This is a genomic window from Psychroserpens jangbogonensis, assembly GCF_000797465.1.
Lineage (GTDB): Bacteria > Bacteroidota > Bacteroidia > Flavobacteriales > Flavobacteriaceae > Psychroserpens > Psychroserpens jangbogonensis.
Window position 1 is genome coordinate 1 of record NZ_JSWG01000001.1, and the last position, 57,671, is coordinate 57,671.

Here is a 57,671-nt window from a genome sequence, read left to right on the forward strand (position 1 = left end):
ATTATCTTCAAACCAAATCAACTCCTAATTCATTATATCTTACTTATTATTGTATCTCAGTTTTTAAGATACTATCTTTGCCTTCCTAATTACAATCATGATATGATACATATTACTTTACCTGATGGAACTATAAAAACTTTTGAAGAAGGAACTACTCCTATGGAGGTTGCTAAAAACATAAGTGAAGGGTTTGCAAGAAATGTTATTTCAGCAAGTTTCAATAACGAAACTATTGAAACCACTACTCCTTTATTAACCGATGGCTCTTTAGTATTGTATACATGGACAAATGATGAAGGAAAAAAAGCCTTTTGGCATTCTTCTTCTCATATATTAGCTCAAGCTCTCGAAGAACTCTATCCTGGAATCAAATTATCTATTGGTCCTGCTATTGAAAATGGGTTTTATTATGATGTTGACCTTGGAGACAATATTATTTCGGAAAACGATTTCAAAACCATCGAAAATAAGATGATAGAAATCGCCAGAGGGAAACATGACTTTAAAATGCGTTCTATTACTAAAGATGATGCTTTGTCATTATATAAGTCACAGAACAATGAATATAAAGTTGAATTGATTGAAAATCTTGAAGATGGAACAATCACTTTCTGTGATCATTCTACATTCACAGATTTATGTCGTGGCGGTCATATTCCTAACACAGGTATTATTAAAGCTGTCAAGTTATTATCAGTAGCTGGTGCTTACTGGAGAGGTGATGAAAACAACAAACAATTAACTCGTGTTTATGGAATCTCATTTCCTAAACAAAAGGAATTAACTGAGTACTTACATTTATTAGAGGAAGCAAAGAAACGCGATCACAGAAAACTTGGTAAAGAACTTGAATTATTTACTTTTTCAAAAAAAGTAGGTCAAGGGTTACCGCTTTGGTTACCAAAAGGCGCAGCTCTTAGAGAACGTTTAGAAAATTTCTTAAAAAGCGCTCAGAAAAAAGCTGGATACGAAATGGTTATCACGCCACATATTGGACAAAAAGAACTTTATGTAACGTCTGGCCATTTTGCTAAATATGGAGAAGACAGTTTTCAACCAATAAATACTCCTAATGAAGGTGAAGAGTTCTTGTTAAAACCTATGAATTGTCCTCATCACTGTGAAATCTATAACGCAAAGCCGTTTTCATATAAAGAACTACCAAAACGCTATGCGGAATTTGGTACAGTATATAGATATGAACAAAGTGGTGAATTACATGGATTAACTAGAGTTAGAGGATTCACTCAAGATGATGCTCATATTTTTTGTACTCCAGACCAATTAGATAAAGAATTTAAAGAAGTTATTGACTTAGTCTTATATGTATTTGGTTCCTTAGGTTTTGAAAACTTTAAAGCTCAAGTTTCTTTAAGAGATCCTGACAATCCGGAAAAATATATAGGAAGTGACGAAAACTGGAAAAAAGCAGAAGACGCAATATTGAATGCTGCTATTGATAAAGGATTAGACTTTGTTGTTGAAACTGGTGAAGCTGCTTTCTACGGCCCAAAATTAGATTTTATGGTCAAAGATGCTCTAGGCCGAAATTGGCAATTAGGAACAATTCAAGTCGATTACAACCTTCCTGAACGCTTTGATTTGACATATAAAGGAAGTGATAATGAACTACATAGACCTGTAATGATCCACCGTGCTCCTTTTGGAAGTATGGAACGTTTTATTGCAATTTTACTCGAACATACAGGTGGGAATTTTCCATTATGGCTAATGCCTACTCAAGTTATTATACTCTCAATTAGTGAGAAATTTGAAAAATACACTGAAAAAGTTTTAAAATTGCTAGAAAATAACGAAATTCGCGCCCTCGCAGATAATAGAAATGAAACTATCGGGAAGAAAATTCGGGAAGCCGAAATGAGTAAAACCCCATATATGATTATTATAGGAGAGAATGAAGAAAGCGAAAACAAAATTTCTGTTCGTCAACATGGTGGTGAAGATTTAGGCATGATTAGTGTAGATACGTTTTCAGAAATCGTTGATAGTGAAATAAAAAAGACATTAAAGACATTTAAATAAAACAATTAAGTTTAACTAAAATTTATAAGCCATAGCAATACGTAGAAGAAATTACTCTAAGCGAGTAATAAAAGAAGATCAGCACAATATTAACTCTAAAATTAGAGCTGAGAAGGTGCGCCTTGTCGGTGAAAATATAGAGGTTGGAATATATGTAACACGAGATGCACTTGCCATTGCAGATGAGCAAGGGCTTGATTTAGTTGAGATATCTCCTAAAGCTGATCCTCCTGTATGTAAAATCATGGACTATAAGAAGTTTCTTTACGAACAGAAGAAGCGTGAAAAGGCACTTAAAGCGAAAGCTTCAAAGGTGACTATAAAAGAAATTCGTTTTGGTCCTCAAACTGATGATCATGATTACGAATTTAAAAAGAAACACGCGGAGAAGTTTTTAAAGGATGGTGCCAAATTAAAAGCATTCGTGTTTTTTAAAGGTCGTTCAATAGTTTTTAAAGAACAAGGTCAAATCTTATTATTAAGATTAGCTCAAGATCTTGAAGATTTAGGAAAAGTTGAGCAGATGCCTCGATTAGAAGGTAAGCGTATGACAATGTTCATCGCGCCAAAAAAAGTAAAATAAGCTGAAGAATTCAGCAATTAAGATAATAAGCGAAACGTAAATAAAAATAGGAAAATGCCTAAAATGAAAACCAAGTCAAGTGCTAAGAAACGTTTTAAACTAACTGGCACTGGTAAAATTAAAAGAAAGCACGCTTTCAAGAGTCATATTTTGACAAAGAAATCGAAAAAGCGTAAGCTTAAGTTAACTCATGATGGTTTAGTACATAAATCAGATGAGAACAATATTAAAACAATGTTACGTTTAAAGTAATATCGTTTTAATCGGTTAAAACAAATTATAAACCCTGGAGTTAGGCAAAACAATTTAGCAAGTATCGAAATAACGATCGCCTACTACAAAAAACCAATTTAAAAAAATGCCAAGATCAGTAAATTCAGTAGCGAAGAGAGCCAGAAGAAAAAAGGTTCTTAAGCAAGCAAAAGGTTACTTCGGAAGACGTAAAAACGTTTGGACAGTAGCAAAAAACGCGGTTGACAAAGCGATGCAATATTCGTATAGAGACCGTAGAGTAAAAAAGAGAACATTCCGTTCATTATGGATTATGCGTATTAACGCAGGAGCTAGACAACATGGAATGAGCTATTCAAGATTTATGGGGAAACTTAAAGCTAACAATATCGAATTGAACCGTAAAGTTCTTGCCGATTTAGCAATGAATAATCCAGAAGCTTTTGAAGCAATAGTAAACAAAGTAAAGTAAGGCAAACGCCTAAATAATAACAACAATTCGCTTATAAAAACCGATTCAGAAATGAATCGGTTTTTTTTATGAAATAAGCCAATATAAAAGTATTGAACTTTAATGCATAAATAGCACTTCAGTTTTTAAAGACTTAATTTTATTATAAATTAGTTCAATTTCACTTTGGAATGATACTCGAACCTTCTTTTGGAATGATACGTGCTCCTTCTTTAGGGATGATCCTTGCTCCTTCTTTAGGAATGATCCTTGCTCCTTCTTTAGGAATGATCCTTGCTCCTTCTTTAGGAATGATCCTTGCTCCTTCTTTTGGAATGATACGTGCACCTTCTTTTGGAATGATCCTTGCTCCTTCTTTTGGAATGATCCTCGCGCCTTCCTTAGGAAGGATAGAGTCACCTTTCTTGTCGTTAGATTCTTTAGTCATTATATTGTTGTTAGGATTAATTAATTACTATATTAAGAAAAATATGTAATTTTAGCAAGCTATTAACTCTTTAAATATCAATCCTCCAGACGAAATTAATTATTAATGACCTTAGAACATCATAAAAAAGAAGTATTTAAAATGCTTTCGATTTATATGATTTCAAGCTAGGTACTTCTTCCAGTTTTAGATCTTATTACCTACTTCAATTAATACTACTTTCATTCCTATCCTTTGCTATTATTCTTTTCGGAAATTTCTCGACAAGCCTTGTTCTATATGCAAGACATAGCTAGCGAATACAATTGTAGTCAAATTCTAAAAATAAAATCTCTTTCTTTGAATATAGGCGTTGACATTCATTAAAAAGTAATAAAGATTCTCAAAACAATAGATATAATTATTGTATTTTAGCTTGAATGTCTAAGACCCGCCGACTAGCTGCCATTATGTTTACCGATATCGTCGGTTTTACATCTTTAATGGGTAGTGATGAACAAAAAACCTTAGAAATATTAGAAAAGAACAGAAAGATCCATAAACCAATTATTAATGAGTTTAATGGTACCTGGATAAAAGAGCTTGGCGATGGAGTTATTGCCAGCTTTAACACAGTGTCTGATGCCGTAAATGCAGCAATTAAAATACAGGAGACTTGCAATGCTGCTGCCGATTATAGCTTACGCATTGGTATCCATCAAGCAGAAGTAGTTTTTGAAGATGATGACGTATTTGGAGATGGTGTTAATATCGCGGCTCGAATTCAAACTGCTGCAAAACCGGGCTGTATTTTTATTTCTGAATCTGTAAATAATAATATTTCCAACAAAAATCACATTAAGACTCATTTTGTAAAAGAGGAGAAACTGAAAAATGTAACTCAGCCAATGAGATTATATCAAGTGTTGTTCCAAGGGAGTGAGAAGATAATACCCGAAATAGATATTGTAAAAAAAACACCAAAGAAACGCTTAATTTATTTTGTTGCATTGAGTTTGATTTTAGCAGCAATATTTATGATTCTAAAGCTAACGAATGCTTTTTCTTTAGAAAAGATAGAAACCAATAACAAAATTGCTGTTTTAGAATTTGAAAATACTACATCAAATGAAAAACTAAATAACGTTGGCAAAATAGCATCCAATTGGATTATTCATGGTATTACTGAAAATCAACTAGGTCAGGTCATTTCGCCAAAATTAGTAAATGATTATACAACAATTTTAAAATCAGAAACTGGGTCAACAGACCTCAATAATTTATTAAAAAATTATTTTAAACCAGATAAAGTAATTGTAGGTGTATATTATGAAGAAAATGGTAACCTTTTACTTCAGTGCTCAATTAAAGATGGTTTAATTGATGAAACACTGATATCATTTGAAACCATATCATGTGATCCAAATTCGCCATTAGATTGTGCAGAAAAATTAAAGCAAGAAATTTTAGGTTATTTATCTACAGTAGATAAACAAGATAATCAAGGTTATATTGAAGACAAAGATAAGCAAACTGTTACTTCCTATTTTGAGGAAACACCTCCTAGCTATGAAGCTTATCAGTACCTTTTAAATGCACTCGAAAACAATAGTAATCCAAAACTTTATTTAGAATTATTAAATAAATCCATTGCAACTGATGCTAGTTTTTTTGAACCAAAAATGCATAAGATAGCTTTTTATTATAATCAAGGAGAGTTTAAAATTTCAGACTCATTAAGGCTTTTGATTGATGTTAAATCAAAATTAAATGATAGGCAAGAAAGCATTATGTTGTTTTATGAGTCCATATTAAAAGGAAAAAATGATAAAGCATATAGGGCTCACAAAGAAGAGTACAAAAAAGCTTATAAAGACATGTCTACTAATATGACTACCATGACAATTGCATTGCAATATGTCAATAGACCTGAAGACATTGGAGTCATATTTAATGAAATTCCAATGGAAGATTTAATTTTAGAAGATTGTTCTAATTGTGGTTTTAGGTACTATTTAAAAAGCCTAGCTGATGTTGAACTAGGAAACTATGATGAAGTCATTAAAACACTTCTACCAATTACTAACGTTATTGAAGCTAATTATTTAAAACGTCCGTTAATAAGTGCATTTGTGAAATCGGGAAAATATTCTGAATTAGAAAAATATCTGTCTGATTATAAACTTACGGCACCTACTTCTGATATAGATTATCTAATGTCCTTTACTGGAATTCAATTCATAAATTCTAATCAAACTGAAGAAGCCAACACGTATTTCAATAAAATAATTTCAAGAAAAAATACAACCTTAAATTCCGCTGATTTGGCTCAAGCCTATTATTTTAAAAATGATTATGCAAATGCTCTAGAACAGTATAAATCATTGCATGACACCAACGAAAACAACATTGACTATATTGTTCGTATAGCTATAAGTTTCTTTAGAAATGGTAATTCTGAAGAAGCTAAAACCTATATTGATAAATTAATTAATTTAAAAACAGATTTTCAATTTGGTGCCATTGATTATGGTCTATCTCAGTATTATGCTTCAATCGGAGATAATGACAAAGCTCTTCAATTACTTGAAAAAGCGGTTGCTCAAGGTTTTAATTTCACCCCAACAACATTTCAAAACGATCCTCATTTTAGAAATATAAAAGACAGCCCTGAATTTATTAATCGCATAATGAACTATTGGAAAAACAAAACATCATGATGATATTTTTACAAGCTGCAGAAGCACCTGATACTATAGATCAATTGATAAAGCTAATTGAAGTAATAATTTGGCCATTAACTGTAGTTGGCGCTTTATTCCTTTATAGAAAAAATTTTAAACATATTTTATCTCGAGTGGGTAATTTTAAAATTGGACCAAACGGTTTAGAAATGACACTTTTAGAAAAAACTCTTGAAGAAGCTAAATCTATAATTCCATTTAGAAATCCAATGTTATCAGCAAATGAAGGAGAAGTCATAATGTCTAAAGATGGAAGTAGAATTATACCTAAGGCCGAAGGAGATACTATTCCTAAAGCCAGTCAAGATGAAACATTATATCAAACCAATCATGCTGATACTCCCCTTTTGGAGTTATTAGAGCTACAAGAAGCTATTAACAAAAAATTAAAAAGTGTCCTAGCTCAAAATGAGATCATCAATACTGGCTCATCAAACTATTCCTTAACTAGTGATTTAGAAAACCATAAAATCATAAATAATCAAACTACAAATCAACTAAAAAAGTTGATTGAATTAATGAATATTGGTTTAAATACACCCCAAATCACCTATGATCAAGTAATACAAATGAAAAAATTGTTTATTAATATTTCCATTTAAAACAAATCAAATGAATCAACTCGATAATGCATACGCTTTGATTATTGGTGTGGATAATGAACAAAAACAACCACAAGTTTTAAAAGATGCCATAGCAATTCGTGACATCCTTTCTGATGAAGTTCATTGTGGATATAAGAAGGAGAATATTACACTTCTGCTGGATACAGAAGCTACTACTGAAAATATTATTGGAGCGATTGACAGTTTCATTGCTAAAATAGATGAAAATTCGTCATTCTTACTTTTTTATTCTGGACATGGAGGTTACTATGAAGGCCGCTCCTATTTATTGCCACATGGAGCTTCAAGTGAAAATTTAATTTTCGGTAAAGATTTAAGAATCAAACTAAATCAAATGAAATCAAAAAGAATGATTATTCTCTTTGATTGTTGTCATGCTGGCGGATTTTTTGATGGTGAAGATAAAAAGCTAACGAGAAACAGTGGTAATCAAAATCCCAATAGTGTATCTCGTTCTTCAAATTTAAATGGTATAGCTCAAGACATAGACAATGAACAAGGGATGGCAATAATTGCTTCTTCTCAAACAGATGAATTATCATGGGGAACACAAGGTGAATACAGCCTTTTTACGACTTGCCTTTTAGAAGCCCTTCAAGCAAAACATAAACATTTTTTTGCCGACGAATACATTAGAATGGTAGAAACCGTTAATTACGTTTTCACAAGAGTTCCAGAAATGATTAAATCACTTAAGGAAATAAGTGATATCGTAAAAGATCAAACACCTTACGCTAATCTTCAAATGAATAATGACTTTATCATAAGTTATATTCCTAATCAATTTAAAGAGAAAATAGTAACTAATAAATTTAAAACTCCTCCAATAAACACAAACTCAGCAGAGCCTAAAGAGGCTAATTCTGTTGAATCGTGGGAAAGAGAAGAAGGCAACAATCTACTTCTTTTTATACATGGTTTTTCCGGTGAATCAAAAGGAACATTTGGGAATATCCCAGAATTATTGCAATCAGATTCTAACTTTGATGGTTGGGCAATGAAGCCTTTAGGTTATACTCATTTTGTGCAACCTGAATTAGGTAAAGATATTTGGGCAGCAATCTTAGATATTGATAAAATAGCTGGATATCTAAAAACATCTATAGCATATAAATTTAAAGACTATGATCGTATAGCAATTGTTGCACATAGTCTTGGAGGACTAGTAGCCCAAAAAGCGGTTCTTGGTTTAGATAAAGAAAGTAGAAATAGAATTTCTCATATTATATTATTTGGTACACCAAGTAATGGTATAGCTTCTGAATTACTTAGCAAACAATGGAATACGAAGTACAGCGCAATGAGCAGTAATGGTGATTTTATAAAATCACTTCGTAATGAGTGGAAAAGCACATTTAATGATAAATATCCTTTTAAACTTAAAGTTGCGGCTTCTACTGATGATCAATATGTGTCGGTTGATTCTTGTCATGAACCATTTGAAAAAGAACATCGTGAATTTGTAAAAGGCAAGCATTTAATGATGGTGAAACCTGAAGGCAAGAAAGATGATGCCTACTCTTTGATTTTAAACACATTAACAGGAAATAAGTTTTTTAATCAATATACTAATAAAGAAGAAATAAATTTAATTCTTGGTAAATACGACGCGGTTGTAAATGAATTATTACCAAGAAAAGATGATTTGGATAAAAATGGTCTTACACGATTAATTTTTGCTCTTGAAGGTCTAGAACGTAATGACGAAATCTATAATATTCTCAATAATCATCCAATTGCTAAAGACAATACAGATTTAATGGGAATTATTGGTGGTAGACATAAACGTGACTACCTTAAAACCTTTTTAGCTAAGTCTAGTAACTTATCAATAGAATACTATAGCAAGGCACTTAAATTATCTGTTGAAAATCAAGACTATCCTCAAATTTACTACCATGCCATAAATTTGGCGTTTTTAAGTATTGTAACAGATCCTGAAGGCGGAGAAAGCAATATGATGAAATACGCCAAACAAGCACTTGAAGCCTCAGAACATTGTAGAGACAATGTATGGAAATATGCTACTGTAGCTGAAGCTAATATGTATATTGGCAATATGGAAAAAGCTCAAGAGTACTACATTAAAGCTTCAGAAAATGCACCAATTAGAGAAAAATTATCTATGCATACTAACGCTTATACAGGCTATGTCGCATTAACAAATATAGAAGATGACAAATTCACACAATTTCTAAAAGCAAGATTATTAAGTTAATAATACGGAATCTCGGAAATAGCATTTATAAAAAAGTTACGGCTTACTAAAATAATCAGTATATTAACATTCCCTTAATTGATCCAAACCAACTAAAAACTAAATAATATGAGTACAGAAACTATTTTTGTAAGCTACTCTAGTGACGATAGACCATTTGCATTAGGGTTAGTAAAAGAGCTACAAAGTTTAGGGGCAAACGTATGGATAGATCAATTGGGTATTGGTTTAGGTGAAAACTGGGATAATGCTATTGAAGAAGCACTAGAGAAATCGGAAACTTTTATGCTTATTTTATCACCTACATCTGTTGAATCACAAAATGTTCAAGATGAAGTATCAATTGCTATAAACACAAAAAAGAAACTTGTCCCCATATTAATTAAAGAATGCGAATTACCAATGCGATTGCAGCGCAGACAATATGCTGATTTAACTAACGATCCTGATAAAGCCATTATTGACATTTTAACTTTTCTTGGTTTAAAAGAAAAGGCTTCAACTAGCTTAAACAAAATATTGGCACTAATTGGAGTTACTGAAGCTCCAAAAAAAGTTATTCAAAAAGTAACAGAAGAATTAACGGGTAAAAAAATTAAACAAGAAGTTAACGCACAAGATTTACTAGTTTCAGATGCTGAAATTGAACAGGCTATTAATATGCATAAAAAAGGGATTAAAAAAAACTGGCAAATGATAGGGATAGTTGCCTTTATTAGTGTAGCCTTAGTATCTGTGTTGTTTTTTAAAACTGATCTTTTAACAATAGATTTAAAACTAGCTATACCAGCATGTTTGTCACTAAATTTATTATCAATTAAACCATATAGTAGTATAAAAAAGGAAGTTAGAAATATTGATCTTATAGAGCTACTCAAACTTAAACGAGAACGGCTTACACGTGTTATTAATAATTTAAATGCTACTGAAATCGAGAAGTTTAATAATGAATTTTATAATTATATTAAAATTTAATACCAGTATATATGAAGCGCATTGATGATAAAATTAAAGAAATTGAAAAAAAAGACAAAACAAGTAGATGGCTTTATTATGTAATTATTGCAGGAGTAATTGGGTTTATATATTTTGCCAGTACTACAAGAAAGGAAATTGGTCTTAAAAATGTTGAAATTTCTGATCTTAAAATAACGCAATCAAAAATATACAAAGATTTAGACTCAGTTAATAATCAAACACAAAAATTATATAATGACTTAAAAAATAGTCTTCGTCCTGAAGAATATTGGAAGCACATTAAAAATGACAACACAGTAGAAGGCTATATTGGTTATATAACCAATGATTGGGGAATTAACAAAGAACCGTATATTCCAAATGCAATCGCAGCCGTTAAATCAAATAATGCTATTGGTCTTAATGGTTGGTTATTTGTCGGAAGTAAAAAGAATGACGGCATTTATAAAAGTAGAACAGATATTATTGAGGTTATCTATAGAAAAGGATCTAATGGAAATATTGCAACTTCAGAACCACAAGTTGGAGATATTGTAAGATTAAAGAATACAAGAAATCGTATTACGTACAAACGTAAAGATAAAGTAGGAAGGCGAAATCATTCTAACGATCAAGGCTTTAGAAATAAAACAAAAGCAGTGGTTGTAGATGTCTATAAAGAAACTGGAAATACTAATTTTAATGTCAAAATTTGGTATTACTAATTCATAAGAAAACCGATTCAGAAATGAATTGGTTTTTTATTTTGAAGTAACTCTATATACGTTCAGTTTTTCTTGTTTCCCTTTAAGAATAAAATCTTCCTTTATCTCTTCAGAATTAAATAGATCACTATTTACATGATCTAATATAGTTTCAGAAATTAAAAGTGAGGCATTGTAATCGTTACACAAGCTCTGAATTCTTGATGCCGAATTTATAACGTCGCCATGAAATGCTAATTCTTTTTTTACCGTACCTACTTCAGCAACCATAATTTTTCCAGAATGAACTCCAGCTTTAAATTCAGGCATAAAACCGTATTCCGCTAAATAATAATCAGTCCTTGTGAGTAATGTTTTCTTAAAAGCAAAAAACAAATTAATACAATTATTGTTTTTAAACCCCTTTTTATTGGTCCAACTAATTACAGCTTCGTCACCTACATATTGATATACTTCTGCATCATGTTGTCGAAGTACATTATTTAAATCTTTAAAACAATCCTGAATAAATCTACTATACGTTTCATGACCAAGTTGCTCAGCAATTTTAGTTGAATCTTTAAGGTCTACAAACATTAGAATACGTTCTTCTTCTTTTGGTCTTTTATACTTACCTAAGAGCATATTCATAAACACACCACGTCCGAATTTATCATTGGCGATTCTTATAAATGAGAACACAATAGATGCAGTAATGAAATACACAACAGTATTCCAAAAAAATGGATCTTTTCTCCACCAACCTCTTTCATTTGGTAAATCAATACCAACTTGTTTTTCAATTGAAAACGATAGAAAGCTTAAAACAATAATAATAAGTATGAAATAGATTAAGGACTTGAGTAAAATATTAACACCAAGTATCAACTTTTTACTCACATACAAATCAAATAAATATTCGATTATAGCGTAAAAGACCCCTATTATTAAGCCTAGTATGGTTGCATAAGCAAAGAATGCGCGAATTGGGATTTGTATATCATCTTGGGTATAATTCCCTAATTCAACTGAAAGTCCGTTATATCTTATAGTATTAAATAGTACAAAAGCAAATACCCAAAATACTATTGAACCGAACAGTAATTCAAAAAATGCTCTTACTTTATCAATCATTGTTTAAGCATTAAGTTTTTTGCTTCTTCTTTTTGGCAGCAGGAAACAATACATTATTTAATATCAAGCGGTATCCAGGAGAAGTAGGATGTAAATCTAGTTCAGTTTTAGGATCACCAACTTTATGAGTATAATCTTCTGGATCATGACCTCCATAGAACGTGAAAAAGCCTTTTCCTTTTATGCCGTGAATATATTTAGCTTCTCCATTGGTTTTATTCTCTCCCATTACCAATACATTCGACTTAATTTGATCACGATTAAATGATGTTGTTTGCCCCATAAACCCCTTCACTAAAGCTGTGTGATTTTGACATAACATCGATGGAATTGGATCCCATTTCGCTGAAAATTCCATTAAAGAGAAATAATCTGTTGTTGGTGGAATACGACGTTTTTGAGTCATATCAATTGAAGAAAATTCATAAATATTTGGATTACGTTCCAATAAATAATCTTTAAATGCGAATGTTCTATTATAATCTATCTTACTTTGGTAACTAGGATCACTTCCATCTCCATCAAACATAGGTTCACAAATATCAATACCTTCAGCAGATAAAGCAATATCAAAGCTATCTGTAGCACTGCACATAGCAAACATAAAACCTCCTCCAATTACATAATCGCGTATTTTTTTAGCTACTGCCAGTTTTTCTTGTGATACCTTATTGTACCCTAAACTTAAGGCAAGTGCTTCTGCTTCTTTCTTTTCATTAATGTACCAAGATGCAGATTTGTACGCTCTATAAAACTTTCCGTATTGTCCCGAAAAATCTTCATGATGTAAGTGTAACCAATCAAACAATAATAATCCATCATTCAAGACTTCTTCATCGTAAATAGTTTCATAAGGAATTTCGGCATATGTCAATACCATAGTTACGGCATCGTCCCAAGGTTGCTGTCCATTTGGCGAATACACTGCAATTTTAGGTGCTTTTTCTAAAACAACTGCTTCCATGTTTTGTGAAGGACTAGCGATGAAATCGAGAATTTCTTCAGCTTTAGAACTAGAAATAACCTCAAAGCTCACGCCTCTAATCGTACACTCACGACGGATTTCTTCAGAATCAGGTAATAAAAATGAACCTCCTTTATAGTTTAGTAACCATTTTACTTTTGCTTGTTTTTCAAGTGTCCAATAGGTAACACCATAAGCTTTTAAATGATTTTGCTGACCTTCTACATCCATAGGAATTAGAATATAGGATGCATAACTATTGAAGGCTATAAATAATAATACTAAAAGGGCAAATGTCTTCTTCATAATCGAAAGATAATCAAAAATTATTCCCAAACTAAATGCTTTAATATAGTTTTAGGTTTTTTAGTTAAACCGATGCTTTTTTAAGATAATGCTAACTGCGACAATTGATTATAATAAGGCTTACATTCATTTAATAATGGAATTAAATGCTCAGGAACAGGGTCTGTTTTTGGTTTGTAGGATGAAAATTTAGAAGATTTATGAACGTTATCATACCAGTATTTAGCCCAAACTCCATCTTCATCAAGCTTTTGCGGTTGCCACTCTAACATATTATTATCAAAAAGGATGTTAGCATAATGACATAGTTGTTTTAGAACACCTTCGGGATTTAAGAGCACTTTTTTGGCATCTAAAACAACAAAATCAATTCCGTTTTTCTCAAAATATTCTACTAAATCCATGTGCAATTTATAACCTACATCAGTCATTGTTGGATTTTTAATGACCTTCGCGAATGATGGCAACATCTCTTCAGGATCTCTAGTGAGAATAACATTAACTAATCCGTCCATAAAACTTAAGTCTAGATTTAAAAGATGGTGCGTCATATTTTTAAAGAACAGTACAGGTTTTTCAGAATAATTGAGCATCGTAGTTACTACTTTATCTCCATCATTTTCCATAGTTTCCAAAATAGTTTCTGAACCAGGATGATAGTTTTTTGCAATTGAATTCTTGAGATAATAGGCATATAAAGGTTCGTCAAACACTTTAGTGTCTCTACGTTGTGCGAAACTATACATTAAAGCAGTAGAAATATTTCTTGGTCCAGACCACAACGAAATTCTTTTAATTGTACTATTTCTCATTTGCAACAGCTTCTTCAATTAAGTCGTGATACAAACCTGAAAGTTTTCTAGTCAAGTCTCCATATGGCTTCTCTCCTATTTCTCTCCCGTCGATTTTAGTAACTGGTGTCAATCCTCCAAAAGTTCCAGTTACAAAAGCTTCATCAGCTCCATAAACATCAAATAGCGAAAAGTCTTTTTGATGGCAAACAATTCCGTTTTTATGGCAAGCTTCAATCACTTTAGCTCGTGTAATTCCATTCATGCAATATTGACCAGTAGAAGTCAAAACTTCTCCATTTTTAATGATAAAAAAATTAGTCGCATTACAGGTAGAAACAAAACCATTAACATCGAGCATTAATGCTTCATCAGCACCTGCTTCAATAGCCTGAATAAGCGCTTGAACTTCGTGAAGTTTACTATGGCAATTTAATCTTGGATCGAGATAATCTGGAGAACCTCTTCTAATAGTACTCGTAAATAAGGTGATTCCTTTTTGTTTGCTCTCTTCAGATGCCTTTTTGTATTCAGGAATAATCACAACATTAGGTCCAGAAATGGTAAGTCTAGGATCTTGCGACGGTGTTTTCTTAATACCTCTCGTGATCATAATTCTCACATGCACATGATCTGTCATGTTATTTTCGTTAAGGACTTTCCAAATGGTACTAGTTAATTCTTCTTTAGTAAATGGAAACTTCATTCCAACAGTAGCTGCTGATGTCCACAAACGTTCTAAATGAACATCAAGAAATACTAAAACACCTCGATGAAGTCTCAAGGCTTCCCATATGCCATCTCCTACGAGATAACCACTATCAAATACTGATATTTTTGCGTCATCTCTTTTGAAGAATTCGCCATTGATATAGATTTTTATGTTTTTATTTCTGTCGTCTGCAACAGCATTGTGTGTACCATGAACCATATAAAAGGGATTAATATGATTCTGAAAGATAACTAAAAAACAAGAGTTGTCAATCTATTTTTTAAGCGGAGTTATGGAACGCTCTGGTCCAGATAACAATGATGCAATAACTTTAGTGTCTTTGAATTGTTCTAAAATGATTTTAATAAACACAGTGATTGGAATTGCCATAATTAAACCTGGAATTCCCCAAATAAAACCCCAAAGCATTAGCATGATAAGAACAGTAATCACATTTATTGAGAACGATTTCCCCATAAATACAGGTTCTAAAATAGCTCCAAATACAATTTGAACTCCAGTAATCGATAAAATAAAGAAGAATAAAGTACTTGTTGGATCAAGTTCAACAAAAGCAAATATTGATAAGAGGATCACTGAAATGAACGAACCTACCATTTGAACAAAATTAATTAAGAATGCAAAAAGTCCCCAGAAAATAGGAAAACTCACATCAAAAAATACACATGCTAAACCTGTAAATACTCCAGTCAATAAACTAACTAAAAACTTAACTTTAATAAACGTAATTAAGTCTTTCTCTATTTTCATAAAGGCTTTAATAGATGTATGTTTTCGCTTTAAAATGGTATTATTCATCACCTTGTGCATATTGATAGATTCTGACAACCATAAGATGGTGAAAAAGGTAATCATCAATATATTAGTCAAAAACTTTCTTATAAAATCGAAAGTAGATCCTATATTTTCTTTCTGAAAAAATTGTCCTAAAATATTGCCCTCTGACCCATAATCAATTCCGAATTTATCCTGCAAATAAAGCATCAAATCATGAATTTTCACTTCAGCTTTACCAAAAAATCCTGTATTGTTAGATAAGATTTGTCTACTAGACAATTGGACTAATTCTACTCCAATAAAAACACCTAATGCAATCACACCAATCACAATAACTATGCTCAACAATCTTGGAACCTTTCTTCTACTCAACCCACGCATTAATGGCAAAAACAACAATGCAATAAACATAGATGAGAACAATGGTATAAAAATAAAAGATAGAATCTTTAGTAAATAAAATACCAAAGGAATTACTATAAATAATAAGAGTGTATTAGTAGTACGTCTTTCTTCTAGCATGAGGCAATTTTTCTATTCTTGACTTATAAGCAAATTTAAGTTATTATGTTGATTATTCTCTCCTAAATAAAATTAAAAAGGGACATCATTATCATCTTCTCCAGGAGCACCAAAAGCATCCGAAGCCGACGGGAAATTGTCAGGCTTAAATGTATCATCATTTGCTGCCGCATTCATTTTAGAATGGAATTCACCAAAAGGCGTATCGAAATCGTCAAGGTTATCAAACTTACCTAAGTGACCAATAAATTTCAGTCTGATATTTTCTAAACCACCATTTCTATGTTTTGCTACAATAAATTCACCTTGACCTTCTGTAGGAGAACGGTCATCATCATCCCATTCATCAATTTTGTAATATTCTGGTCTATAAATGAAACTTACGATATCGGCATCTTGCTCAATAGCTCCAGATTCACGTAAATCTGATAATAAAGGTCTTTTACTTCCTCCACGAGTTTCGACAGCACGAGATAATTGAGATAAAGCAATTACTGGAATTGCCAATTCTTTTGCTAATGCTTTAAGGTTTCGAGAAATCGTTGATATTTCTTGTTCACGGTTTCCTCCCTTTTGACTTCCACCTGCTGTCATTAACTGCAAGTAATCAATCATAATCATCTTGATACCATATTGAGACGCTAATCTACGAGCTTTTGCACGTAAATCGAAAATAGACAACGACGGAGTATCATCAATAAACAAAGGAGCTTTTTCTAAAGTCTTTACTTTAACATTTAATTGTTCCCATTCGTGTTTTTCTAGTTTTCCTGTTCTTAATTTTTCTGAAGACAGATTGGTTTCCGAAGAAATCAAACGTGTTATTAATTGTACAGAAGACATCTCTAAAGAGAAAAAAGCTACTGGAATATTACTATCAACTGCAATATTTCTAGCCATTGTTAATGTTAATGCCGTTTTACCCATACCAGGACGAGCTGCAATAATAATTAAATCACTAGGCTGCCATCCAGAGGTAAGTCGATCTAATTTGGTAAATCCCGTAGGAATACCACTCATTCCCTCTTTATTAGAAATTTCTTCAATTTTCTTTTTTGCTTGAATAACTAAACTTTGAGCTGTTTCAGTAGATTTCTTGACGTTTCCTTGCGTGACTTCGTAAAGTTTTGCTTCGGCATGGTCTAATAAATCGAAAACATCTTTGGTTTCGTCGTAAGCTTCTTCTATAATTTCGTTTGAAATTTTAATCAAACTACGTTGAATAAATTTTTGAAGAATGATACGAGCATGAAATTCTATATGCGCTGAAGATGATACTCGTTGCGTTAATGAAATAAGGTAAAAATCACCTCCAACCAAATCTAATTTTGCGTCTTTTTTTAACTGACTAGAAACAGTTAATAAGTCAATAGGCTCACTGTTTTCAAATAATTTGAAAATTGCCTCAAAGATCTGTTTATGAGCTTCTTTGTAAAAAGCATCAGCACTTAAGATATCGATGACCTCATCAACACCTTTTTTATCAATCATCATTGCTCCAAGTACAACTTCCTCTAAATCAATAGCTTGAGGAGGTATTTTTCCTTTCTCTAAGCTAATAATTGTGCTTCTGTCGACCTTATAGCCTTGTATTTGATTGGGTTGTTTCATAAATGCGAATGTAAAACAATTGTGACCTAAAACTTAAGATACGAATTTTTCAATCTTAACAGGTCATCAACAATTCAACTGTTAATAACTTGATTTTATTGTTAATAGCGATAAAAAAAACCGAAACCTAAAGTTTCAGTTTTTTCAATCCTTTATTTTATAAGGTTTAACCTTTAAAAACTCCCATTTCAGCATATTTTTCCATACGCTGTTTCACCAATTCTTTTGGTGATAAGTTTTTAAGATCGTCATACGTTTTAACGATTGCATCTCTAACTGATAAAAATGTCTTTTCACGATTTGTATGTGCACCTCCTAATGGTTCTTTTATAATCTCGTCAACGAGTTTCAATTTTTTCATATCAGGAGCAGTAAGTTTTAAAGCTTCTGCTGCTTGTTCTTTATATTCCCAACTGCGCCATAAAATTGAAGAACAAGATTCTGGAGAAATTACAGAATACCACGTATTCTCTAACATCATTACCTTATCTCCAACACCAATTCCTAGAGCTCCTCCAGAAGCACCTTCACCAATAATAACAGTAATGATAGGCACTTTAAGACGTGTCATCTCTAAAATATTTCTAGCAATAGCTTCACCTTGTCCACGCTCTTCAGCCTCAAAACCAGGATAAGCACCAGGAGTATCTATTAAAGTTACAACTGGAATTCCAAATTTTTCAGCAGACTTCATTAAACGTAAAGCTTTACGATAACCTTCAGGATTAGACATCCCAAAATTTCTAAACTGTCTAGTTTTGGTATTATAGCCTTTTTGTTGACCTATGAACATAAAGCTCTGGTCTCCAATTTTACCTAAGCCACCAATCATTGCTTTGTCGTCTTTAACATTTCTATCACCATGAAGTTCTAAAAATGAATCGCCACAAAGTGCATTAATATGATCTAATGTATATGGTCTATTAGGATGACGAGACATTTGTACACGTTGCCATGCAGTAAGGTTTTTGTAAATATCCCTTTTAGTTTCAACTAATTTTTTTTCAATCTTCTTGCATGTTTCAGTTACATCAACATCACTTTCTTTACCAATGATTTGACATTTTTCTAGTTGATCCTGCAATTCTTTTATAGGAAGTTCAAATTCTAAGTATTCCATTTAAACAATTGTTTAGTTTTAGTTAGCGTACAAAACTACATATTTTTTCGATTGTAGGCACGTGAAAGGTAAGTTCGATTTAGAGGTTTAACAAAAATAATGAATATCATGATACCGAGACCAACTTTAGATACTTTTATCACCTATAGAAGACGTCTTCTTTTTTCGTTTATAATTCTTCATTAGTGCATCCATAAGTACCGTTATCAGTATTAAAATGGCACCATAATAAAATTGAGTACTCATAATTTCTGTTTCAGGAAACAATAGTAAAGCTAAAGCAATGCCATAAATTGGTTCTAAGTTATAGGTTAAAATTACTGTGTAAGGACTAATTAATCGCATTACATCAACAGACCCAATAAACGCATAGGCAGTACATACTGAGGCTAATATAAAAATGTAAATCCAATCTAAGGTCTTAAGCTCGAAAAACTCAAAACTGAATCCGTCTTGGAATATGATAATAAAAAGAGTCAAGAATACGACTCCACTAATAAATTCATAAAATGAAATCACAGTCGCTTGATGAACTTCAATAAATCGACCATTAATTACTGCGAATAACGTTGAAAATAACGCTGAAGATATGCCTAAAAGAATTCCGTTTATGTATTTAATTTCACTTTGTGTAATGAGAAACACACCAATAACGACAATGATTCCGAAAATAATTTCATACCAAATTATTCTTCGTTTATAAATTAATGGTTCTATAAATGATGCAAAAAAAGCTCCTGTTGAAAACATAGCTAAGGTGATCGATACATTAGATTGATTAATGGCTTCAAAAAATGTTATCCAATGTAAAGCAATGATAATACCAGCGCCAAAAAATTTGAGTTTGGTTTTAGTATCAACTCTAATTTTTAATTTTATAAATCTAATATATCCATACATTAAAACGCCAGCGATTAGCATACGATACCAAACTAATGCTGTAGAACCGATAGAAATCAATTCTCCTAAAATAGCTGTAAAACCAGCAATAAATACTAAAAAATGAAGGTGAAGATAATTCTTGGTTTTAGCGTTTGGCATTATATAAAAGATATGCAGCTAAGATACCAAAAACCAAATTAGGAAACCATACAGCAATGATAGGTGAGAAATCAGATTGTTCGGCCATCACTCCAAACACTTTATCGAAAAATACGTAGACCATAGCTATAGTAATACCGAAGGCAAGATTAACTCCCATTCCTCCTCTTCTCTTCACTGAAGAAACTGCCACCGCAATAATGGTTAATATAAATACTGAAACTGGTAAACTCCATTTCTTATACTTTACCACTTCGTAGCGTCCAATATTGGAAGATCCTCTTTGCTTTTCCTTTTCAATAAACCTATTAAGCTCTCCATATTGAAGTGTTTCAGCAATGTATTCAACAGGTGTTAAATCATCTACATCAAAAGAAAATAAGGTATCCTTTCGTCTCGTGGTTTCAATGATATCACCATGAGCTCCAACAGTCCTTTTTGTATAGTTAGTAAGCTTATAGGTAGAATCGATATATGTAATTGAATTTGCTGAAATTTTATACATCAATTTATTCCCTTCAAAATGCTCAAGTGTAAAATTATTTCCACGCTTTGAATTGGGATCAAAACTACTTACAAAAATAAAGTCATTATCATTTATTTGTCTGTAAATATTCTGAGTTTGAACAACATTCTTACTACTTTTTAAGTATTTATACTTAAACGTATTAAACCCTTTGCTCGCTTTTGGCGCTAAGTATAATCCAAGTACTAAAGCAAAAGCAGCAACAATTGTAGCTCCAATTAAATACGGTCGTAAAAACCTTGTAAAAGACACTCCAGAACTTAAAAATGCAACTATTTCTGTATTGTTTGCTAACTTAGAAGTGAACCAAATTACAGATAAAAATAAAAATATAGGAAACAGTAAATTGGCGAAATAGATTGTAAAATCTAAATAATACTGGGCTACTGCATGAAACGGAACTTCACGTTCCAAAATTTTTCCAATTTTTTCTGCAAGATTAACTGTAATTCCAATAGGAATAAACAGAAGCAACATCATCAAAAATGTGAACAAGTAGCGTTTTAATATGTACCAATCGAGTATTTTTAGCATTACAGGCGCTTATCCATTTGTTTTACCATTTTGTCTTTCCAATCTCTAAAATCTCCAGCTAAGATATGTTTTCTAGCCTCTCTTGTTAACCATAAATAAAATCCGAGGTTATGAATGGTAGCAATTTGCTTTCCTAATAATTCATTTACTGTAAACAAATGTCTAAGGTAAGCTTTACTATATTCTGTATCTACAAAAGTAATTGCCATTTCATCTATAGGAGAAAAATCATCTGCCCATTTTAGGTTTTTAATATTGATTGAACCATGAGCTGTAAATAACATTCCATTTCTAGCATTACGCGTTGGCATCACACAATCAAACATATCAACACCTAAAGCTATATTTTCCAAAATATTTATTGGAGTTCCTACTCCCATTAAGTATCGAGGTTTATCCCAAGGTAATATTTCACAAACCACATCTGTCATGGCATACATTTCATCAGCTGGCTCACCTACAGACAAACCACCAATAGCATTTCCTTGAGCTCCTGCGTTTGCAATATATTCTGCAGACTGTTGTCTCAAATCTTTATAAGTACTTCCTTGAACAATTGGAAAAAACGTTTGCTCATAATCATACATGAAAGGCGTTTTGTCTAAATGTGTCAAACAACGCTCTAACCAACGATGTGTCATATGCATCGATCGTTTGGCGTAATTATAATCACAAGGGTAAGGCGTACATTCATCAAATGCCATAATGATATCAGCACCAATACTACGTTGAATTTCCATTACCTTCTCTGGTGTAAACACATGATAACTTCCGTCGATATGTGATTTAAATTTTACACCTTCTTCTTTAATTTTTCTATTTGCCGATAATGAGTATACCTGATAACCACCAGAATCGGTTAAAATATTTCTATCCCAATTCATAAACTTGTGCAAGCCACCTGCTTTTTCTAAAATCGGTGTTTGTGGCCTTAAGAACAAATGATAAGTATTCCCTAATATAACATCAGGATTGATATCATTTTTAAGTTCGCGTTGGTGTACTCCTTTAACAGAAGCAACGGTTCCAACAGGCATAAATATAGGTGTCTCAATTTTACCATGATCTGTAGTTATTACTCCAGCTCTGGCTTTACTTTGAGGATCACTAGCTTTTAATTCAAAATTCATAAAACATATTCATCAGTGAGCAAAGATAATTATCTAGACGTATTATGGTCTTAAACATTTAATAAAATTATACTACTAAAAACTTAAAACTTAGATTCATTATTTTAAATCTCTTTTAAATTGTTAGCAACTGACTCAAATCGTTAATAAGTGAACTGTTTCTATTTTTGATTAGGCTAATGAAAACTTTATTTTTGGACTTGAAATTACTCACTCTAATTATATGCCAAACACACAACAATTACAAGATTTAACAACTCAAGTTCGTAGAGACATTTTACGAATGGTACACAAGGTAAACTCTGGTCATCCAGGAGGATCTTTAGGATGTACTGAATTCTTCGTTTCACTTTATCAAGATATTATGGATAGGAAAGAGACGTTTGATATGGACGGAATTGGTGAAGACCTTTTCTTTCTTTCAAATGGTCATATCTCTCCAGTTTTCTATAGTGTGCTTGCGAGATCAGGATATTTCCCTGTAGATGAATTAAATACATTCAGACTCATTAATACTAGATTACAAGGTCACCCAACAACTCATGAAGGTTTACCAGGAATTCGCGTGGCTTCGGGATCACTCGGACAAGGATTTAGTGTTGCTTTAGGCGCTGCTGAAACTAAAAAGCTAAATAATGACAAGCATCTTGTATACAGTTTACATGGTGATGGCGAATTACAAGAAGGACAAAACTGGGAAGGTATTATGTATGCAGCAGCAAACAATATTGATAATATCATTTCTACTATTGATTTAAACGGACAACAAATTGATGGTTCTACTGATGATGTATTACCAATGGGAAGTGTAAGAGCTAAATTTGAAGCTTTTGGCTGGACTGTTGTTGATATTGAAAACGGAAATGACATAGATGCTATCTTAAAAGGAATGGCTGAAGCTAAATCCTTAACAGGAAACGGGAAACCAGTTTGTGTCTTACTAAAAACAGTAATGGGTAATGGTGTTGACTTTATGATGCACACACACGCATGGCATGGTAAAGCTCCAAATGATGAGCAATTAGAAATTGGATTAGCACAAAATGCTGAAACTTTAGGAGACTATTAATCATCAATCAAGAAAAACAATGAAAACTTATACAAATACAGGAAATAAAGATACACGCTCTGGTTTTGGAGCTGGATTAACAGAATTAGGACAAACCAATGAAAATGTTGTTGCACTTTGTGCCGATTTAATTGGTTCATTAAAAATGGATGATTTTAAAGCCAACCATCCAGAACGCTTTTTTCAAGTGGGAATTGCTGAAGCCAATATGATTGGTTTAGCTGCTGGAATGACTATTGGCGGAAAAATTCCCTTTACTGGAACTTTTGCTAACTTCTCTACTGGTCGTGTTTATGACCAAATTAGACAAAGTGTTGCTTATTCTGATAAGAATGTAAAAATCTGTGCATCTCATGCAGGTTTAACTTTAGGTGAAGATGGAGCAACACACCAAATTCTTGAAGATATTGGTTTAATGAAAATGTTACCTGGAATGACTGTAATTAACACATGTGATTACAATCAAACCAAAGCTGCAACTATTGCTATAGCTGCACATCAAGGACCAGTATATTTGCGTTTTGGGAGACCAAAAGTGGCTAATTTTACTCCAGAAAATCAGACTTTTGAAATCGGTAAAGCTGTGCGTTTAACTGAAGGTAATGATATCACAATTGTTGCTACTGGTCATCTCGTTTGGGAAGCTCTTGAAGCTGCAAAAGAACTTAACGAAAAAGGAATTTCGGCTGAAGTCATCAATATTCACACTATTAAACCTTTAGATGACAAGGCAATCTTAGATTCTGTTTCTAAAACAGGTTGTATCGTCACTGCTGAAGAACATAATCATTTAGGAGGTTTAGGTGAAAGCGTGGCTAGAGTATTAGCTCAACATCATCCAACACCTCAAGAGTTTGTTGCAACTAATGATACATTCGGAGAATCTGGCACACCTGCTCAATTAATGGATAAGTATGGTCTTAATATGGATGCAATATTAAAAGCTTCAGAAAAAGTTCTTAAACGAAAAAACTAGAAAAAGGAAAACCGTTTTAAACTGTTTTTCCTTCTTGTCTTAATGAAATTAGAATGATTGGAAAGAAATAATATTCATTTGGCAACGTTTTTGATATTATACATCAAAATCACAAAAAACGAATATTATGCAAAAATTAGTTATTAGCACATTTGTATTAGCGTTATTATGTTTTAATGTTAATGCACAAGACGGAACCTCATTTGGTATCAAAGCGGGTTTAAATTATAATGCCAATGGTGATTATTTTGAATCTATTGGTGATAATGCTCAAAACCCTGATCGCAATATTGGCTATCATGTAGGAGTTTTTGGGAAAATCGGAAATCGGCTTTTCTTCAGACCTGAATTAGTTTATACTGCTACCAAAAGTAGTTATGATAGTGATGACTTCTCTATGAAGAAAATTGATGCTCCTTTATTAATTGGCGCAAAAGTTCTTGGACCTGTTAGTGTTTTTGCAGGCCCTTCACTACAATATATATTAGATACAGAATTTGACGGAATTGACATTAACGATGTTGAAAACGACTTCTCTATTGGATTAAACTTTGGTATCGGTTTAAATATCAATAAGGTTGGAATTGATTTGAGATACGAAAGAGGCTTTAGTGATAACGAAGCTATTTTTATTGATAACAATCTAGGTAATAGTGTTGTGAGTAGAGTTGACACAAGACCTGATCAATTAATACTAAGTTTATCTCTCGCTCTTTAAGAACGAGAATATTTGATATAAAAAAAGCCGCTAAATGCGGCTTTTTTTTATTTAATTATCATCTTGATTTGAAAGTGCTGTACTGGAATCTAAATAATTGGGTATTCCATCATTATCAGTATCGTCATTAGTTGGATCTCCATTATTATCAATATCTTCATAACGTGTTAATACACCATCACCATCATCGTCTACATCGAAAAAATCAGGAATATCATCATTGTCTGTATCATCGTCAAAAACATTACCATCTTGGTTTATATCTTCTAAAAATGACATTACTAAATCTGCATCATGGTCGTTAAACTCGGAAGTATATAATTCAAACTTAAAAATAAGGTTTGCGTATTGTGGAATACCAAAAGGAGGTGCACTAAAATAAGCCAACCCAGAAGGGACAAACATTACACCTAAACCGTAATTGTCGTATGAAAATGTTCCGTCTCCATTGTCAATAATAGTTGTAGCAGTACCAAAATCTGGCAATACTACTCTCCAAGCTTCTATAAGAGTTATAAGATCTAAACTTGTTGCATTCACTGTACTATCAAAATCTTCACCATCAAATAAGTTTCCAAAATAATTAATGTTTACAGTATCTGATGAATTAGGATTATCTCCTCCTCCTTGACTTAATTTGAGTGTGTAATATTCATATTCTACGTCTCTATATTCTGTAGTAAATGTTTCAATATCATCAATCAATAACGTATTATTAGCTGGATCTGGTAAATCTTCATAAATACCGTCCTCATTCTCATCCGGAAGCTCCAGAATTACAATATCATCATAAGTATAATTTCCAGGAGTCTCAAACAAGGAAGAATTATAATAATGCGTACTCATATACTTCAATAAAGAATCTTTATCGGCTTCTTGTTGAACAGTTCTATCTCTTGCTGGCACTTGTGTAAAACCGTCATCATCATTCTTACATGAGACGAAACATAAGACTAAAAGCAGAATAACTGCAATGGTATTTCTAAATGTCATAACTAGGTATATTTTCTTTAACAATCATTCAAAATATAAGAACTATTTTAAATGATACAATATTGCTTATTTTTAAGGTGCAAGATACAATAATATATATTTTTGCATCAAACAATTAACGCCATTTTTACAACTTTAATATGCGAGTAGACAAATACCTTTGGAGTATTAGATATTTTAAGACCAGAAGCATAGCAACAAATGCTTGCAAAAAAGGTCATGTAAAGGTTAATGAACAAGTAGCCAAAGCAAGTAGAGATGTATACCCTACTGATAAAATTGAATTGCGTAAAGATCAAATCAATTATGTTATTGTAGTTAATGATTTACCGGAAAGCAGAGTTGGTGCAAAATTAGTAGATATTTACAGAACAGATATTACGCCTAAAGAAGCTTTTGAAGCAAAAGATCTATTAAAGTACTCAAAAGATTATTACAGAAAAAAAGGAGTTGGAAGACCAACAAAAAAAGACAGAAGAGATATAGATGGCTTTTATGAAACTCCTGAAGAAGATATCTAAAATTAAAACCTACATTAAGAAAACTCTTTTTTATCTTTGAAAAAATCAAAACTAGCATGAGCATTACAAAAAATATAATACTCAATCATCAGGAAATTCAGCATAAAATAAGACGTATTGCTTACCAAATTTATGAGAGCAACGTTTATGAAGAAGAAATTATTCTTGCTGGAGTTCAAGAAAATGGCTTTTTGTTAGCAAAGAAACTTAAACAAAATTTAGAAAAAATCTCTGAGATAAAGCCTATTCTTTGTAAAGTCATTATTGATAAAAAAAATCCACTTGCTGAAATCACAACATCTCTTGGGAAAGATGACTACACAAATAAATCTTTGGTTTTAATTGATGACGTTCTAAATTCTGGCAGTACACTTATCTATGGTGTAAAGCACTTTTTAGATGTACCTCTAAAGCAATTTAAAACGGCAGTACTCGTAAATAGAAATCATAAAAAGTATCCCGTTAAGGCTGATTTTAAAGGTATTTCTCTATCGACATCTTTGCATGAACATGTAGAAGTAATCTTATCTGGCAAACAATTTGAAGCATACTTAAAATAATTCAAGTAAAACAGATTCGACAACTTTGTCTAATGACAATGCATCTGTTTTTATAATAATATCTGCTTGTTCATAGATAGGAGCTCTTTCAAATACATGTTTTCCTATAAATTCTAATAGATTTTCTTTTGTATCAATATGAGAAATTAGAGGTCTACTAGATTTTTCTTCAAATAAACGCTCTGTAAGATTTGAAATAGATGATTTAAGGTAAATCATTTTAGAATGTTCTGCTTCTTTAATAATATTCAAATTATTTCCATAACAAGGCGTTCCACCACCTAAAGCAACAATAGCCTTTCTTTTAGTTATAACTTCCTTTAAATAAAGGTGTTCTTGCTTCCTAAAAAAAATCTCTCCTTTAGTTTTAAAAATATCACTAACCTTCATTCCTACTTTTTCTTCAATGTAAGTATCGAAATCAATAAAATTATAATTTACAACCTTTGATAATTTCTTACCAACAGAAGACTTTCCTGAGCCCATATATCCAACTAAAATTAGTGTCATTTTGTTGTTATAAATTGATTATTAAAAACATAAGTATAGTGATCACAAAAAAACAAAAAAATATCCAATAATAGGTTTGGATTATTAATTAAACGTTTTATATTTGCACCCTCGTTAGAGAAACTTATTGACCAGTTAGCTCAGTTGGCAGAGCATCTCCCTTTTAAGGAGAGGGTCCTGGGTTCGAGCCCCAGACTGGTCACAACAAAAAAAGTTAAGCATTCGCTTAACTTTTTTTTTATCTTTATTGAAATAATGCGCACGTGGCGGAATTGGTAGACGCGCCAGCTTGAGGGGTTGGTGGACATTAGTCCGTGGAAGTTCGAGTCTTCTCGTGCGCACATTTACATCTTTCCATTCTTTATAATTAGGTACCAAATCATAAAATAAATATAATTATCGAGGCTCATTTAAAAAAAAGCTTATTTTTGTTTAATCTTTTTAATTGAAAAATGAACAATATTAAAAGTACGTTTAGTATTAAAGACCTCGAAAATCTAACTGGCATTAAAGCCCATACCATCAGAATATGGGAAAAAAGATACAATCTACTTCAACCAGAGAGAACTGATACCAATATTAGATATTACAGCTTAAGTAATCTTCAAAAATTACTTAACATAAGTTATTTAAATAATAACGGTTATAAAATATCAAAAATAGCTTCACTAGAAAGTGATGCTATTCCTCAGCTTGTAAAAGAAGTTGCGCAAAGTGATACTACTAATAATCATGCTATTGACACTTTTAAATTGTCTATGCTTAATTTTGATCAAAAGTTATTTTACGATACTTATGAAAACTTAATTAAAGAAAAATCATTTAGTGAGATTTTTTATCAAGACTTAATTCCACTACTTTCTGAAATAGGAATGCTTTGGCAAACAGATACAATTACACCTGCACATGAGCACTTTCTAACCTCTCTTATAAGACAGAAAATTTTAGTAAACACCGAGCTAATTCAATCTAAAAATCAAGTAAATAGCGACAAAACATTCGTATTATATCTTCCTGATAATGAGGTTCATGAATTAGGATTAATGATTATTAATTATGAAATAATTTCTAGAGGACATCAAGCTATATTTTTGGGTCAAAGTGTCCCAATTGGTGGTCTAAAAGATCTTCTTAATTATTATGATGATATCACCTTTGTTTCTTACTTTACTGTAAAACCTGAGAAAGACGCTATTGTTGATTACATTAAAGACTTTTCGAAACAATTACTAGTTAAAGACTCAATTAAATTATGGATATTAGGAAGAATGTTAGATGAAATTAATTTAACTTCACTACCAAAACAAATTGTTCCATTCAAAACAATTGATGATTTAGTTAAAAAACTCTAAAATTTTACTATTAAAGCTAGAATTGTTTAACTTTTATGTAAATTTGTTAAACAATGAATAAATGTATTGCCATAATAGGTTCCGGATTTTCAGCTTTATCGGCTTCGTGCTATTTAGCTCAAAATGGATACGATGTTTCTGTTTTTGAAAAAAACGCTACAGTTGGTGGTCGTTGCAGACAAATAAAAAAAGAAGGATTTACATTTGACATTGGTCCGAGTTGGTACTGGATGCCAGATGTTTTTGAAAAATTCTTTGGAGACTTCGGCAAATCTACTTCAGATTTTTATGAATTGGATAAGTTGAGTCCTGCTTACAAAATATTCTTTAAAGACGAGGTCATTACTATAGGAGATACTCTAGATAAAATATGTGACGAATTTGAGCGTATTGAACCAGGAAGTTCAAAAGCTCTAAGAAAGTTTATTAAAAAAGCAGCATCTAATTATGAAATCGCAATAAACAAAGTCGTCCTTAAACCTGGGATCTCTCCATTTGAATTAGTAACTCCAGAAACAGCACTGCGTGTAGATCAATTTTTTAAAACTATAAGTGGTGACGTAAGAAAGAGTTTTAAAAATCCTAAACTTATTTCTACACTTGAGTTTCCAGTATTGTTTTTAGGTGCTAAACCTAATAAAACACCTTCCTTTTATAGTTTCATGAACTATGCTGATTTTGGCTTAGGTACTTGGCATCCTAAAGGAGGTATGTACGAAGTTATAAAAGCGATGACATCTTTAGCTGAAAGCTTAGGCGTAATCATTCATACAAATAGTCCCGTTGACAAGATTAATGTAGAAAACAAATCAACTACATCTATAATAATTAATGGAGAAACTAAGAATTTCGATATTGTATTAAGCGGAGCAGATTATCATCATTCTGAAACCTTATTAGATCAAAAATACAGGCAATATTCTGAAGCTTATTGGAGTAAAAAAACATTTGCACCTTCTTCTCTCCTATTTTATGTTGGTTTTGATAAAAAACTTAAAAATGTAGAGCATCATAACTTGTTTTTTGATACAAATTTTGAAGCGCATGCAGAAGAAATTTATGATAATCCGCAATGGCCAAAAGACCCTCTGTTTTATGCTAATTTCCCATCTGTAACTGATGACTCAATGGCACCAGAAAACAATGAGACTGGTTTTTTCTTAATTCCGATTGCTCCAGGAATTGAAGATACAGATGAATTAAGAGCTCAATATTTTGATATCATCATGTCTCGTTTTGAAAAACTGACAAATCAGAAAATTAAAAATAATATTATATTTAAAGAGTCCTTCTGTGTTAAAGATTTCATTAAAGAATATAATTCTTATAAAGGTAATGCATATGGAATGGCAAATACACTTTCTCAAACTGCATTTCTAAGACCCAAATTAAAAAGTAAAAAGGTAAATAATCTTTATTTCACAGGACAATTAACGGTTCCAGGACCAGGAGTTCCTCCTTCACTAATTTCAGGGAAATTAGTGGCAGAACTCATTATTAAACACCATAAAAATTAATATGAAAGCAATTTTTGATACCGTTTCACACCAATGTAGTAAGACTGTTACTCAATCTTATAGCACATCGTTTTCTTTAGCTACAAAAATGCTATCAAATTCAATTCGTCAAGACATTTACAACATTTATGGTTTTGTAAGATTCGCTGATGAGATTGTTGATAGCTTCCATGATTATGACAAAGAGTTGCTCTTTAATAACTTTACTCACGATCTCGAGTTAGCATTGGTACAAAAAATAAGTCTAAATCCTATTTTAAACTCTTTTCAAGAAACGTATCACAGATACAACATTGATAAAAGTTTAGTTGATGCGTTTATGAAAAGTATGCGTTTAGATTTACACAAGAATAATTACCTTACAGAATCTGAATATAAAGAATACATTTATGGTTCTGCAGATGTTGTTGGTTTAATGTGTTTAAAGGTTTTTGTAAAAGGTAATAAAGAAAAGTATGATTCTCTTAAAGATTCAGCAATGAGTTTAGGTTCAGCCTTTCAAAAAGTGAATTTCTTAAGAGATTTAAAAGCAGATTTTGAAGATTTAAGCCGAACTTATTTTCCAAACACGGACTTAAATCATTTAGATGAAACATCTAAAAAAAATATTATAGATGATATAGAAAGCGATTTCTCTAAAGGCCTTCAAGGCATCAAAAACCTACCTATTGAAGCTAAATTTGGTGTATTTATGGCGTACAGATATTACAGTCAACTATTAAAGAAATTAAAGAAGACACCAGCTTTAGAAATAAAATCTACGAGAATTAGAGTACCGAACTATAAAAAATTCGAGTTGCTTACTAGAAGTTATGTCAAATATCAATTAAACCTATTATAATATGCAAACCGTACTGTGGATTCTTGTTTTTTTAGGTGTCTTTTCCACCATGGAATTTATGGCGTGGTTTACGCATAAATACGTGATGCATGGATTTTTATGGAGTTTACACAAAGATCACCACCACAAAGATCACGATAGTTGGTTTGAACGTAATGATGCCTTTTTTATTTTTTATGCGCTAGTAAGTATGACTTGTTTTTATTTATGGAGTTATGAAAATATTTGGTATTGTTTACCAATCGGACTTGGAATTATGGCGTATGGAGCTGCTTATTTTTTAGTTCATGACATCTTTATCCATCAACGTTTCAAGGTGTTTAGAAATGCCAATAATTGGTACGCTAAAGGCGTAAGACGAGCTCACAAAATTCATCACAAGCACTTAAGTAAAGGTGATGGTGAATGCTTCGGAATGTTATTCGTACCTTTCAAATATTTCAAAAAATAATAGTTTATTTTACCTATGACTGGAAGTTCCCATTTCGATTACATCATTATTGGAAATGGTTTAGCTGGTTTTCAACTAGCTTTAAAACTTTCTGAAGAGTCTCATTTTAAGGACAAACAAATTGCCCTTATTGATCCTTCAGAAAAAAACACCAATGATAAAACTTGGAGCTTTTGGCAAACTGAATCCTCACTATGGAATTCTATCATTCATAAATCCTGGAAAAAGGCTTCTGTAATAACTTCAAAAAAAGAAATAGACTTAGAGTTAAATCCATATACCTACAATTCTGTTAAATCCTTAGATTTTTATAGAGAAGCTAAAGCACAACTCAATAAAAAAGAAAACATTCAATTTATAATTGAAAAGGTAACTTCAGTTAAAGAAAATGAATCTGTTTTAGTTACTACAAACAAAAACACATATTCGGCTTCACATGTCTTTGACAGTCGTGTTCCTGATGAATTTTCAACAGAAAAAAACAATAGTGTTTCTATTATTCAGCATTTTAAAGGTTGGGTAATTAAAACTGAAAACAATTGTTTTGATGAAACCAAGGTGGTCATGATGGATTATCGATTAAAAGATGGCGAACAAACCACTTTTATGTATGTCTTACCATTTTCAAAAACCGAAGCTTTAGTAGAGTTTACTTATTTTACTGAAAACTTAGTTGATGAACATGTTTATGATAATTATATCAAAACATATATTAAAAACTATCTGCAAATAGACCACTATTCTATAATAGAAACTGAACAAGGACAAATCCCAATGACCAATTATGATTTCTCTAAATTCAACACTAATACTGTTACCAAAATTGGAACTGGAGGTGGCTGGGTTAAAGGTTCTACAGGATATTCCTTTAAGCTTACAGAAAAAAAAGTTGCTAAAATTATAGAAAACATTAAGGCTAATAAAACACCATCTAGTAATCTATTTAGAAGTAAATATAAATTTTACGATAAAGTGTTTTTAAAAGTTCTCAAAGATGAAAACCATAAAGGTGAATGGATTTTTAAGCAGTTTTATAGTAAAAATTCGGTTCAAACTATGTTTCGTTTTTTGGATGAAGAATCTACTTTTTTAGAAGAAGTAAAAATTATGTGGTCCTTATTCTCTTGGTCATTCATTAAAGCATTTTTTAAAACGCTTTAAGTAAATCATCAATGGTATTTGTGACTCGATCATTATTCCAATCTGCAGGTCCAGATTTATCAACAACTATCTCACCTTTCTTATCAATAACAAAAGTTCTTGGTATTGAAGTCACATCAAATTCTTTAGGATAAGCTGTGAGTGATTGATAAACATTAAAAGAGTAGTCTTTTTTAGATATAAATTTATTTATTACAGCAACATCTTCATTAGACACAAATAAAAATACAACATCATCATTTCCTTTGTATTTCTGATATAGCAGTTCCATACTTGGCATTTCTGCTATACATGGTGGACACCAAGTTGCCCAAAAATTTATAACAATTACCTTTCCTTTAGCAGAATTAAAATCATACTCAGTTTCAGAAACATCATGTAACCTCCAATTATAATTTGAAATTACCTTACGTTCAGAATCATCAATTACCGAAGGCTTTACAATTAAGGTTATCCCTTTGTTTATAAACACTTGTATTGGTTGTCTTGTCTGCGGAATAATTAATAACGCAATAACAATAACGATGATTATATTGTAAATTTTTGATTTTTTTGATCTCGCCATAATAGTTAAAAAATAGAAACGCATTACCATAGTCGATAATGCGCTTCAAATCTAACAACAAAACTTTGTTTTTATATTAAACTAGTTTCTTGTAACTGTAATTGAATTTGATAAATGAAATGTACCAGTCAAATTATTAGCATTTGTTACGGTAGTGATATTAGTATCGTTTTCATAACGTAAGTACCAAATTAAACACACACCAACTCCAGCTCCATCAAAATCAACACCTTCTACAGCTGCTAATGTTGGAGGTGTTCCTAAGATCATTCCACTAGTATCAGTAATTACCCAAGTTTCATTTGATCCAACTCTGTTATCTGGATTATCAAAACTAATTCCGCTAACCATATCTGGTGTACCATCTACAGTAAATGTAAATGGTCCTCCTGTAAGCATATCAGCATTCGGACCTCTTTCTACTCTAATAGAATTAGATAAACTAAATGTACCTGTTAAATCTGCTGCATTTGTAACTGTAGCTAAATTGGTATCATCTTCATATCGTAAATACCAGATTAAACAAACTCCACGACCAGCTCCATCAAAATCAACACCTTGTAATCCAGCTAAATCAGCAGGAGCTCCAAGAATATTTAAATTGATATCAGTAATAACGAATGTTCTGTTAGTACCTACAGCATTTGGATCTGTTGAGATTCCACTCACATTATCGGTATTTCCATCAACAATAAAATTAAAAGGACCTCCAGATAAAACACCTGCATTTGGTTCTCCTAATCTGTTTACTGCAATAGAATTTGATAAATTAAAACTCCCTTGAAGATCATTAGCGTTCATTCCTACTTCTAATCCTTGAAGACCATTTTCATAACGTAAATACCAAATCAAACATGTACCAACACCAGCACCATCAAAATCGACACCTTGAAGTGCTTCATTAGTTGGTGGCAAACCTAAGATGTTGCCTTGGTCATCAGTTACCACAAAAGATCTATTAGAACCTACAGCATCTGGATCTGTGGTTATTCCGCTTACAAAATCAGAAACACCATCAACTATAAAAATAAAAGGGCCTCCTACTAATGTACCTGCATTTGGAGTTATTGCATCTGGAATTGAACTATTATCATCATCACTACTGCAAGAAGTGGCTACAAAACCTAGAGCCAAAATTGCTAAAAACATTTTTTTAATCATCATATATAATTTTAAAGTTTATTTATTACTTCAAAATTATGGCTTGTAATTATAATAAAATGTTAGCTAGCTAACACTAAGCAGATTTTTTTAAGATTCTAATTTCTTTACGGTTGAAATTAATGTAATTCTCATCTTTAAGTTCGTTAAGAAGAATGTTAAGTGTTGGTCGTGAAGTACCAATTAAAGAAGCAATATCTTTTTGAGTGTATGGATGTCTGATGACATTATCACCAGTTTTCGGGCAATCATAACCGAAATCAGCACACAATTCATCTAAAAACTCAATTAATCTTGTTTTGGTATCTTTAAATAATAAAAGCTGAAGTCGACGTTCTAATTTTTTAAATTTAAATCCGATAAATTTATATATTTTGAAACTGAAAGTTTGATTATCTCTCATTAACTCATGCAATGTAGTCACTCCTATTGGGCAGATTGATGTAGAATTATCTATTGATTGTGCAAATTCATCCCTAACGTTATCTCCAAGAATTGCTTTCTCTCCAAATAATTCTCCTTTAGACAAAATGGCTTTTACAATTTCGTCACCATTCTCATTGTAGTAACCAATTTTGACTTTTCCTTTTTCGATGAGATAAACTTTGTTTGCAGAATCCTCTTCAAAGTAGATATAATCCTTCTTTTTATAAGCATCAAAGTCATGATCGTTTTTATAGGCTTTGAATTTATGTGGACAAAGTACTTTAAACAAATTGACGTCATCAAAGAACCAGATGGATTGCATTTAGAGTATTTTATATTGTTAGTTACATGGAAAGTCGGATTAAAACCATAATACTTACAGTTTTACCAAAAAAAAAAGCCCTTGATATATCAAGGGCTTTTTTTTATTTAATAGTGCTTTAATTAAGCAGCATTTTCTTTTTTAATTAAGTTTAAAGCAGAACCTTCATTATACCAATCTATTTGAGGTTGATTATAAGTATGGTTTACTTTAATAGTGTCTGAACTTCCATCTGCATGAACAATTTCAATCGTCAATTGTTTTTCAGGAGCAAATTCATTTAAATCTAAGAAGTTGAATGTATCATCCTCTTGAATTAAATCGTAATCACTTTCATTTGCAAAAGTCAATCCTAACATTCCTTGTTTTTTAAGGTTTGTTTCGTGGATACGTGCAAATGATTTTACTATCACTGCAGCAACACCTAGGTGACGTGGTTGCATTGCAGCATGCTCTCTAGAAGAACCTTCTCCATAGTTATGATCACCAATAACGATAGATTTAATTCCTGCAGTTTTATAAGCTCTAGCAGTATCTGGAACACCTCCAAAATCAGCAGTTAATTGATTTTTAACAAAGTTTGTTTTCTTGCCAAAAGCATTTACAGCTCCAATCAAAGTGTTGTTTGAAATATTATCTAAATGTCCACGGAAACGTAACCAAGGTCCAGCCATACTAATATGATCTGTTGTACATTTTCCGAAGGCTTTTATAAGAAGTTTAGCTCCTGTGATCGAATCTCCAAGAGGAACGAAGGGTGTCAATAATTGTAATCTTTCAGAATCTGAAGCTACACTTACAACAATTCCACTTCCATCGGCCATTGGTGCTAAATATCCATTATCTTTTACTTCAAATCCTTTTGGTGGTAATTCCCATCCAGTTGGCTCATCTAACATCACTTCTTCACCATTCTCATTGATTAATGCGTCAGTTAATGGATTAAAATCTAATCGACCAGCAAGTGCTATTGCCGCCGTTAATTCTGGTGATGCTACAAAAGCATGCGTATTTGGATTTCCATCCGCGCGTTTAGCAAAGTTTCTGTTAAACGAATGCACTATACTATTCTTTGGTGCATTTTTAGGGTCCTCATAACGAGCCCATTGCCCAATACAAGGTCCACAAGCGTTTGTAAATATCTTAGCGTCTAATTCTTCAAAAATTTGAAGAATTCCATCGCGTTCTGCAGTGTAACGAACTTGTTCAGAACCTGGATTAATTCCTAATTCAGACTTCATCTTCACTCCTTTATCTAAAGCTTGTTGTGCAACAGAAGAAGCACGTGATAAATCTTCATAAGATGAATTGGTACAAGACCCAATTAATCCCCATTCTACTTTAATTGGCCAATCATTAGCCTTAGCTTTTTCAGTCATTTCTGAACCAACACTTGTAGATAAATCTGGTGTAAAAGGACCATTTAATAAAGGGCCTAATTCAGAAAGGTTTATATCGATAACCTGATCAAAATATTGCTCAGGATTTGCATATACTTCGGCATCACCAGTTAAATGGTCTTTAACTTCGTTTGCTGCATCAGCAACATCTGCTCTATCTGTAGCACGTAAATAACGTTCCATAGATTCATCATATCCAAAAGTAGATGTGGTTGCTCCAATTTCAGCTCCCATATTACAAATGGTTCCTTTTCCTGTACAAGACATTCCTGTTGCTCCTGAACCAAAATATTCTACAATTGCTCCAGTTCCTCCTTTTGCAGTAACAATTCCTGCTACTTTTAAAATCACATCTTTAGGTGCAGTCCATCCAGATAATTTTCCTGTTAATCTTACACCAATTAATTTAGGAAATTTTAATTCCCAAGCCATTCCTGCCATAACATCAACAGCATCTGCTCCTCCAACTCCAATGGCAACCATTCCTAATCCACCTGCATTTACTGTATGCGAATCTGTACCAATCATCATTCCTCCTGGAAATGCATAATTTTCTAAAACTACTTGGTGAATAATTCCTGCTCCTGGCTTCCAGAAACCAATTCCGTATTTATTAGATACAGACTCTAAGAAATTAAAAACTTCATTACTCGTATTAATAGCGTGTTGTAAATCTGAAGTAGCACCATTTTTTGCCTGAATCAAGTGATCACAATGAACAGTTGTTGGCACTGCTACTTTAGTTTTACCAGCTTGCATAAATTGCAATAATGCCATTTGTGCTGTTGCATCTTGACATGCTACTCTATCTGGAGCAAAATCTACATAATCTTTCCCTCTAGTGAATGCCTTATTTGGCACTCCATCCCAAAGGTGTGAGTATAAAATCTTTTCTGAAAGTGTAAGTGGCTTACCAACAATATCACGAGCAGCATCAACGCGCTCAGCCATATTTGAGTAAACCTTTTTAATCATGTCAATATCAAAAGCCATATGTGTAATTAATAAGGGTGAATATTAGTTTATTTTCCTTGAAGCCAAGGACTGCAAAACTACAAATTTTTAGTCATATTTAAAAATGTGTAACAAAAAGTGTTAAACACTGAATATAATTTAATAAATAAGTGTTTTTGTAACATAAAATTACATTATTGTTATTTTTTTAGGATATAAAATAATAAATTAACAATGTTGACTATTTAAAATACTTTTTAATTCTAGGAGAATCTCTTAAATCGGTCATAGGTTTTTCATATAAACGATAGACTAAATACGATACTACAAAAGTTATGAGTACATAAACCAGAAGATAAATTACAAGATCAAATCCAGCCATAGGTTCTGAAGGAATAAGATATTTCATCAACTGCATAATAATAGAATAGTGAAATACATAGATTGCATAAGACAAAATACTAACATATGTAATTGGCACCATAATAAGTTTAGGCGCAGATTTTATCTGACTTAATAATGGTAAGGTACAAACAATGGCTATGGACTTAATTACAAAGTACCAAACATTCCAAAATTGAGGATATTCAGTAATGAACCATCCTTTTATGGGAATTAAAAAATTCATACTTATTAAGGCTAAAATCCCAAACGTGCATGCTACATATCTTATGTTATACCAAAACTTTGGTTTGACAATTGAAATATAGGCTGCTAAAACACCATAATAAATAGCATCAATTCTATATATCACAATTGATTTCACATTGAGTGTCCAATGTCTCATATGACGAATCGTTTCTTCTTGATTATACATCAACTTACTAAGTATAAACAAAATCAAAATAAAAAGTGTGACCAGCAAGAATGATCTTGATCGAGACGCATTTTTTCTAAAAAACAAAACTAAATAAAGCAATAAGGGTCCTAAAATGTAGGCAAACTCTTCAACAGACAAACTCCATGATTCAGGATAAAACCAAGGTAATTGTGAGCTGAAATTATGCAGAAAAAAACCATATTTCCAGAGTTCATCAGGAAGCTGATTACCAATATATATGGCGACCAGAATATTTATGACCAAAGTTAAATAGTAATTAGGTAAGGTTCTAAACCAACGTCTAACCCAAAAATAGGTAACTTCTTTAAAACTGAAATCTTTAGAAATATACATCTTGTATAAAATCCTTCCGATTAAAAAACCACTTAAAACAAAAAAGACATCCACACCTAAAATCCCAAAAATACTAAACAACTTTCGGGTGACTCCTCTCATCTCAGGAACAATCCAAAGCGTATGTGAACACATTACCATAATAATGGCAACAGCTCTCATAAGGTCTAAGCCAAAAATTCGTTTTTCATAATCTATTCGCATCAAAAAAAGCCTTAGTTTTGTTTAGGTTGTAAACTCAAAATGAAGTCCAAAATACTAAAATATACATTGCTGTTCATAGTTTTATTAACTATTGTTGGTGGTATCTACTATTTAAAACTTCCTAATAGGCATAAAGCCATTGTTAAAACCAAGCTTTATCATGGTTTAGGTATTGTAGATGAAAGATGGAATATTCAATCAAATGATTCATCAATAAGCTTAATTACTCCAACTTTAGTGATAGATAATATCTATAAATCTATGGAAGGTCCTAAAGTAATTCGTTCATTTCAGCTTGACGATACTAAAAATGAATTGGTTTGGATTACATCCTTTGGAACGAAAGCTTTAAGTACTAATGAAGTAGATCAACTTTCTAATGATTATGTCTGTCATACTAATATTGATTTATTTGAAGGGGAACATTACTCAAGATGGAATCTCAATCACAGGATTGGTGAACAATACCCTCGTTTAACGTCTATGAGTAATGGAATTGAAAACTACAAATTCCCAGAGGGGTTTGGATTTCCAGTGTTTACTAATGAAAATTTACTTTTAGCGACCCAATCATTGAATCATAATATCAAAGGAGATCCTTTTACAATAAAACACGAAGTAAATTTGGGTTTCAAACCGCATAGTAAACAAATGAAACCTTTAATGAGCAAAACAGTTTTTGTGATGCTTCCTTATGATGCAGAAAACCCGTTTCAAGGTCCAACAGACACTAGTCCTAATATGTGTTTGCCTGTTGAAACAAAAAATCATAGTTATAAAAACAACCAAGGTGAATCCTTATCAGGTCATTGGGTTATTTTTCCAGGTAAGGACAACTACAGTTATGATATTACACATCAACTTCAGTTAAAAGATAGCACGACCATGCATCATATAGCAGCGCATTTACATCCTTTTGCTGAAACGTTAGCCTTAAGAGATAAAACAGCTGATTCTATATTATATGTTTCTAAAGCTGAAAACTATACTGATAAAATCGGACTTAAAAGCGTGTCGTACTTCTCAAGTGCAGAAGGCATTATGTTATATCCAGATCACAAGTACGAATTGGTTTTACAAACTAATAATTCAACTACCGTAAATCAAGATATGATGGCAAGCATGTTTGTGTTTTTATATGACAAAGAAATGCATGACAAACTAAAATCTTATAAACCTTGACAATCGTAAGACTTTTAGTTGGATTACTACTTACGCTTTTTATGAGTTGCAATACATCAACTAAAGATCTTCCAGTTTTAAATTTCAAGGTTGACGCTACAGGAAACAAGAGCTACTACAAAATCAATTACGAAGGCTTCTCCAATCAATTAGGCCAACCATTCACGACTGATAATATAGAAAACAAGATATGTATCGCAAATTTTTTCTTTACACGTTGCCCAAGTATTTGTCCTCCAATGCGAACAGAATTAATTTCAATTGCTGAAGAGTTTTCAGATGATAAAAACGTGATGCTTATTTCGCACACTATAGACCCAAAGAATGATTCGATCTCTGTTTTGAAAACATATGCTGAAGCTACAGGAATTCCAGATGACAAATGGCAGTTTATAAGAGCTTCAGAAGAAGAAACCTTACTTCAAGCAGAAACTTATATGACTAATTTCAAACCTAATGAAGATGGTTCAGATTTTTATCATAGTAGCTTTGTTGCTTTGGTAGACGAGCAACAACAAATTAGGGGATTTTATAATGTACTAATTAAGGAAGATGTAGAACGTTTGAAAAGAGATCTAAAACACTTATTGCGTTAATAATATTCTAAATAAGTATTAGGTTTGTCAAGATAAGTATTAATATGGTTTTGAACTTTTTCATACACTCTTACTTCAGGATATACAATAACGCCAATTGCTCTTCCCGACCATTCGTTTAAATCAATATAATAATCCTGAGATTCGTGTTTTACATTTAATCTGATGTGCTCTGGCAATGCTTCAATATCTTTTGGATTATTAAAATGAATCTTACAGTATTTTGGCTTTCCAGAAAAATAGCTAAATGCCAAAATATGGTCATAAAAACCTAATAAGTTTAAAAACGGAAATACAATTGCAATAAAAAATAAGGCGATTGATTTTGGGTGTTTTGCTACAAATAAATCTTTAGGCGAAAACGATGATTTATAAAACAAATAGAACAATACAAATACATTAAAAAAGGTCATTGGAAACACAATATATCCATAACCTCCTTTAACAAAAGTTGCCACAATGATTGCATGCATCAGCGTAATTGACCAAATTCCAATTTTTCTAGTTTTAGGAAAGATTAAGAATGCTCCAAACGATGCTTCTAAAAATGGAACAGCATAGGTAAATGCTAATCGCATCCATTCAGGCATAAAAGGAATACGTTTACTAAGACCATGTGCCCATTTTTCAAAAAAGAGCGCATTCCATTTATGCATGCCACTCCAAAAATAGGTTCCGACCAAAATTAAAAGAATGCATTGCTTAACAAGTTTAGGGTTTTTATTGAACTGTGTCAATGCTAAAACCATAAATATAATTTCAAAATAAAAGGGCTGAATTCTATTTTGATCTAACACTACCCAAAAGACGTAAATGCCAATTACGATTATGCTCAGTTTCCAGATTGGCCTAAAAACAAAACCCAAGAAACTCAAAACAAACAATGATATTAGTACAAGATCTATATTGTAATTAGGTACTGGAATTCCTTCAAAAACAGAAACCAATGGAAATAAACGGTCTGAAAACCATATTCTTGGTGACACGACTATTGGAATGAGAAACGCAAAAAAAGCAAACAGTCGCACCCAAAATAGTTTGTCTTCTTTAAGATTATGAAATTTACTTAAAAGGTTAGTCAACTTATAAATAGCTTTAAATTACTAAGAGGAATTTAAGATACTATTAAAAATTAAAAAGAAAGGTAAGTTGTATTAAATGTTTTAAATCTAAAACAAGCTCTTAACGATTTGCTCATCAGTCACGCCTTCAGCTTCAGCTTTGTAGTTTTTGATAATTCTATGTCTAAGAATTCCTTGAGCGACGGCTTGAACATTCTCAATATCTGGAGAGAACTTGCCATTAATAGCTGCGTGTGTTTTAGCTGCAAGAATTAAATTTTGTGACGCTCTAGGTCCAGCTCCCCAATCTATAAATTCCTTTACTAAGTCTGTAGCCGTATTTGAATTTGGTCTAGTTTTACTAACCATAGTTACTGCATACTCTATAACATTATCTGCTACAGGAATACGACGAATCACGTTTTGGAAACCAATAATTTCTTCTGCCGTAAATAAAGGATTTACTGTAGCCTGAACATCTGTAGTTGTCGCTTTTACCACTTGAACTTCCTCTTCAAAAGATGGGTATTCTAAATTGATAGCAAACATGAAACGGTCTAATTGAGCTTCTGGTAAAGGATATGTTCCTTCTTGCTCTATAGGGTTTTGAGTTGCCAGAACGAAATATGGTAAATTCAGTTTATACTGGTGACCAGCAACTGTTACAACACGCTCTTGCATTGCTTCTAACAAAGCTGCTTGAGTTTTTGGAGGTGTTCTATTAATTTCATCAGCTAAGATGATATTGGCAAATATTGGGCCTTTTATAAATTTAAAATGTCTGCTTTCGTCTAGAATTTCACTTCCTAGAATATCACTTGGCATTAAATCTGGTGTAAACTGAATACGTTTAAAATCTAAACCGAGCGCTTGAGCAATAGTATTAACCATTAAGGTTTTTGCTAAACCAGGAACACCGATTAACAAAGAGTGACCACCAGAAAATATTGAAATTAATATTTGATTTACGACCTCATCCTGACCAACAATAACTTTGGCAACTTCAGTTTTTAAGGCATTATATTTTTTTATAAATTGTTCTATTGCAGCAACGTCAGACATACTTATTGTTTTTCTTTTTTTAACCAATTACTTGTAAACTCACAATCTCTATAATCGCCATTAATCTTTATGTAAGTATCATTGATTTTTTCTTCTTGCCATTTAGCAATTTCTTGTATTTGTTTATCTTGAAGCGCTAAGTTTTTAATTTTCAAGTAGTCTTTTGCAAAATTAGCTTCATGCTCATCAATTCTATCTGTAACAGTAAGGATCTTATATTTCAATGGATTTACTCTATCCTGATCTTGCAAAACTAGACTCATTTCGTTATCTTTTAAATCCTGAATTTGTCCGTATAATTCTGGATCCATTTTCGTCAATTCAAAATTAAAATCTTGAGTGTAAGGATTGATTAACTGTCCACCATCATTTTTAGTTTCCTTTTCGTCACTAAACTCTTTTGCTGCTGCAGCAAATGTTAACTCTCCTGCTAAAATACGTTCTCTAATCTCATTGATTTTATCCTTAGCTGCTGTTTTAGCTTCATCAGTAACCTTAGGTCTGAGCAATATATGTCTAACATCATATTCTTGACCTCTAATCTTTTCAAGTAAAACAATGTGGTATCCAAAATCAGATTCGAAAGGATCTGAAATTTCACCTTCTTGCATAGAGAAAGCTACATCTCTAAACTCTTTAACCATTCTAGGTCGCTTTTTATTCAGTGTATATTTACCTCCATCTTTTCGAGATGCAATATCATCAGAATAAAACACAGCCTTAGTTGTAAAGCTTGCTCCATTTTCGATAACATCCGCTTTAAACCCTTTAAGTCTATCAATAACACTTTGCTTTTCAGCTTCATTTATTTCAGGAATAACAACAATTTGAGCTACTTTTAATTCAGTACCAAAATCAGGACGTTCCTCTTCAGGAATGCCGTTAAAGTATTCTCTAACTTCTTCAGGAGTTACTTCAATCTCTGATACAATTTTACGTTGCATATCAGATGCTAACTTTGAGTTTTTGTTAATCTCAAACATTTCATCACGTAAGCTTTGTTCACTATCCTTATTATAAAATGCAAGTAATTCGTCCATCGTACCTCCTTTAGTTTCTAAGAAAGCATTTATTTGTTGTTCTATACTTGAGCGTATCTCTAATTCGTTAATTGAAATACTATCTTGAATGGCATGATGTGCATATAATTTATCTTCAAGTAATTTACCAAACAATTGGCAGCGTGTAATGTCTGCTGTAGAAACACCTCTTGCTTGAAGCTGAATAAATTCTTTATCAATATCAGAATCTAGAACAACATAATCACCAATTACTGCAGCCACACCATCGATCTTAATGCGATCGCTAGCCTTAACAGTATCCTTTTGTGTTTTAGATTCTACAACTTCGTCTTCAATAATCTCTTGTCCTACAACTATTTGCATACACAACGCTAAAGCTATGGTTATTGCAAGTTTGGTGTTATTTATAAATTTCAAATTGTTTATTTTTAATAGCATCTTTGGTAATATCTGTTTCAAGCTTTTTAATAAGCTCTAGTTTTCTTTTATTGATTATAATCTGGTCAATGGTAGGTTTTACATAGTCTAAAGGTGCTGTATCGTTCTGAAATAAAACATCTTTAATTTGCACCAAATATAGGTCTAATGAATCTTTGAGTTGTATAAAATTAGATTTTTTTAACAGTTCTTTTTTATTTTCTGAATTTACCGTAGGAATTTTGTTTACAATCTGTGAAGTCTGTATCCATAAGGAATCATTTAGCGAATATGATTTAAATTGAACAGAAATAGAATCTAGATACTGTTTATCCTCATCATTAAATCTTTTAAATCTGTTTTTAATCTCGTCTTCATTAATAGCATTCTTAGGAATGGTAATATATCTAAACCTCACTAACTCCTCATTGAGTTTAAATGTTTCCTTATTAGCTTCATAAACCTCTTGTGCTTCTACATCACTGACCACAGTATCTATACTCCTTTTTACCAATGCATCAAGATAGGCTTTTGTGAAGAGGTCCTTTTTATATTGATTCACGAGCTTTTCAAAATTCTCTTGTTTTTCTTCTGAAAGATTACGGTCTGCTCCATCAACGAGAAGTAATTGCGTAGCCCAACGATTGATAAATCCATTTACAATAAACGTACTGTCTTCTTCAGAAACACTATCAGCAACAAGATCTTTTATATCTTCTTCGTAAAGATAGGAATCGTTAACTCTTGCCACAGGAATTCCATCTTCAGCTGTCTTAAAAAAACTACAAGATGATAATCCAATGAAACCCAATATGAGTAGAAAATGTTTTTTCAACAACTAGTTTAGTATTTGAGATTTTACCTTTTTAAGAACTTTCTTATTGACTTTTACAGAATAGCGTTCATTAAGCGATTTGATCCAATCCTTTTCAATTTGATTTTGGTAATCACTAACAACTCTTCCTCTACTTTCAGAAAGTGTTTTTATGCTTTTTGGCAATACAGAATCAACCAATATAACGTGGTATGCGTCGTTATGCTTGTATATTTCTGACGTCCCTTTTTTAAATTCAAAATCTTTTGGTAATGCCTGATTACCAAATTCGAACACATCTTTAGTTGATATAATATTTTGTGCTTCGTCTTGATTAAGTTCAGCCTCTATAGTTTCAATGGCAGTACCTTTATTTAATAGTTTGATGGCTTTATTAATCATTTTTTCATTTGCAGAAGATAAGATTACGGCATCTACTCTATCTTCCCACATATAATCGTTTTTATGGTTTTCATAATAGGCATTCAAACCAACAGAATCTTTAGATGCAGCATTCCATACTTGTTTTTCCATGAGGTCAAACAATAATAAACCATCTCTATATTCTTTTAAAACATGTGCGAAATCTTCATTTTCAAATTCCAAATTATCTTTATGATATTGAATTATCTGATTTTCTTTAAACTTATTGTAAACACCATTAACAAGAGCATTTGAGCTCATGCTTTTATTAGCATACTCGCGTTGCTTTTTAAATAGATGTTGAGCGAAATCACCATAGCTCATTGTTTTATTCTCAATTGTAATGAATGTTTTTTCTTGCTCTATATCTACAGGAACAATCCAAGCTTGCTTAAAGAAATTGTCATTAATTATACTTGTAAAGTAAGATAATGCTTCTTTATTATCTGCTACCTTATACGTCTCATCTAATTGCTTGGCTAAAGACGAATTAATAAGTTGCGAACGTGAATCACGTTTTACTTTGTTTTCAAATACTGCTTTGACTTCTTCGTAAGGCTGAATTCCTTTTTTGTCAATAAGTTTAACAATATGCCAACCAAAATCTGTTTTGAAAGGTTTTGAAACCTCATCCTTTTTATTAAGGCTGAACGCCATATCTTCAAATTCTTTTGAACCAAGTTGTCCTCCTGTAAATGGCGATAAAGCGCCACCTTTACTTGAAGAGCTTTTGTCATCTGAAAACTGTTTAGCTAAGGATTGAAACTTTTCTCCTTGTTGCAATTTCTTATAGATCTCTTTGATTCGAGTTTCAGGATTTAGTAAACTATCTTTTTGGTTTTTTGAAACCATAATATGAGCAACAGTCACTTCACCTAATGAAGGACGTTTCCCTGTAACACTAACAATGTGATAGCCGAAACGCGTTCTAAAAGGCATTGAAACTTCACCTACTTTGGTATTAAAAGCTACTGTTTCAAAAGCATATACCATTTTAAATGCAGAGAAGAATCCTAAATCTTCCGCAAAAACCGTTTTACCATTATGCACTTCCTTTTGAACAGGAGTATAACCTTCATTTATGATACGTTTACGCAATTCTAGTAATCGGTTGTATACTTGGGTTGTATCAGTCTCACTTTCTTCTATTCTAATTAAAACATGTGAAGCACTGATATCCATAGTCGAACGATCATATGCTTCTTTTACTAAAGTTTCTGTCACTTTACTATCAGACATGAAATTTTTAGTCAATTGTGATTTATAATTAGAAAACTCTCTAATATATTTTGCGTCTTTATCTAGTTCTAAACGTTTTGCCTCTTTAACTTTTAATTGATAATTAATAAAAAGCTCAAGGTAAGCATCCACATCTTTTTGCGATTCATCTTTTACCAAATCTAAATTCTTGTTATAAACTCTAACGAATTCTGAAGCCATAATAGACTCATCATCAACGGTAAACAAGACGTTTTTTTTATCAATCTGTGCAAAAACAGTAACTGATAAACAAAAGAAAATAGCAGTAATAAGTTGTTTCATTGTTTTGTAATTATGAATTAAATAAATAATACGATTGTGTCAAACTTCAGCAAAAATAATACAATTCACACATTTAACAAGATGCTTTTTTTAAACGTACTAATATTCTTTTTAGTATTTAATGAAAAGTCTGTTATTTAAGGCTTTATTAACTAGTTAAATATCAAGTTATCAACACGAAAACGATATAGTTCTATCGCAAAATTTCAAATCATTTGTTTATTCTTATTTTTGATTGAAACCAAAAAATTATATATGATGAAAAATTACTTTTCAATTTTATTTAGTCTTGCCATTTGTCTATCGTTTGCGCAAACTACATATAATGGCAATGGAAACACAGGTTTTGGAGGTGTTATTGGACCAGGATCAATGATAATTGATGACGATGGAACAACAATTACTTTTGAAGTTACAAGAGGGCCTGGAGAATTTTTTGATGCCTTAGTTATTTATTTAGACACCTCTACAGGAGGACGAACTTCTATTGATGCTGATCTAAATGATCAAGGTGACCCTTTGAGAAGAGCCATTTCAAGTGCTGGAGATAATGCTTCAGTATTAAGCTTTCCTGCTGGATTTGAACCTGATTATGCTATGGCAGTCGAAACAGGTTTTGGTGGTTTATGGTCAATTCCTGCTTCTGGTGTTATTGGAGATAATGACTTGCCTTTTGTCACCTCATTAGAGTCATCGTTAATCTTGTCAAGTGATGCCACATTTACTCTTGAAGTAGACTGGACAGAATTAGGATTAACCTCTTTAGACGGATTTAGATTTATTGGCATCTATCTAAATGCTACTAATGGTTTCACATCTGATGAAGCTTTTGGTTCTGATGTTGCAGGAGGAAACATTGGAGGATCAGACTTTGCTTTTACTTCAAGTTTTGAATACGGAAACACTTTGAGTATTCAAGAGTTTAACTCAGAAGTAACTGCAGAAATAGTTAACAATTCATTAATTGTAAATAATTACATTGGAGACTTAAACGTAAATGTATTTGATGTTTTAGGAAAAGCTATTAAATCAATAAACACGGTTAGTGATTCAAAGAGTTTTAGTACGTTATTAGATTTAAGCAAAAATCAATTGTATTTTATACGTGTTGAAGGTGTAAATTTCACCAAAACACTAAAGGTTATATTACGATAAACCGATTTTAAACACCAATAAACTAAAACAGCGATTGAAAGTACTCAATCGCTGTTTTTATTATAAAAAAAGACAGTATATTTATTGCAACAAAATTCATCCCTCGTAATGCTTTACACTACAGAAATTATAGTTAAAGTCCCTCTTGATGCATTTATTAAAAAAATGGATAACATCGATAACATGAAACATTGGCAAAGAGGACTTCAATCTACCGAACATATTTCGGGTAATCCCGGAGATCTAGGATCAAAAATAAAACTCAATTATAAGTATGATAAACGTGACATGGAAATTATAGAAACAATTACCAAAAGTAATTTCCCTCATGAGTTTCATGCCACTTATAGTGCTACAGGAATGAATAATATTCAAAAAAATTATTTTTCTGAAACTGCAGATGACTTTACTAAATGGACTTCAGTAAATCATTTTATTCCTCTAAGCTTCTCCATGAGAGTTATGCTTTTTCTAATGCCAAAAGCCTTTAAAAAACAGTCAAACAAATACATGCAGGATTTTAAAAATTTTGCTGAAAATGGGACTTCTATAGCCAATGCGTAAACTCAAACTTATCTGGGACTTTCGTGGACCTAACGCATTAAAAACTGCAGAGCACCACACCATTCATTTAAAAGAATATATTGCAATTCAAAAATTAAGCGTTAACATTACTGGTTTTAATGCCTTGAGTGATATGCATGCCATTGCATTTATGGTTGTAGATGAACAAGACATGAAACCCATTAGAGACGCATTAAAACCTCATCGAGGACAAGTATACCAAGACTAATTTAACATTTATTATATAATGAATATCACAAAACATATTGCGCTTTTCACACTTTTACTAATGGTTTTCAGTTGCCAAACGGAAACTAAAGAAGAAAAACAAACCGCAAGTTATGCTGAAGAATTGCATTCATTTGCAAGACCTAACACCTCTGCAATCAAGCATTTAAACTTAGATATAGATGTCGACTTTGAAACTGAAATCATTAGCGGAATAGCAACTTACACCATAGAAAACAATAATGCTACAGAAATCATTTTGGATACTAAATTTTTAGTTATCGATAATGTAGAAGCTGATGGAAAAACAACAACTTTTAAACTTGGTGAATTTGATGAGCTGTTAGGGCAACCTCTAACTATAGATATTAAAAACTCAACCAAAACAATAACGGTTACTTACAAAACAACCGAAAAAACTGAAGCTTTACAATGGCTAACTCCACAACAAACAGCCGATAAGGCCCATCCTTTTTTATTCACTCAAGGACAAGCTATTTTAACTAGAACATGGATTCCTATTCAAGATAGCCCACAAATTCGTATCACTTATGATGCAACAGTAAAAGTCCCAAAGGAATTAATGGCTGTAATGAGTGCTGAAAATCCGAAAACAAAATCTGCTAACGGAGAGTATTCATTTAAAATGAAACAACCAATTTCGCCTTATTTAATAGCACTTGCTGTAGGAGATATTGAATATAAAGCGGTAAGTAATCGCACAGGAGTTTATGCAGAAAAATCAATGGTAGATAAAGCACAATTCGAATTTTCAGATATGGAAAAGATGGTTGTTGCTGCCGAAAACCTATATGGTGATTACGATTGGGATCAATTTGATGTCATTGTCTTACCGCCTAGTTTTCCCTTTGGAGGCATGGAAAATCCACGTTTAACTTTTGCTACACCAACAGTTATTGCTGGTGATAAAAGTTTAACCTCTTTAATTGCTCACGAATTAGCACATTCGTGGTCTGGAAACCTAGTAACCAATGCCACATGGAATGATTTCTGGCTAAATGAAGGTTTTACAGTATACTTTGAAATACGAATCATGGAAGCTGTTTACGGAAAAGACCGGGCAAATATGATTGCTTTGATTGGCAGACAAGATTTAGACGATGAAATTGAAAACCTTAAAAAGGAACCTAATAGAACAAAACTGAAACTAAACCTTAAAGGTAAAAACCCTGATGATGGCATGAACAGTATTGCTTATGACAAAGGCTACTTGTTTTTACGAACTCTGGAAGAAACTGTAGGACGCGAAAAATTTGATGTATTCTTAAAAAACTATTTTAAAACGCATGCATTTTCTACGATCACAACTGAAAAGTTTCTAAACTATTTAAATGCAAATCTTTTAGAACCAAATAACATCACATTTAATACTGAAGAATGGATTTTTCAACCAGGAATACCTTCTAACCAAGCTATAATTGCTTCAGATAAGTTTGCAAACGCTGAGAAAACCTTAAATCATTTTTTAAAGAGTGATACTATTGATGCGTCTCTAACAATTGATTGGACAACTCTAGAATGGGTTCACTTTATTAGAAATTTCCCAAAAACGATGACAGCTAAAGATGTATCTCGTTTTGATGAAGCTTTTAACTTGTCTAATGCCACAAATTCACATATTGCTATGGTTTGGTTTGAACAAGCCATTAACTTAGATTATCATGGTAATAATGTAGATCAAAACATTGAAGACTTTTTAATTAGAGTTGGTAGACGTTGGTATGTGGAAACACTATTTAAGGCATTCGAAAAGAATGGTAAAACGGAAGAGGCTTTGGCTATCTATAAGAAATCAAGAGCAAACTACCATTCGGTAACAGCCAATACTATTGATAAGTTATTAGGACTATAGAGTTGCCAAAAACTAAAACTTTGTTCAATTATGAAGATTCAAATATTGGTAAGTACCCAAAGCTCTACTTCTTCTGAAGAACGCCAATGTTGATCTCGTTTTGTTTTACTTGAAGCTGCTTTCACTGATTTTTTAAAACATCTTTCTAATTGAAACCTGTTTCCTTCAGCTAATTCTTTTTCTATAGGATGTTCTGGAGTCACATTGGTTATTTGGGCCAAATTCGAGAAGATGAGTACTAGTTTTCCTTCAGGTAAGAGTCTTTTTTTAGCCTCAGCAAAAAAATCTGGAAATAAAGTCTTATTGTAATAAATGGCATCATCAATACTGCTCAAATTATGAGTCTCTGGCAGCCAAGGCGGATTAAACACAATCAATTCGGTCTGCATTTCCCACTTACCAAATAGATGTCCTAAATTAAGTTCAATCTTTCGAGCTAGCTTAGTTGTACCCATAAACTCTATCAAGCCAACAATTGCATTGGGATTTATATCAGTCGCATATACCTTTTGGAAATTATGTTGTATCATTTGAAAGGACAATACACCGCAGCCTATTCCTATTTCTATAGCCGTTTTCTTTAAACCTTTATAATGCTTTAACCAATTATCAAAAAGCACTAAATGCTCAAAACGAGTAGGAAAGTATGTTCCGTAGTAAGGATGAATTTTGTTGCGAAGTACAGGTATAGAGATTCCGTTTTGGTACCATTGCCAAGCACTATTCAATCCTTGTATTTGAGGAAAAGTCAATAAGAAATGTTTGTTTTCTGGGTAAAGTTTTTCTAACCAGCCAATGCTAGGAGATTTCTTTGTACATAATTTATGATCAACAATTTCTAATAAAACTAGATTTGAAAGTTTATAATATTCTGAGCGATACTTTTGTTGCTCCTGAAAAGATTTATTAGGTAATTTTAGTTTTAGATATTTGTGTAAATCCTCAAGAAGGGATAATCCGTCATTATAAAAATCCTTGATTAGTATGGATTCACCTTTTTTTAAGGCCTCTATAATAGGTCTAACCTCTGTTCCATGAGTGAAAGATTTTAATTTTTTGTCAAATGCAATAGGTTCTGGTTTGTTTACTTCTATATCAGTAATCATTGGTAGGTTTCCTTTTTTGATAAGGTAGGTAAACCTATTTGCCTATTACTATTATCCTTGTATTATTATTCAAGTAACATTGACAACAACATTTATAGTAAATTACTCTTTCTCTGTTTATTTATAAAATTCAAAGGTTTTACTTCTGGTTCATTTTCTTTCATTAACTTAGTAATCTTAGATTTAAATCCTATACAATTTTGAAAACCATTATAAATACACCAAAAGCTCCTGCTCCAATTGGTCCATATAATCAAGCTGTTTTAACGGGAAACACCTTATATACTTCTGGTCAAATTGCATTGAATGTAGACACGGGAGAACTGGTAATGGATTCTATTCAAGCTGAGACTAAACAGGTGATGGAAAACCTAAAAGCCGTCTTAGAAGTTGCCGAAATGACTTTTAACAATGTGATTAAAACGTCAATATTTATTAGTGATATGCATAACTTTTCTCAAATAAACGAAGTGTATGCTCTATATTTTGATGCTGACTCTGCTCCTGCTCGTGAAACAGTGGAAGTCGCCAATTTACCAAAGTTTGTTAATGTTGAAATTAGCATGATTGCTGTAAAGTAACTCAACCTTATTTTGGCAAAAACGTTAAAACTATCTAAAAAAGAACTCAAAGAATTTCTTGACACAAAAGTCGAACAATACAATCATCCAAGATTTATTGACAGTGATCCAATACAAATACCTCATCAGTTTTCTAAAAAAGAAGATATTGAAATTGCAGGATTCTTAACTGCCACTATTGCTTGGGGAAACCGTAAAAGTATCATTAATAATGCTCATAAAATGATGCAACTTTTAGAGCAATCACCTTACGACTTTATAATTAATCATCAAGATTCAGATTTAGAAAGACTAACCGACTTTGTGCATCGCACGTTTAATGGCAATGATTTTATTCAGTTTATCAAAAGTTTGAAGCATATCTATGAAAACCACAACGGATTAGAAGCTGTGTTTTCTGCAAACCTTAAAGAGCAATCACTTCAGCATTCAATTCATCAATTCAAAACTCATTTTTTTGAAATTAATCATTTGCCAAGAACACAAAAACACGTGAGTGATCCTTTAAAAAATTCAGCAGCAAAACGTATTAACATGTACTTAAGATGGATGGTACGACAAGATCAAAATGGTGTGGATTTCGGTATTTGGAAACACATCAGTCCGTCACTTCTATCCTGTCCGTTAGATGTCCATTCTGGCAATGTAGCTCGCAAATTAGGTTTACTTAAACGCAAACAAAATGATGGCAAAGGTTTAAATGAATTGGATAATGCATTACGAAAACTAGATCCAATCGATCCTGTTAAATATGATTTTGCACTATTTGGTTTAGGTGTTTTTGAAGGCTTTTAAATAAACACTATTCTGTTTTAGTATTCTCACCTGACATTACACTATTCGTAGTGCTATTCAACCAGACTTTACGCAACTTGATTTGGTTAGCAGTAGCATTCACATTTTCTACGATTTCTGTTTTAGTTGTATACGCTTGAGATAACTTTGTTTTAATAATAACTTCTTCTCCGTTTCTATCTATGACAACATTAATATCATCTCCAACTTGTGCACGATACATTTGCATTAATAGAGTTCTGGCGTTAGCTATATTAGCTTCTGTTCCATTTACGGACTTAACAACATCATTTTCAATTACACCGTTTTCAACCCAAAAACTATTGTCTTCAACATTAGACGAGAAAAACAAAATCCCTTTTTCTTGATCTGCAGCAAAAACTGATCCACTACCAGATTGAATAAACCCAGTTCCGATTTTTGAATCTTCAAAAGTTAAACCTACTCTTTCTAAAAACAAACTATAATCTATTGGAGTATTACCTACAACATGTGTGTTTAAAAACTCACCAATGGAAGGATACGTCATACTTACAATTTCATCAATTAACGATTCATCTTCAAACGGTTTTTCGATTCCATATTTATTTGACAATTCTTTCATTAAGCTCAACATACTTCGAGTTCCGTTGCTTTCTTCTCGCAACAAAATATCTATACACATACCTAATAACGCACCTTTTTGATACACGTTAGAATAATTTGCTTTGAATGGTTCCTCTAAAACATTTTCACTCATTTCAGTAAAACTCATTTCATCATCATAGTATATTGTAGATCTTAAAATCTCAGAATTAACAACTTTATAATAGTCTTGAGGTGTAATTAAACCTTCATGCACTTGAAAATGTTGTGCAAAATATTCAGTAACACCTTCATACATCCATAAGTGTTTTGAAAAGGTTGGCTGATTATAATCGAAATAATGCACATCTTCAGAATGCACAGTAAGAGGCGTTACGATATGAAAAAACTCATGAGCAACAACATCAATAACAGATTGAGCCAAGGATTCTTCTGATCGTGTCTCTTGCAAGACAGCAACTGTTGAAGTATGGTGTTCTAGAGCACCTAAACCTTTTGGCTGACCTTCACTTCTATCAGTTAAATACAAGTAAATATCATAACGTGATGTTGAATCCATATCACCTAAATAGGCTTTTTGAGCTTCCATCATTTTGAAAACAGTCTCCTTCAAAGATGATGCTTTATGCTTTTTGTTCGGTGAATACACACTCAAGACAATCTTAATATCACCAACCATAAACTCCTCGACGTCTAATTTACCATACATCATTGGGTTGTCTGTAATATCGAAATAACGAGGTGCAAAATAACTTGTCGTAATCTTAGTACCATCTGGACTAGATTTAACGTTTGTATTTTGCAATGCAGTAGATCGTTCAAAGGTTGCAGGAGCTGTTACATCCAATGTATATTGTGCATTTTTAAGCGAATCAAAATAACCAATAAATCCGTGTAAATTTAACACGTAGTTTTCAGGAGAAATATTAGTACCTCCAGGTGAAAAAGGAATCTCTTCCCCAATACCACCTTGAATTTCTAAGTCAAAAGTATCATTAACATAGTATCCTAATTTATCTAAAAGTGTCGCATTAACAATTTGCCAAGTGTTGTCATCTAATCTATTTATTGGCATTTCATTACCATTGTAATCAAAAGCTTTTAAATCGTCAATATATTTTCCAAAATCATTAACAGCATAACTTCCTTGAATAATTCTTGGCATTCTATAGGTCACAGTGTCTAAAGTAAAACGACCAGGATTTATAGTTACAGGAGCTTTATCATCTACAACTTGAGTTAAATTTATTGATGTAGCTATTGGGTTTGCAGATGCTAAATCATTAGTATCATTTTTTGCAGAGCCACAAGCAAAAAGTAAAATACTCAATGCGGTTATTGATAAGATATGTTTCATAACAAAATTTTCTTTTTATAGACGCACAAAATTACAATAGGTTACACTTAATTTAGCAAAGGTTTTGTTAAAATAGATGTTGTATTTTAGCCTTATGTCTAAACCATTGATTAGTATTCTAACGCCTTTTAAAAACACAACTGAGTTTTTACCTGAATGTTTAGAATCTATCATACAGCAAACGTATAAGAATTGGGAATTGCTAATCATCGATGATCAGTCTTCAGATGACAGCTTTAGTATTGTAAATGAATTTGTTCAATTAGATCCACGCATTAAGTTGTTTAAAAATACAGGTTCCGGAATTATAGATGCCTTGCGTCTAGCTTTTGAAAAAAGTTCAGGAACTTACATCACTAGAATGGATAGTGATGACATAATGCATCCTGAAAAGCTGGAAATTATGCTGAAAGATTTACAGCAATACGGCAGGAAACACATCGCTTTAGGTCTAGTAAAATACTTTAGCTTAGCTGGTATTGGTGATGGTTATGCTAAATACGAAACATGGTTAAACCGACTTACTTCTAAAGGAACAAACTACTCAGAAATTTATAAAGAATGTGTCATCCCTTCACCATGTTGGATGTTACATCGAGAAGACTTGCTTGAATGTGAAGCATTTAATCTAAGTCGTTACCCAGAAGATTACGATTTGACGTTTAGATTTTTCAAAAATAATATCAAATGCATTCCAAGTAATCGCGTTTTACATTACTGGAGAGATTATAGCACTAGAGCATCAAGAACAGACAGCAACTATGCCGAGAATCATTTTCTAGAGATCAAATTACATTACTTTTTAGAACTCAATTATAATCCTTCAAGACCACTGACACTTTGGGGAGCTGGACAAAAAGGAAAAACTATCGCAAAAATGTTGCAAATAAAAGGTATTGACTTTATTTGGGTTTGTGATAATCCAAAAAAAATCGGCAAACATATTTATGATATAGAGTTGTTCAATTTTAAACATTTAAAAACACTTCTAAACCCTCAAAGTATCGTAACCGTTGCTAATTCAAAGGAACAGGAAATCATCAAATTGTATTTTGAATCTATAAAAATGAAAGTAATGAACGATTATTTTTTCTTTTGTTAATTAAAAGTAATAATAGAATAATATATAATTATAGAATTATTATTTAATTTGCTATATATTTGAAAACCTTGAAACTAAATTTCCCTTTCCTTATTATTTTATGTTTTTTTTTGTTCAGTAATCAAACTGATGCATTAAATCTATCAAATAATACGTCGTCAATTAGCATTAAAAAGAATTGCCCTGCTCCTATTATTTCGACTTTCTCCCCTTTAACAGGACCAGAAAACACCCTTATAACTATTTCAGGAGTTAATTTCTTGGATGTTGTTTCCGTACAATTTGAAGGAATGGATGTTGGATTCTCAATAATTAATGATACTGAAATCAATGCATTTGCTCCTGCAACATTGTCAATGTCTTCTCAAATTGTTCTGATAAGTTCTGGTGGATGTATTGGAACATCTCCTAATTCATTCACTCTAATTGAAGTTGATTGCAATTCTGGTAATGATGAAATCTATATCTCTGAAGTATATGATTCTGATGGAGGTAGCTATGGTGTTTTTGAACTTTACAACCCAACAAACAGTACCATCAATTTAAGTACTGTTTATGAAATTGAAAGATATGGTAATATAGGTGATGCTGCACCAAGTAATACAATTCCGTTAGCTGGTTCTATAAATCCATTTGACACTTTTATTATAGAAATGGGAAGTACTGGAAATACGTGTAGTGGTTTATTACCTAACATTACTCTTGCTGCTGGTATTAATGCAAATGATGAAATAAGATTGCTTAAAAACACACTTGTTATTGATGTCATTTATACTGATGACGAGATAGGTTATACTTTTATAAGAAATGCTGATGCTGTTGCTCCATCCAGTACATTTAATATTAATGATTGGACACTTTCTGAAACCGAAGATTGTTCAAATCTCAGAATGCACACAGAAGATCCAATCACTATACCTAATATAACACAACCTGTATCTCAAGATGTTTGTGAAAATGGCAGCACATCCTTTTCTGTGTCAGTTGATACTGGAACCTATACTTACCAATGGAAAGTTCTTAATGCGACAGGAAACTGGGTTAACGTTGTTAATAACGCAAACTATTCAGGAGCAACAACAAATGTATTAATGGTGAACAATATCCCATTAAGCTTTGATGGGAATCAATATTATTGTGAAATCACTTCTGCTA

At 32.1% G+C, this 57,671-nt stretch carries 54 protein-coding genes and 2 tRNA genes (1 of these 56 running past the window's edge); 31 read left to right on the top strand and 25 right to left on the bottom strand.

What is annotated here, in order from left to right:
• Nucleotides 1–102 precede the first annotated feature (102 nt).
• From thrS to rplT, 4 genes are all read left to right on the top strand, one after another.
• On the top strand, nt 103–2,046 hold the full coding sequence (thrS, locus tag RH81_RS00005) for a threonine--tRNA ligase (protein ID WP_033955886.1): 1,944 nt from the start codon (nt 103–105) through the stop codon (nt 2,044–2,046).
• Between the two features lie 67 nt (nt 2,047–2,113).
• Nucleotides 2,114–2,629: a translation initiation factor IF-3 gene (gene infC, locus RH81_RS00010; RefSeq protein ID WP_277619902.1), complete on the top strand. Its 516-nt coding sequence runs from the start codon at nt 2,114–2,116 to the stop codon at nt 2,627–2,629.
• A gap of 54 nt (nt 2,630–2,683) precedes the next feature.
• Nucleotides 2,684–2,881 (top strand): 50S ribosomal protein L35, encoded by a 198-nt coding sequence (rpmI, locus tag RH81_RS00015; RefSeq protein WP_033955892.1) that lies wholly within the window; start codon nt 2,684–2,686, stop codon nt 2,879–2,881.
• A gap of 106 nt (nt 2,882–2,987) precedes the next feature.
• Nucleotides 2,988–3,332 (top strand): 50S ribosomal protein L20, encoded by a 345-nt coding sequence (rplT, locus tag RH81_RS00020; RefSeq protein WP_033955893.1) that lies wholly within the window; start codon nt 2,988–2,990, stop codon nt 3,330–3,332.
• Nucleotides 3,333–3,492: 160 nt separating this feature from the next.
• On the opposite strand, the gene RH81_RS00025 is transcribed toward rplT, so the two are convergent.
• The gene (locus RH81_RS00025) at nt 3,493–3,759 is read right to left on the bottom strand and encodes a hypothetical protein (protein WP_033955894.1); all 267 of its coding nucleotides are present in this window, start codon (nt 3,757–3,759) and stop codon (nt 3,493–3,495) included.
• A 419-nt stretch (nt 3,760–4,178) separates the two neighbouring features.
• Between RH81_RS00025 and RH81_RS00030 the strand changes: the two genes are divergently transcribed.
• The 5 genes from RH81_RS00030 to RH81_RS00050 all read left to right on the top strand — a co-directional run bounded on the left by RH81_RS00030 (nt 4,179) and on the right by RH81_RS00050 (nt 11,008).
• Complete coding sequence (locus tag RH81_RS00030) at nt 4,179–6,458, top strand: adenylate/guanylate cyclase domain-containing protein (RefSeq protein ID WP_081988147.1); 2,280 nt, start codon at nt 4,179–4,181, stop codon at nt 6,456–6,458.
• A complete protein-coding gene (locus RH81_RS00035) occupies nt 6,455–7,084 on the top strand; it encodes a hypothetical protein (RefSeq protein ID WP_152604751.1) in 630 nt (209 codons plus the stop codon). Before RH81_RS00030 ends, RH81_RS00035 begins: the two co-directional genes overlap by 4 nt.
• 10 nt (nt 7,085–7,094) lie before the next feature.
• Entirely contained in the window at nt 7,095–9,326 is a 2,232-nt protein-coding gene (locus tag RH81_RS00040; RefSeq protein WP_033955897.1) for a caspase family protein, read from the top strand.
• Between the two features lie 108 nt (nt 9,327–9,434).
• The gene (locus tag RH81_RS00045; RefSeq protein ID WP_033955898.1) at nt 9,435–10,301 is read left to right on the top strand and encodes a toll/interleukin-1 receptor domain-containing protein; all 867 of its coding nucleotides are present in this window, start codon (nt 9,435–9,437) and stop codon (nt 10,299–10,301) included.
• A gap of 11 nt (nt 10,302–10,312) precedes the next feature.
• Nucleotides 10,313–11,008 (top strand): hypothetical protein, encoded by a 696-nt coding sequence (locus RH81_RS00050; RefSeq protein ID WP_033955899.1) that lies wholly within the window; start codon nt 10,313–10,315, stop codon nt 11,006–11,008.
• 36 nt (nt 11,009–11,044) lie between these two features.
• Here RH81_RS00050 and RH81_RS00055 read toward each other — a convergent pair whose 3' ends face one another.
• The 10 genes from RH81_RS00055 to tgt form a co-directional block, all read right to left on the bottom strand.
• Entirely contained in the window at nt 11,045–12,121 is a 1,077-nt protein-coding gene (locus RH81_RS00055) for an adenylate/guanylate cyclase domain-containing protein (RefSeq protein WP_033955900.1), read from the bottom strand.
• A gap of 10 nt (nt 12,122–12,131) precedes the next feature.
• Nucleotides 12,132–13,316 carry a hypothetical protein gene (locus RH81_RS00060; protein WP_033956743.1) on the bottom strand — a complete coding sequence of 395 codons (1,185 nt, stop codon included), beginning with the start codon at nt 13,314–13,316 and terminating at the stop codon, nt 12,132–12,134.
• A 155-nt stretch (nt 13,317–13,471) separates the two neighbouring features.
• Nucleotides 13,472–14,203 (bottom strand): sulfotransferase-like domain-containing protein, encoded by a 732-nt coding sequence (locus RH81_RS00065; RefSeq protein WP_033955901.1) that lies wholly within the window; start codon nt 14,201–14,203, stop codon nt 13,472–13,474.
• Nucleotides 14,193–15,113 carry an aminotransferase class IV gene (locus tag RH81_RS00070; protein ID WP_033955909.1) on the bottom strand — a complete coding sequence of 307 codons (921 nt, stop codon included), beginning with the start codon at nt 15,111–15,113 and terminating at the stop codon, nt 14,193–14,195. The genes RH81_RS00065 and RH81_RS00070 overlap by 11 nt, the downstream gene beginning before the upstream one ends.
• A 54-nt stretch (nt 15,114–15,167) precedes the next feature.
• A complete protein-coding gene (locus RH81_RS00075; protein ID WP_033955911.1) occupies nt 15,168–16,214 on the bottom strand; it encodes an AI-2E family transporter in 1,047 nt (348 codons plus the stop codon).
• A gap of 72 nt (nt 16,215–16,286) precedes the next feature.
• Nucleotides 16,287–17,825, bottom strand: a complete 1,539-nt coding sequence (gene dnaB, locus RH81_RS00080; RefSeq protein ID WP_033955913.1) for a replicative DNA helicase — start codon at nt 17,823–17,825, stop codon at nt 16,287–16,289.
• A gap of 166 nt (nt 17,826–17,991) precedes the next feature.
• A complete protein-coding gene (locus RH81_RS00085; protein WP_033955914.1) occupies nt 17,992–18,945 on the bottom strand; it encodes an acetyl-CoA carboxylase carboxyltransferase subunit alpha in 954 nt (317 codons plus the stop codon).
• A gap of 126 nt (nt 18,946–19,071) precedes the next feature.
• The gene (locus tag RH81_RS00090; protein WP_033955916.1) at nt 19,072–19,986 is read right to left on the bottom strand and encodes a DMT family transporter; all 915 of its coding nucleotides are present in this window, start codon (nt 19,984–19,986) and stop codon (nt 19,072–19,074) included.
• The gene (locus RH81_RS00095) at nt 19,973–21,046 is read right to left on the bottom strand and encodes an LptF/LptG family permease (RefSeq protein WP_081988148.1); all 1,074 of its coding nucleotides are present in this window, start codon (nt 21,044–21,046) and stop codon (nt 19,973–19,975) included. The genes RH81_RS00090 and RH81_RS00095 overlap by 14 nt, the downstream gene beginning before the upstream one ends.
• On the bottom strand, nt 21,046–22,176 hold the full coding sequence (gene tgt / locus RH81_RS00100) for a tRNA guanosine(34) transglycosylase Tgt (RefSeq protein ID WP_033955921.1): 1,131 nt from the start codon (nt 22,174–22,176) through the stop codon (nt 21,046–21,048). The genes RH81_RS00095 and tgt overlap by 1 nt, the downstream gene beginning before the upstream one ends.
• Nucleotides 22,177–22,399: 223 nt before the next feature.
• On the opposite strand from tgt, the gene RH81_RS00105 reads away from it, so the two are divergent.
• From RH81_RS00105 to RH81_RS00115, 3 genes are all read left to right on the top strand, one after another.
• Nucleotides 22,400–23,245, top strand: coding sequence for a transketolase (locus RH81_RS00105; RefSeq protein ID WP_033955922.1), 846 nt, complete (start codon nt 22,400–22,402; stop codon nt 23,243–23,245).
• 19 nt (nt 23,246–23,264) lie between these two features.
• Nucleotides 23,265–24,221, top strand: coding sequence for a transketolase family protein (locus tag RH81_RS00110; RefSeq protein ID WP_033955923.1), 957 nt, complete (start codon nt 23,265–23,267; stop codon nt 24,219–24,221).
• A gap of 127 nt (nt 24,222–24,348) precedes the next feature.
• Nucleotides 24,349–24,939 carry an outer membrane beta-barrel protein gene (locus RH81_RS00115; protein ID WP_033955924.1) on the top strand — a complete coding sequence of 197 codons (591 nt, stop codon included), beginning with the start codon at nt 24,349–24,351 and terminating at the stop codon, nt 24,937–24,939.
• A gap of 51 nt (nt 24,940–24,990) precedes the next feature.
• Here RH81_RS00115 and RH81_RS00120 read toward each other — a convergent pair whose 3' ends face one another.
• Nucleotides 24,991–25,932, bottom strand: a complete 942-nt coding sequence (locus RH81_RS00120; RefSeq protein WP_033955925.1) for an FKBP-type peptidyl-prolyl cis-trans isomerase — start codon at nt 25,930–25,932, stop codon at nt 24,991–24,993.
• 140 nt (nt 25,933–26,072) lie between these two features.
• On the opposite strand from RH81_RS00120, the gene RH81_RS00125 reads away from it, so the two are divergent.
• Both RH81_RS00125 and RH81_RS00130 read left to right on the top strand, forming a co-directional pair.
• Nucleotides 26,073–26,453, top strand: coding sequence for an RNA-binding S4 domain-containing protein (locus RH81_RS00125; protein WP_033955926.1), 381 nt, complete (start codon nt 26,073–26,075; stop codon nt 26,451–26,453).
• A gap of 56 nt (nt 26,454–26,509) precedes the next feature.
• The gene (locus RH81_RS00130) at nt 26,510–27,013 is read left to right on the top strand and encodes a phosphoribosyltransferase family protein (RefSeq protein ID WP_033955927.1); all 504 of its coding nucleotides are present in this window, start codon (nt 26,510–26,512) and stop codon (nt 27,011–27,013) included.
• Here the strand turns inward: RH81_RS00130 and RH81_RS00135 are convergent.
• Nucleotides 27,005–27,523 carry a shikimate kinase gene (locus tag RH81_RS00135; protein WP_033955930.1) on the bottom strand — a complete coding sequence of 173 codons (519 nt, stop codon included), beginning with the start codon at nt 27,521–27,523 and terminating at the stop codon, nt 27,005–27,007. The two genes, RH81_RS00130 and RH81_RS00135, sit on opposite strands and share 9 nt — an antisense overlap.
• Nucleotides 27,524–27,652: 129 nt before the next feature.
• Between RH81_RS00135 and RH81_RS00140 the strand changes: the two genes are divergently transcribed.
• The 7 genes from RH81_RS00140 to RH81_RS00170 all read left to right on the top strand — a co-directional run bounded on the left by RH81_RS00140 (nt 27,653) and on the right by RH81_RS00170 (nt 32,845).
• Nucleotides 27,653–27,725 (top strand) — tRNA-Lys (locus tag RH81_RS00140).
• Nucleotides 27,726–27,780: 55 nt separating this feature from the next.
• A tRNA-Leu gene (locus RH81_RS00145) sits at nt 27,781–27,864 on the top strand.
• Nucleotides 27,865–27,975: 111 nt separating this feature from the next.
• Entirely contained in the window at nt 27,976–28,875 is a 900-nt protein-coding gene (locus RH81_RS00150; RefSeq protein ID WP_033955932.1) for a MerR family transcriptional regulator, read from the top strand.
• A gap of 53 nt (nt 28,876–28,928) precedes the next feature.
• The gene (locus RH81_RS00155) at nt 28,929–30,392 is read left to right on the top strand and encodes a phytoene desaturase family protein (RefSeq protein ID WP_033955934.1); all 1,464 of its coding nucleotides are present in this window, start codon (nt 28,929–28,931) and stop codon (nt 30,390–30,392) included.
• Between the two features lies 1 nt (nt 30,393).
• The gene (locus RH81_RS00160; RefSeq protein WP_033955936.1) at nt 30,394–31,233 is read left to right on the top strand and encodes a phytoene/squalene synthase family protein; all 840 of its coding nucleotides are present in this window, start codon (nt 30,394–30,396) and stop codon (nt 31,231–31,233) included.
• Between the two features lies 1 nt (nt 31,234).
• Entirely contained in the window at nt 31,235–31,684 is a 450-nt protein-coding gene (locus RH81_RS00165) for a sterol desaturase family protein (protein ID WP_033955937.1), read from the top strand.
• Nucleotides 31,685–31,699: 15 nt separating this feature from the next.
• Nucleotides 31,700–32,845, top strand: coding sequence for a lycopene cyclase family protein (locus RH81_RS00170; RefSeq protein WP_033955940.1), 1,146 nt, complete (start codon nt 31,700–31,702; stop codon nt 32,843–32,845).
• Here RH81_RS00170 and RH81_RS00175 read toward each other — a convergent pair.
• From RH81_RS00175 to RH81_RS16210, 5 genes are all read right to left on the bottom strand, one after another.
• Nucleotides 32,832–33,410, bottom strand: a complete 579-nt coding sequence (locus RH81_RS00175; protein WP_033956744.1) for a TlpA family protein disulfide reductase — start codon at nt 33,408–33,410, stop codon at nt 32,832–32,834. The genes RH81_RS00170 and RH81_RS00175 overlap by 14 nt on opposite strands.
• An 81-nt stretch (nt 33,411–33,491) precedes the next feature.
• Nucleotides 33,492–34,574: a hypothetical protein gene (locus tag RH81_RS17105; RefSeq protein ID WP_052172337.1), complete on the bottom strand. Its 1,083-nt coding sequence runs from the start codon at nt 34,572–34,574 to the stop codon at nt 33,492–33,494.
• A 73-nt stretch (nt 34,575–34,647) separates the two neighbouring features.
• Entirely contained in the window at nt 34,648–35,319 is a 672-nt protein-coding gene (locus RH81_RS00185; RefSeq protein WP_033955943.1) for a Crp/Fnr family transcriptional regulator, read from the bottom strand.
• A gap of 122 nt (nt 35,320–35,441) precedes the next feature.
• Nucleotides 35,442–37,712, bottom strand: a complete 2,271-nt coding sequence (locus RH81_RS00190) for an aconitate hydratase (RefSeq protein ID WP_033955946.1) — start codon at nt 37,710–37,712, stop codon at nt 35,442–35,444.
• Between the two features lie 202 nt (nt 37,713–37,914).
• The gene (locus RH81_RS16210; protein WP_052172338.1) at nt 37,915–39,051 is read right to left on the bottom strand and encodes an acyltransferase family protein; all 1,137 of its coding nucleotides are present in this window, start codon (nt 39,049–39,051) and stop codon (nt 37,915–37,917) included.
• 39 nt (nt 39,052–39,090) lie between these two features.
• Here RH81_RS16210 and RH81_RS00200 point away from each other — a divergent pair, with 39 nt between their 5' ends.
• Nucleotides 39,091–40,233 carry a hypothetical protein gene (locus tag RH81_RS00200; protein WP_033955949.1) on the top strand — a complete coding sequence of 381 codons (1,143 nt, stop codon included), beginning with the start codon at nt 39,091–39,093 and terminating at the stop codon, nt 40,231–40,233.
• The gene (locus RH81_RS00205) at nt 40,230–40,829 is read left to right on the top strand and encodes an SCO family protein (protein WP_152604752.1); all 600 of its coding nucleotides are present in this window, start codon (nt 40,230–40,232) and stop codon (nt 40,827–40,829) included. Before RH81_RS00200 ends, RH81_RS00205 begins: the two co-directional genes overlap by 4 nt.
• Here RH81_RS00205 and RH81_RS00210 read toward each other — a convergent pair.
• The 5 genes from RH81_RS00210 to RH81_RS00230 all read right to left on the bottom strand — a co-directional run bounded on the left by RH81_RS00210 (nt 40,826) and on the right by RH81_RS00230 (nt 47,170).
• Nucleotides 40,826–41,911 (bottom strand): MauE/DoxX family redox-associated membrane protein, encoded by a 1,086-nt coding sequence (locus tag RH81_RS00210; protein WP_152604753.1) that lies wholly within the window; start codon nt 41,909–41,911, stop codon nt 40,826–40,828. The genes RH81_RS00205 and RH81_RS00210 overlap by 4 nt on opposite strands.
• Before the next feature lie 87 nt (nt 41,912–41,998).
• Nucleotides 41,999–42,952, bottom strand: a complete 954-nt coding sequence (locus RH81_RS00215; protein ID WP_033956752.1) for an AAA family ATPase — start codon at nt 42,950–42,952, stop codon at nt 41,999–42,001.
• 2 nt (nt 42,953–42,954) lie between these two features.
• Nucleotides 42,955–44,391 carry a peptidylprolyl isomerase gene (locus RH81_RS00220; protein WP_338152371.1) on the bottom strand — a complete coding sequence of 479 codons (1,437 nt, stop codon included), beginning with the start codon at nt 44,389–44,391 and terminating at the stop codon, nt 42,955–42,957.
• Nucleotides 44,375–45,226 carry a hypothetical protein gene (locus RH81_RS16855; RefSeq protein WP_033956755.1) on the bottom strand — a complete coding sequence of 284 codons (852 nt, stop codon included), beginning with the start codon at nt 45,224–45,226 and terminating at the stop codon, nt 44,375–44,377. The genes RH81_RS00220 and RH81_RS16855 overlap by 17 nt, the downstream gene beginning before the upstream one ends.
• A gap of 3 nt (nt 45,227–45,229) precedes the next feature.
• Nucleotides 45,230–47,170 (bottom strand): peptidylprolyl isomerase, encoded by a 1,941-nt coding sequence (locus RH81_RS00230; protein WP_033955956.1) that lies wholly within the window; start codon nt 47,168–47,170, stop codon nt 45,230–45,232.
• A 255-nt stretch (nt 47,171–47,425) separates the two neighbouring features.
• Between RH81_RS00230 and RH81_RS00235 the strand changes: the two genes are divergently transcribed.
• The 4 genes from RH81_RS00235 (at nt 47,426) to RH81_RS00250 (ending at nt 50,990) form a co-directional block, all read left to right on the top strand.
• Nucleotides 47,426–48,325, top strand: a complete 900-nt coding sequence (locus RH81_RS00235) for a T9SS type A sorting domain-containing protein (protein WP_033955958.1) — start codon at nt 47,426–47,428, stop codon at nt 48,323–48,325.
• Nucleotides 48,326–48,433: 108 nt separating this feature from the next.
• Nucleotides 48,434–48,889, top strand: coding sequence for an SRPBCC family protein (locus tag RH81_RS00240; protein WP_033955959.1), 456 nt, complete (start codon nt 48,434–48,436; stop codon nt 48,887–48,889).
• A complete protein-coding gene (locus RH81_RS00245) occupies nt 48,882–49,118 on the top strand; it encodes a hypothetical protein (protein ID WP_033955961.1) in 237 nt (78 codons plus the stop codon). Before RH81_RS00240 ends, RH81_RS00245 begins: the two co-directional genes overlap by 8 nt.
• 18 nt (nt 49,119–49,136) lie before the next feature.
• On the top strand, nt 49,137–50,990 hold the full coding sequence (locus tag RH81_RS00250; RefSeq protein ID WP_033955963.1) for a hydrolase/aminopeptidase: 1,854 nt from the start codon (nt 49,137–49,139) through the stop codon (nt 50,988–50,990).
• A gap of 38 nt (nt 50,991–51,028) precedes the next feature.
• On the opposite strand, the gene RH81_RS00255 is transcribed toward RH81_RS00250, so the two are convergent.
• Nucleotides 51,029–52,096, bottom strand: coding sequence for a methyltransferase (locus RH81_RS00255; RefSeq protein ID WP_033955965.1), 1,068 nt, complete (start codon nt 52,094–52,096; stop codon nt 51,029–51,031).
• Between the two features lie 200 nt (nt 52,097–52,296).
• Between RH81_RS00255 and RH81_RS00260 the strand changes: the two genes are divergently transcribed.
• Both RH81_RS00260 and RH81_RS00265 read left to right on the top strand, forming a co-directional pair.
• The gene (locus RH81_RS00260) at nt 52,297–52,677 is read left to right on the top strand and encodes a Rid family detoxifying hydrolase (protein WP_033955967.1); all 381 of its coding nucleotides are present in this window, start codon (nt 52,297–52,299) and stop codon (nt 52,675–52,677) included.
• Between the two features lie 12 nt (nt 52,678–52,689).
• On the top strand, nt 52,690–53,472 hold the full coding sequence (locus RH81_RS00265) for a TIGR02757 family protein (RefSeq protein ID WP_033955972.1): 783 nt from the start codon (nt 52,690–52,692) through the stop codon (nt 53,470–53,472).
• A gap of 7 nt (nt 53,473–53,479) precedes the next feature.
• On the opposite strand, the gene RH81_RS00270 is transcribed toward RH81_RS00265, so the two are convergent.
• The gene (locus tag RH81_RS00270; RefSeq protein ID WP_052172340.1) at nt 53,480–55,414 is read right to left on the bottom strand and encodes a M61 family metallopeptidase; all 1,935 of its coding nucleotides are present in this window, start codon (nt 55,412–55,414) and stop codon (nt 53,480–53,482) included.
• 94 nt (nt 55,415–55,508) lie between these two features.
• On the opposite strand from RH81_RS00270, the gene RH81_RS00275 reads away from it, so the two are divergent.
• A complete protein-coding gene (locus RH81_RS00275) occupies nt 55,509–56,516 on the top strand; it encodes a glycosyltransferase family 2 protein (RefSeq protein ID WP_033955977.1) in 1,008 nt (335 codons plus the stop codon).
• 110 nt (nt 56,517–56,626) lie between these two features.
• Nucleotides 56,627–57,671: the 5' end (the start) of a T9SS type B sorting domain-containing protein gene (locus RH81_RS00280; protein ID WP_152604755.1), read on the top strand. The gene runs 2,516 nt beyond the window's last position; 1,045 of the gene's 3,561 nt are visible here — the first part of the coding sequence; its start codon is at nt 56,627–56,629; its stop codon lies beyond the right edge, outside the window.

Excerpts from the sequence above, each read along its gene's own strand:
- thrS (WP_033955886.1), top strand. The coding sequence starts at position 103 with ATGATACATATTACTTTACCTGATGGAACTATAAAAACTTTTGAAGAA.
- rpmI (WP_033955892.1), top strand. The coding sequence starts at position 2,684 with ATGCCTAAAATGAAAACCAAGTCAAGTGCTAAGAAACGTTTTAAACTA.
- rplT (WP_033955893.1), top strand. The coding sequence starts at position 2,988 with ATGCCAAGATCAGTAAATTCAGTAGCGAAGAGAGCCAGAAGAAAAAAG.
- RH81_RS00025 (WP_033955894.1), bottom strand. The coding sequence starts at position 3,759 with ATGACTAAAGAATCTAACGACAAGAAAGGTGACTCTATCCTTCCTAAG.
- RH81_RS00030 (WP_081988147.1), top strand. The coding sequence starts at position 4,179 with ATGTCTAAGACCCGCCGACTAGCTGCCATTATGTTTACCGATATCGTC.
- RH81_RS00035 (WP_152604751.1), top strand. The coding sequence starts at position 6,455 with ATGATGATATTTTTACAAGCTGCAGAAGCACCTGATACTATAGATCAA.
- RH81_RS00040 (WP_033955897.1), top strand. The coding sequence starts at position 7,095 with ATGAATCAACTCGATAATGCATACGCTTTGATTATTGGTGTGGATAAT.
- RH81_RS00045 (WP_033955898.1), top strand. The coding sequence starts at position 9,435 with ATGAGTACAGAAACTATTTTTGTAAGCTACTCTAGTGACGATAGACCA.
- RH81_RS00050 (WP_033955899.1), top strand. The coding sequence starts at position 10,313 with ATGAAGCGCATTGATGATAAAATTAAAGAAATTGAAAAAAAAGACAAA.
- RH81_RS00055 (WP_033955900.1), bottom strand. The coding sequence starts at position 12,121 with ATGATTGATAAAGTAAGAGCATTTTTTGAATTACTGTTCGGTTCAATA.
- RH81_RS00060 (WP_033956743.1), bottom strand. The coding sequence starts at position 13,316 with ATGGATGTAGAAGGTCAGCAAAATCATTTAAAAGCTTATGGTGTTACC.
- RH81_RS00065 (WP_033955901.1), bottom strand. The coding sequence starts at position 14,203 with ATGAGAAATAGTACAATTAAAAGAATTTCGTTGTGGTCTGGACCAAGA.
- RH81_RS00070 (WP_033955909.1), bottom strand. The coding sequence starts at position 15,113 with ATGGTTCATGGTACACACAATGCTGTTGCAGACGACAGAAATAAAAAC.
- RH81_RS00075 (WP_033955911.1), bottom strand. The coding sequence starts at position 16,214 with ATGCTAGAAGAAAGACGTACTACTAATACACTCTTATTATTTATAGTA.
- dnaB (WP_033955913.1), bottom strand. The coding sequence starts at position 17,825 with ATGAAACAACCCAATCAAATACAAGGCTATAAGGTCGACAGAAGCACA.
- RH81_RS00085 (WP_033955914.1), bottom strand. The coding sequence starts at position 18,945 with ATGGAATACTTAGAATTTGAACTTCCTATAAAAGAATTGCAGGATCAA.
- RH81_RS00090 (WP_033955916.1), bottom strand. The coding sequence starts at position 19,986 with ATGCCAAACGCTAAAACCAAGAATTATCTTCACCTTCATTTTTTAGTA.
- RH81_RS00095 (WP_081988148.1), bottom strand. The coding sequence starts at position 21,046 with ATGCTAAAAATACTCGATTGGTACATATTAAAACGCTACTTGTTCACA.
- tgt (WP_033955921.1), bottom strand. The coding sequence starts at position 22,176 with ATGAATTTTGAATTAAAAGCTAGTGATCCTCAAAGTAAAGCCAGAGCT.
- RH81_RS00105 (WP_033955922.1), top strand. The coding sequence starts at position 22,400 with ATGCCAAACACACAACAATTACAAGATTTAACAACTCAAGTTCGTAGA.
- RH81_RS00110 (WP_033955923.1), top strand. The coding sequence starts at position 23,265 with ATGAAAACTTATACAAATACAGGAAATAAAGATACACGCTCTGGTTTT.
- RH81_RS00115 (WP_033955924.1), top strand. The coding sequence starts at position 24,349 with ATGCAAAAATTAGTTATTAGCACATTTGTATTAGCGTTATTATGTTTT.
- RH81_RS00120 (WP_033955925.1), bottom strand. The coding sequence starts at position 25,932 with ATGACATTTAGAAATACCATTGCAGTTATTCTGCTTTTAGTCTTATGT.
- RH81_RS00125 (WP_033955926.1), top strand. The coding sequence starts at position 26,073 with ATGCGAGTAGACAAATACCTTTGGAGTATTAGATATTTTAAGACCAGA.
- RH81_RS00130 (WP_033955927.1), top strand. The coding sequence starts at position 26,510 with ATGAGCATTACAAAAAATATAATACTCAATCATCAGGAAATTCAGCAT.
- RH81_RS00135 (WP_033955930.1), bottom strand. The coding sequence starts at position 27,523 with ATGACACTAATTTTAGTTGGATATATGGGCTCAGGAAAGTCTTCTGTT.
- RH81_RS00150 (WP_033955932.1), top strand. The coding sequence starts at position 27,976 with ATGAACAATATTAAAAGTACGTTTAGTATTAAAGACCTCGAAAATCTA.
- RH81_RS00155 (WP_033955934.1), top strand. The coding sequence starts at position 28,929 with ATGAATAAATGTATTGCCATAATAGGTTCCGGATTTTCAGCTTTATCG.
- RH81_RS00160 (WP_033955936.1), top strand. The coding sequence starts at position 30,394 with ATGAAAGCAATTTTTGATACCGTTTCACACCAATGTAGTAAGACTGTT.
- RH81_RS00165 (WP_033955937.1), top strand. The coding sequence starts at position 31,235 with ATGCAAACCGTACTGTGGATTCTTGTTTTTTTAGGTGTCTTTTCCACC.
- RH81_RS00170 (WP_033955940.1), top strand. The coding sequence starts at position 31,700 with ATGACTGGAAGTTCCCATTTCGATTACATCATTATTGGAAATGGTTTA.
- RH81_RS00175 (WP_033956744.1), bottom strand. The coding sequence starts at position 33,410 with ATGGCGAGATCAAAAAAATCAAAAATTTACAATATAATCATCGTTATT.
- RH81_RS17105 (WP_052172337.1), bottom strand. The coding sequence starts at position 34,574 with ATGATGATTAAAAAAATGTTTTTAGCAATTTTGGCTCTAGGTTTTGTA.
- RH81_RS00185 (WP_033955943.1), bottom strand. The coding sequence starts at position 35,319 with ATGCAATCCATCTGGTTCTTTGATGACGTCAATTTGTTTAAAGTACTT.
- RH81_RS00190 (WP_033955946.1), bottom strand. The coding sequence starts at position 37,712 with ATGGCTTTTGATATTGACATGATTAAAAAGGTTTACTCAAATATGGCT.
- RH81_RS16210 (WP_052172338.1), bottom strand. The coding sequence starts at position 39,051 with ATGCGAATAGATTATGAAAAACGAATTTTTGGCTTAGACCTTATGAGA.
- RH81_RS00200 (WP_033955949.1), top strand. The coding sequence starts at position 39,091 with ATGAAGTCCAAAATACTAAAATATACATTGCTGTTCATAGTTTTATTA.
- RH81_RS00215 (WP_033956752.1), bottom strand. The coding sequence starts at position 42,952 with ATGTCTGACGTTGCTGCAATAGAACAATTTATAAAAAAATATAATGCC.
- RH81_RS00230 (WP_033955956.1), bottom strand. The coding sequence starts at position 47,170 with ATGAAACAACTTATTACTGCTATTTTCTTTTGTTTATCAGTTACTGTT.
- RH81_RS00235 (WP_033955958.1), top strand. The coding sequence starts at position 47,426 with ATGATGAAAAATTACTTTTCAATTTTATTTAGTCTTGCCATTTGTCTA.
- RH81_RS00240 (WP_033955959.1), top strand. The coding sequence starts at position 48,434 with ATGCTTTACACTACAGAAATTATAGTTAAAGTCCCTCTTGATGCATTT.
- RH81_RS00245 (WP_033955961.1), top strand. The coding sequence starts at position 48,882 with ATGCGTAAACTCAAACTTATCTGGGACTTTCGTGGACCTAACGCATTA.
- RH81_RS00250 (WP_033955963.1), top strand. The coding sequence starts at position 49,137 with ATGAATATCACAAAACATATTGCGCTTTTCACACTTTTACTAATGGTT.
- RH81_RS00255 (WP_033955965.1), bottom strand. The coding sequence starts at position 52,096 with ATGATTACTGATATAGAAGTAAACAAACCAGAACCTATTGCATTTGAC.
- RH81_RS00270 (WP_052172340.1), bottom strand. The coding sequence starts at position 55,414 with ATGAAACATATCTTATCAATAACCGCATTGAGTATTTTACTTTTTGCT.
- RH81_RS00275 (WP_033955977.1), top strand. The coding sequence starts at position 55,509 with ATGTCTAAACCATTGATTAGTATTCTAACGCCTTTTAAAAACACAACT.